General features: G+C 41.1%; 61 protein-coding genes, 2 pseudogenes and 2 other annotated features (1 of these 65 only partly in view). Of the genes and pseudogenes, 18 read left to right on the top strand and 45 right to left on the bottom strand.

Annotated features, from left to right (window positions below):
• Positions 1-470 carry the 5' portion of a translational GTPase TypA gene (gene typA, locus AC0VX1_RS07650; RefSeq protein WP_106027281.1) on the bottom strand. Its footprint begins 1,378 nt before the window's first position, so only the first 470 of its 1,848 coding nucleotides appear in the window; its start codon is at positions 468-470; the stop codon falls past the left edge of the window.
• A 124-nt stretch (positions 471-594) separates the two neighbouring features.
• Here typA and AC0VX1_RS07645 point away from each other — a divergent pair, with 124 nt between their 5' ends.
• Entirely contained in the window at positions 595-777 is a 183-nt protein-coding gene (locus AC0VX1_RS07645; protein ID WP_034314013.1) for a YlaF family protein, read from the top strand.
• An 87-nt stretch (positions 778-864) separates the two neighbouring features.
• On the opposite strand, the gene AC0VX1_RS07640 is transcribed toward AC0VX1_RS07645, so the two are convergent.
• Both AC0VX1_RS07640 and AC0VX1_RS07635 read right to left on the bottom strand, forming a co-directional pair.
• Complete coding sequence (locus AC0VX1_RS07640; RefSeq protein ID WP_475470632.1) at positions 865-1,668, bottom strand: inositol monophosphatase family protein; 804 nt, start codon at positions 1,666-1,668, stop codon at positions 865-867.
• Positions 1,669-2,060: 392 nt separating this feature from the next.
• Entirely contained in the window at positions 2,061-2,258 is a 198-nt protein-coding gene (locus AC0VX1_RS07635) for a hypothetical protein (RefSeq protein WP_034314018.1), read from the bottom strand.
• Between the two features lie 194 nt (positions 2,259-2,452).
• On the opposite strand from AC0VX1_RS07635, the gene AC0VX1_RS07630 reads away from it, so the two are divergent.
• Positions 2,453-3,073, top strand: a complete 621-nt coding sequence (locus tag AC0VX1_RS07630) for a YktB family protein (RefSeq protein WP_475470631.1) — start codon at positions 2,453-2,455, stop codon at positions 3,071-3,073.
• Positions 3,074-3,327: 254 nt separating this feature from the next.
• On the opposite strand, the gene trpA is transcribed toward AC0VX1_RS07630, so the two are convergent.
• From trpA to AC0VX1_RS07585, 9 genes are all read right to left on the bottom strand, one after another.
• Positions 3,328-4,107 carry a tryptophan synthase subunit alpha gene (gene trpA, locus AC0VX1_RS07625; protein WP_475470629.1) on the bottom strand — a complete coding sequence of 260 codons (780 nt, stop codon included), beginning with the start codon at positions 4,105-4,107 and terminating at the stop codon, positions 3,328-3,330.
• Positions 4,100-5,305: a tryptophan synthase subunit beta gene (gene trpB / locus AC0VX1_RS07620; protein WP_063576935.1), complete on the bottom strand. Its 1,206-nt coding sequence runs from the start codon at positions 5,303-5,305 to the stop codon at positions 4,100-4,102. Before trpB ends, trpA begins: the two co-directional genes overlap by 8 nt.
• A gap of 4 nt (positions 5,306-5,309) precedes the next feature.
• Positions 5,310-5,924 carry a phosphoribosylanthranilate isomerase gene (locus AC0VX1_RS07615; protein ID WP_413023389.1) on the bottom strand — a complete coding sequence of 205 codons (615 nt, stop codon included), beginning with the start codon at positions 5,922-5,924 and terminating at the stop codon, positions 5,310-5,312.
• Positions 5,925-5,934: 10 nt separating this feature from the next.
• Positions 5,935-6,711: an indole-3-glycerol phosphate synthase TrpC gene (gene trpC / locus AC0VX1_RS07610; RefSeq protein WP_034314029.1), complete on the bottom strand. Its 777-nt coding sequence runs from the start codon at positions 6,709-6,711 to the stop codon at positions 5,935-5,937.
• Positions 6,711-7,733 (bottom strand): anthranilate phosphoribosyltransferase, encoded by a 1,023-nt coding sequence (trpD, locus tag AC0VX1_RS07605; RefSeq protein WP_048687068.1) that lies wholly within the window; start codon positions 7,731-7,733, stop codon positions 6,711-6,713. Before trpD ends, trpC begins: the two co-directional genes overlap by 1 nt.
• A 27-nt stretch (positions 7,734-7,760) precedes the next feature.
• Positions 7,761-8,366 carry an anthranilate synthase component II gene (locus tag AC0VX1_RS07600; RefSeq protein ID WP_063576936.1) on the bottom strand — a complete coding sequence of 202 codons (606 nt, stop codon included), beginning with the start codon at positions 8,364-8,366 and terminating at the stop codon, positions 7,761-7,763.
• The gene (gene trpE / locus AC0VX1_RS07595) at positions 8,363-9,757 is read right to left on the bottom strand and encodes an anthranilate synthase component I (RefSeq protein WP_475470626.1); all 1,395 of its coding nucleotides are present in this window, start codon (positions 9,755-9,757) and stop codon (positions 8,363-8,365) included. The genes AC0VX1_RS07600 and trpE overlap by 4 nt, the downstream gene beginning before the upstream one ends.
• Before the next feature lie 161 nt (positions 9,758-9,918).
• Positions 9,919-10,154: a binding site (T-box leader), on the bottom strand.
• Positions 10,155-10,189: 35 nt separating this feature from the next.
• Positions 10,190-10,420: a binding site (T-box leader), on the bottom strand.
• 69 nt (positions 10,421-10,489) lie between these two features.
• On the bottom strand, positions 10,490-10,765 hold the full coding sequence (locus AC0VX1_RS07590; RefSeq protein WP_048687073.1) for a UPF0223 family protein: 276 nt from the start codon (positions 10,763-10,765) through the stop codon (positions 10,490-10,492).
• Between the two features lie 57 nt (positions 10,766-10,822).
• The gene (locus tag AC0VX1_RS07585) at positions 10,823-11,782 is read right to left on the bottom strand and encodes an NAD(P)H-dependent flavin oxidoreductase (protein WP_413008682.1); all 960 of its coding nucleotides are present in this window, start codon (positions 11,780-11,782) and stop codon (positions 10,823-10,825) included.
• A 377-nt stretch (positions 11,783-12,159) separates the two neighbouring features.
• On the opposite strand from AC0VX1_RS07585, the gene AC0VX1_RS07580 reads away from it, so the two are divergent.
• Positions 12,160-13,617, top strand: a complete 1,458-nt coding sequence (locus AC0VX1_RS07580) for an aminotransferase class I/II-fold pyridoxal phosphate-dependent enzyme (protein ID WP_413008680.1) — start codon at positions 12,160-12,162, stop codon at positions 13,615-13,617.
• A 144-nt stretch (positions 13,618-13,761) separates the two neighbouring features.
• Here the strand turns inward: AC0VX1_RS07580 and AC0VX1_RS07575 are convergent, their stop codons facing one another.
• Complete coding sequence (locus AC0VX1_RS07575) at positions 13,762-13,887, bottom strand: GapA-binding peptide SR1P (protein WP_081108747.1); 126 nt, start codon at positions 13,885-13,887, stop codon at positions 13,762-13,764.
• 587 nt (positions 13,888-14,474) lie between these two features.
• Here AC0VX1_RS07575 and AC0VX1_RS07570 point away from each other — a divergent pair.
• Positions 14,475-14,909: a DUF1885 family protein gene (locus AC0VX1_RS07570; RefSeq protein WP_057279026.1), complete on the top strand. Its 435-nt coding sequence runs from the start codon at positions 14,475-14,477 to the stop codon at positions 14,907-14,909.
• Between the two features lie 26 nt (positions 14,910-14,935).
• On the opposite strand, the gene AC0VX1_RS07565 is transcribed toward AC0VX1_RS07570, so the two are convergent.
• The 7 genes from AC0VX1_RS07565 to AC0VX1_RS07535 all read right to left on the bottom strand — a co-directional run bounded on the left by AC0VX1_RS07565 (position 14,936) and on the right by AC0VX1_RS07535 (position 22,636).
• On the bottom strand, positions 14,936-15,763 hold the full coding sequence (locus AC0VX1_RS07565; RefSeq protein WP_475470623.1) for a polysaccharide deacetylase family protein: 828 nt from the start codon (positions 15,761-15,763) through the stop codon (positions 14,936-14,938).
• A gap of 44 nt (positions 15,764-15,807) precedes the next feature.
• Positions 15,808-16,065, bottom strand: coding sequence for a hypothetical protein (locus AC0VX1_RS07560; RefSeq protein ID WP_306804763.1), 258 nt, complete (start codon positions 16,063-16,065; stop codon positions 15,808-15,810).
• Between the two features lie 271 nt (positions 16,066-16,336).
• Complete coding sequence (gene lpdA / locus AC0VX1_RS07555; protein ID WP_053534295.1) at positions 16,337-17,749, bottom strand: dihydrolipoyl dehydrogenase; 1,413 nt, start codon at positions 17,747-17,749, stop codon at positions 16,337-16,339.
• A gap of 3 nt (positions 17,750-17,752) precedes the next feature.
• Positions 17,753-19,111 (bottom strand): dihydrolipoamide acetyltransferase family protein, encoded by a 1,359-nt coding sequence (locus AC0VX1_RS07550; protein ID WP_034314061.1) that lies wholly within the window; start codon positions 19,109-19,111, stop codon positions 17,753-17,755.
• A gap of 120 nt (positions 19,112-19,231) precedes the next feature.
• On the bottom strand, positions 19,232-20,209 hold the full coding sequence (locus AC0VX1_RS07545; protein ID WP_034314063.1) for an alpha-ketoacid dehydrogenase subunit beta: 978 nt from the start codon (positions 20,207-20,209) through the stop codon (positions 19,232-19,234).
• A gap of 3 nt (positions 20,210-20,212) precedes the next feature.
• A complete protein-coding gene (gene pdhA / locus AC0VX1_RS07540) occupies positions 20,213-21,328 on the bottom strand; it encodes a pyruvate dehydrogenase (acetyl-transferring) E1 component subunit alpha (RefSeq protein WP_475470619.1) in 1,116 nt (371 codons plus the stop codon).
• Positions 21,329-21,973: 645 nt separating this feature from the next.
• The gene (locus AC0VX1_RS07535; RefSeq protein ID WP_096338301.1) at positions 21,974-22,636 is read right to left on the bottom strand and encodes a YkyA family protein; all 663 of its coding nucleotides are present in this window, start codon (positions 22,634-22,636) and stop codon (positions 21,974-21,976) included.
• A 210-nt stretch (positions 22,637-22,846) separates the two neighbouring features.
• Between AC0VX1_RS07535 and AC0VX1_RS07530 the strand changes: the two genes are divergently transcribed.
• Both AC0VX1_RS07530 and def read left to right on the top strand, forming a co-directional pair.
• Complete coding sequence (locus AC0VX1_RS07530) at positions 22,847-23,002, top strand: YjcZ family sporulation protein (RefSeq protein ID WP_063576945.1); 156 nt, start codon at positions 22,847-22,849, stop codon at positions 23,000-23,002.
• Positions 23,003-23,240: 238 nt separating this feature from the next.
• Entirely contained in the window at positions 23,241-23,795 is a 555-nt protein-coding gene (gene def / locus AC0VX1_RS07525) for a peptide deformylase (RefSeq protein ID WP_413008673.1), read from the top strand.
• A 47-nt stretch (positions 23,796-23,842) separates the two neighbouring features.
• Here def and AC0VX1_RS07520 read toward each other — a convergent pair whose 3' ends face one another.
• Positions 23,843-24,610, bottom strand: a complete 768-nt coding sequence (locus tag AC0VX1_RS07520; protein WP_095680025.1) for a Cof-type HAD-IIB family hydrolase — start codon at positions 24,608-24,610, stop codon at positions 23,843-23,845.
• An 882-nt stretch (positions 24,611-25,492) separates the two neighbouring features.
• Here AC0VX1_RS07520 and AC0VX1_RS07515 point away from each other — a divergent pair.
• Entirely contained in the window at positions 25,493-25,702 is a 210-nt protein-coding gene (locus AC0VX1_RS07515; protein WP_034314070.1) for a DNA-dependent RNA polymerase subunit epsilon, read from the top strand.
• A 3-nt stretch (positions 25,703-25,705) separates the two neighbouring features.
• Positions 25,706-27,376, top strand: a complete 1,671-nt coding sequence (rnjA, locus tag AC0VX1_RS07510) for a ribonuclease J1 (protein WP_034314071.1) — start codon at positions 25,706-25,708, stop codon at positions 27,374-27,376.
• Between the two features lie 472 nt (positions 27,377-27,848).
• On the opposite strand, the gene AC0VX1_RS07505 is transcribed toward rnjA, so the two are convergent.
• The 4 genes from AC0VX1_RS07505 to AC0VX1_RS07490 all read right to left on the bottom strand — a co-directional run bounded on the left by AC0VX1_RS07505 (position 27,849) and on the right by AC0VX1_RS07490 (position 31,489).
• Positions 27,849-28,508 carry a potassium channel family protein gene (locus tag AC0VX1_RS07505; RefSeq protein WP_057279020.1) on the bottom strand — a complete coding sequence of 220 codons (660 nt, stop codon included), beginning with the start codon at positions 28,506-28,508 and terminating at the stop codon, positions 27,849-27,851.
• A 61-nt stretch (positions 28,509-28,569) separates the two neighbouring features.
• Positions 28,570-29,694 (bottom strand): N-acetyldiaminopimelate deacetylase, encoded by a 1,125-nt coding sequence (locus AC0VX1_RS07500; RefSeq protein WP_413023396.1) that lies wholly within the window; start codon positions 29,692-29,694, stop codon positions 28,570-28,572.
• A 75-nt stretch (positions 29,695-29,769) separates the two neighbouring features.
• Positions 29,770-30,480, bottom strand: a complete 711-nt coding sequence (dapD, locus tag AC0VX1_RS07495; RefSeq protein WP_034314078.1) for a 2,3,4,5-tetrahydropyridine-2,6-dicarboxylate N-acetyltransferase — start codon at positions 30,478-30,480, stop codon at positions 29,770-29,772.
• A gap of 124 nt (positions 30,481-30,604) precedes the next feature.
• Entirely contained in the window at positions 30,605-31,489 is an 885-nt protein-coding gene (locus tag AC0VX1_RS07490; protein WP_034314080.1) for a LysR family transcriptional regulator, read from the bottom strand.
• Positions 31,490-31,747: 258 nt separating this feature from the next.
• On the opposite strand from AC0VX1_RS07490, the gene AC0VX1_RS07485 reads away from it, so the two are divergent.
• Positions 31,748-32,074, top strand: coding sequence for a TSUP family transporter (locus AC0VX1_RS07485; RefSeq protein WP_475470616.1), 327 nt, complete (start codon positions 31,748-31,750; stop codon positions 32,072-32,074).
• A gap of 300 nt (positions 32,075-32,374) precedes the next feature.
• Here the strand turns inward: AC0VX1_RS07485 and AC0VX1_RS07480 are convergent, their stop codons facing one another.
• The 4 genes from AC0VX1_RS07480 to AC0VX1_RS07465 all read right to left on the bottom strand — a co-directional run bounded on the left by AC0VX1_RS07480 (position 32,375) and on the right by AC0VX1_RS07465 (position 35,073).
• Positions 32,375-33,889, bottom strand: coding sequence for an MDR family MFS transporter (locus AC0VX1_RS07480; RefSeq protein WP_475470614.1), 1,515 nt, complete (start codon positions 33,887-33,889; stop codon positions 32,375-32,377).
• 120 nt (positions 33,890-34,009) lie between these two features.
• Complete coding sequence (gene cbpB / locus AC0VX1_RS07475; RefSeq protein ID WP_034314084.1) at positions 34,010-34,450, bottom strand: cyclic-di-AMP-binding protein CbpB; 441 nt, start codon at positions 34,448-34,450, stop codon at positions 34,010-34,012.
• Positions 34,451-34,570: 120 nt separating this feature from the next.
• Positions 34,571-34,717, bottom strand: a complete 147-nt coding sequence (locus tag AC0VX1_RS07470; protein ID WP_094246583.1) for a hypothetical protein — start codon at positions 34,715-34,717, stop codon at positions 34,571-34,573.
• Positions 34,718-34,833: 116 nt separating this feature from the next.
• On the bottom strand, positions 34,834-35,073 hold the full coding sequence (locus tag AC0VX1_RS07465; RefSeq protein ID WP_034314086.1) for a YkuJ family protein: 240 nt from the start codon (positions 35,071-35,073) through the stop codon (positions 34,834-34,836).
• Between the two features lie 183 nt (positions 35,074-35,256).
• On the opposite strand from AC0VX1_RS07465, the gene AC0VX1_RS07460 reads away from it, so the two are divergent.
• Both AC0VX1_RS07460 and AC0VX1_RS07455 read left to right on the top strand, forming a co-directional pair.
• Positions 35,257-36,216 carry an MBL fold metallo-hydrolase gene (locus tag AC0VX1_RS07460; RefSeq protein ID WP_475470611.1) on the top strand — a complete coding sequence of 320 codons (960 nt, stop codon included), beginning with the start codon at positions 35,257-35,259 and terminating at the stop codon, positions 36,214-36,216.
• A gap of 89 nt (positions 36,217-36,305) precedes the next feature.
• On the top strand, positions 36,306-36,539 hold the full coding sequence (locus AC0VX1_RS07455) for a glutaredoxin family protein (RefSeq protein WP_034314090.1): 234 nt from the start codon (positions 36,306-36,308) through the stop codon (positions 36,537-36,539).
• A 69-nt stretch (positions 36,540-36,608) separates the two neighbouring features.
• Here AC0VX1_RS07455 and AC0VX1_RS07450 read toward each other — a convergent pair whose 3' ends face one another.
• The 3 genes from AC0VX1_RS07450 to AC0VX1_RS07440 form a co-directional block, all read right to left on the bottom strand.
• Positions 36,609-37,088 (bottom strand): DUF3993 domain-containing protein, encoded by a 480-nt coding sequence (locus AC0VX1_RS07450; RefSeq protein WP_063576948.1) that lies wholly within the window; start codon positions 37,086-37,088, stop codon positions 36,609-36,611.
• Between the two features lie 182 nt (positions 37,089-37,270).
• Positions 37,271-37,498, bottom strand: a complete 228-nt coding sequence (locus AC0VX1_RS07445) for a hypothetical protein (RefSeq protein WP_057279016.1) — start codon at positions 37,496-37,498, stop codon at positions 37,271-37,273.
• Between the two features lie 74 nt (positions 37,499-37,572).
• A complete protein-coding gene (locus tag AC0VX1_RS07440) occupies positions 37,573-38,778 on the bottom strand; it encodes an EAL domain-containing protein (protein WP_475470609.1) in 1,206 nt (401 codons plus the stop codon).
• Between the two features lie 466 nt (positions 38,779-39,244).
• Here AC0VX1_RS07440 and AC0VX1_RS07435 point away from each other — a divergent pair.
• Positions 39,245-39,417, top strand: a pseudogene (locus AC0VX1_RS07435) (transposase); the annotation flags it as partial.
• On the opposite strand, the gene AC0VX1_RS07430 reads toward AC0VX1_RS07435, so the two are convergent.
• Positions 39,418-41,274, bottom strand: coding sequence for an SLC13 family permease (locus AC0VX1_RS07430; RefSeq protein ID WP_063576951.1), 1,857 nt, complete (start codon positions 41,272-41,274; stop codon positions 39,418-39,420).
• 163 nt (positions 41,275-41,437) lie between these two features.
• Here AC0VX1_RS07430 and AC0VX1_RS07425 point away from each other — a divergent pair, with 163 nt between their 5' ends.
• Positions 41,438-42,301, top strand: coding sequence for a metallophosphoesterase (locus AC0VX1_RS07425; RefSeq protein ID WP_475470607.1), 864 nt, complete (start codon positions 41,438-41,440; stop codon positions 42,299-42,301).
• 171 nt (positions 42,302-42,472) lie between these two features.
• Here AC0VX1_RS07425 and crcB read toward each other — a convergent pair whose 3' ends face one another.
• Entirely contained in the window at positions 42,473-42,835 is a 363-nt protein-coding gene (crcB, locus tag AC0VX1_RS07420; RefSeq protein WP_475470605.1) for a fluoride efflux transporter CrcB, read from the bottom strand.
• Positions 42,832-43,212, bottom strand: a complete 381-nt coding sequence (locus tag AC0VX1_RS07415; RefSeq protein WP_413008662.1) for a fluoride efflux transporter FluC — start codon at positions 43,210-43,212, stop codon at positions 42,832-42,834. Before AC0VX1_RS07415 ends, crcB begins: the two co-directional genes overlap by 4 nt.
• A 165-nt stretch (positions 43,213-43,377) precedes the next feature.
• Here AC0VX1_RS07415 and AC0VX1_RS07410 point away from each other — a divergent pair, with 165 nt between their 5' ends.
• Both AC0VX1_RS07410 and AC0VX1_RS07405 read left to right on the top strand, forming a co-directional pair.
• A complete protein-coding gene (locus AC0VX1_RS07410) occupies positions 43,378-43,686 on the top strand; it encodes a hypothetical protein (protein ID WP_475471730.1) in 309 nt (102 codons plus the stop codon).
• Between the two features lie 291 nt (positions 43,687-43,977).
• Complete coding sequence (locus AC0VX1_RS07405; protein WP_052137475.1) at positions 43,978-44,484, top strand: YkyB family protein; 507 nt, start codon at positions 43,978-43,980, stop codon at positions 44,482-44,484.
• A 55-nt stretch (positions 44,485-44,539) separates the two neighbouring features.
• Here AC0VX1_RS07405 and AC0VX1_RS07400 read toward each other — a convergent pair whose 3' ends face one another.
• Both AC0VX1_RS07400 and corA read right to left on the bottom strand, forming a co-directional pair.
• On the bottom strand, positions 44,540-45,445 hold the full coding sequence (locus AC0VX1_RS07400; protein ID WP_475470602.1) for a chemotaxis protein: 906 nt from the start codon (positions 45,443-45,445) through the stop codon (positions 44,540-44,542).
• A gap of 552 nt (positions 45,446-45,997) precedes the next feature.
• Complete coding sequence (gene corA, locus AC0VX1_RS07395; protein ID WP_413023369.1) at positions 45,998-46,981, bottom strand: magnesium/cobalt transporter CorA; 984 nt, start codon at positions 46,979-46,981, stop codon at positions 45,998-46,000.
• 148 nt (positions 46,982-47,129) lie between these two features.
• Between corA and AC0VX1_RS07390 the strand changes: the two genes are divergently transcribed.
• On the top strand, positions 47,130-48,278 hold the full coding sequence (locus AC0VX1_RS07390) for an aminotransferase A (RefSeq protein WP_034314114.1): 1,149 nt from the start codon (positions 47,130-47,132) through the stop codon (positions 48,276-48,278).
• A 100-nt stretch (positions 48,279-48,378) separates the two neighbouring features.
• Here the strand turns inward: AC0VX1_RS07390 and AC0VX1_RS07385 are convergent, their stop codons facing one another.
• The 7 genes and pseudogenes from AC0VX1_RS07385 to AC0VX1_RS07355 all read right to left on the bottom strand — a co-directional run bounded on the left by AC0VX1_RS07385 (position 48,379) and on the right by AC0VX1_RS07355 (position 54,416).
• Positions 48,379-48,744 carry a hypothetical protein gene (locus AC0VX1_RS07385; RefSeq protein WP_475470599.1) on the bottom strand — a complete coding sequence of 122 codons (366 nt, stop codon included), beginning with the start codon at positions 48,742-48,744 and terminating at the stop codon, positions 48,379-48,381.
• 65 nt (positions 48,745-48,809) lie between these two features.
• Positions 48,810-49,697: pseudogene (locus AC0VX1_RS07380) on the bottom strand (NAD(P)-dependent oxidoreductase); the annotation flags it as partial.
• A 22-nt stretch (positions 49,698-49,719) separates the two neighbouring features.
• On the bottom strand, positions 49,720-50,505 hold the full coding sequence (locus AC0VX1_RS07375) for an SDR family oxidoreductase (protein WP_413023365.1): 786 nt from the start codon (positions 50,503-50,505) through the stop codon (positions 49,720-49,722).
• Between the two features lie 309 nt (positions 50,506-50,814).
• The gene (gene ptsP / locus AC0VX1_RS07370) at positions 50,815-52,533 is read right to left on the bottom strand and encodes a phosphoenolpyruvate--protein phosphotransferase (RefSeq protein ID WP_413023363.1); all 1,719 of its coding nucleotides are present in this window, start codon (positions 52,531-52,533) and stop codon (positions 50,815-50,817) included.
• The gene (locus AC0VX1_RS07365; protein ID WP_034314127.1) at positions 52,533-52,799 is read right to left on the bottom strand and encodes a phosphocarrier protein HPr; all 267 of its coding nucleotides are present in this window, start codon (positions 52,797-52,799) and stop codon (positions 52,533-52,535) included. Before AC0VX1_RS07365 ends, ptsP begins: the two co-directional genes overlap by 1 nt.
• A gap of 202 nt (positions 52,800-53,001) precedes the next feature.
• Complete coding sequence (locus tag AC0VX1_RS07360; RefSeq protein ID WP_475470596.1) at positions 53,002-53,787, bottom strand: ABC transporter permease; 786 nt, start codon at positions 53,785-53,787, stop codon at positions 53,002-53,004.
• On the bottom strand, positions 53,787-54,416 hold the full coding sequence (locus AC0VX1_RS07355; RefSeq protein ID WP_475471728.1) for an ABC transporter ATP-binding protein: 630 nt from the start codon (positions 54,414-54,416) through the stop codon (positions 53,787-53,789). The genes AC0VX1_RS07360 and AC0VX1_RS07355 overlap by 1 nt, the downstream gene beginning before the upstream one ends.
• A gap of 179 nt (positions 54,417-54,595) precedes the next feature.
• Between AC0VX1_RS07355 and AC0VX1_RS07350 the strand changes: the two genes are divergently transcribed.
• Both AC0VX1_RS07350 and AC0VX1_RS07345 read left to right on the top strand, forming a co-directional pair.
• Positions 54,596-55,414 (top strand): thermonuclease family protein, encoded by an 819-nt coding sequence (locus AC0VX1_RS07350; protein WP_098865221.1) that lies wholly within the window; start codon positions 54,596-54,598, stop codon positions 55,412-55,414.
• Between the two features lie 1,195 nt (positions 55,415-56,609).
• On the top strand, positions 56,610-57,104 hold the full coding sequence (locus tag AC0VX1_RS07345; protein ID WP_475470593.1) for a sigma-70 family RNA polymerase sigma factor: 495 nt from the start codon (positions 56,610-56,612) through the stop codon (positions 57,102-57,104).
• A gap of 46 nt (positions 57,105-57,150) precedes the next feature.
• Here AC0VX1_RS07345 and AC0VX1_RS07340 read toward each other — a convergent pair whose 3' ends face one another.
• The gene (locus tag AC0VX1_RS07340) at positions 57,151-57,345 is read right to left on the bottom strand and encodes a hypothetical protein (protein WP_048678216.1); all 195 of its coding nucleotides are present in this window, start codon (positions 57,343-57,345) and stop codon (positions 57,151-57,153) included.
• Between the last annotated feature and the right edge of the window lie 326 nt (positions 57,346-57,671).

The raw sequence follows: 57,671 nt of genomic DNA, 5'->3' as shown, positions 1-57,671 counted from the left end.
TCTTCAGCTCCTAGTTCGATGAATAAGTCAATTACTTCATCGACCACTTCATTTGGACGTGCAGAATCTTTATCGATTTTGTTCACGACAACGATTGGCGTGATCTTTTGTTCCAATGCTTTTTTCAACACGAAGCGAGTTTGCGGCATACAGCCTTCATATGCATCAACAACAAGAAGAACGCCATCGACCATTTTCATGATCCGTTCCACTTCACCACCAAAGTCGGCATGACCAGGTGTATCCAAAATATTGATTCTTGTATCTTGGTATTGAACTGCTGTATTTTTCGCAAGAATCGTAATTCCGCGTTCTTTTTCAATCGCATTAGAATCCATCGCACGTTCTTCCACATGTTCATTTTCACGGAAAGTACCAGATTGCTTTAGCAACTGATCCACTAACGTCGTTTTACCATGGTCAACGTGAGCAATGATGGCTATATTACGAATATTTTCTCTTAATTTCAAAAAATTCACTCCTAAAAAAGTTTGTGTAAAACGTATCACTAGTATTAACTTACATATTATATCACAAACATACTAGAAACAAATACAGAAATTATGTACAATAGATATATTAGGGGTGATATTCATGAACATTAAATGGAATTTCTTAATATTAGCGGTATTGGCAACATCAAGCATTGGCTCCATTGGCATCTTCATTGCTGAAAAAAGCTTGATTGGAATATTGGCTGCAATCGTTATTCTTTGCGGAATCATGGGGTTCGGTTTCACCCAGAAGAAGAAATTACGTGAAGCCGGGAAGTTATAATATAAAAAACTCGCTGGCAGTCAGCGAGTTTTTTTGTTAATTATTTCTATCCGAGAATTTTATCATGGCCGCTATCAGTCCTTGATACTAACGGCTGGATTTTCCTGATAAGTATTTGTCAAATACTTCTTTGTGCAGCCCTGGTTTTGATACGAAAAGTGAGTCGCCTTTTAAAAAATCCAATTTGTCACCTTTCATATTACTAACTTCCCCGCCCACTTCCTCGACCAGTAAAACTCCCCCGGCAAAGTCCCAAGGCATGAGTCTCATGGTTATGTATGCATCAATCCTCCCAGCGGCCACGAATGCCAGCTCCAACGCTGCCGAGCCATAAGAACGTGTTCCTCTTGCATCCCGGACTAGCGGTGCCAAAAGACTCGGGTCGATCCTCCGGTTTTCCGTTACCCAGCTTGCATTAATGGAAATGATCGCTTTGCTTACCGATGCCTCTTCAAGAGATGGGAGCCTTTGATCATTCAGAAATGCTCCTTGTTCCTTAATCGCATGATATAATTCATCACTAAAGACATCATAAACCATGCCAATCTTTCCGATGCCATCCACATAAACCCCAAGAGAAATCGCAAAATTCCTCTGTTGATGAATGAAATTCAAAGTTCCATCAATTGGATCGATGATCCACACCGTACCTTTTAGGTCTTTAATATCATTGCCCATTCCCTCTTCACCAAAAATGCGGTGTTCTGGAAAAACTTCGCCGATTTTTTCGCAAAAAAACTTTTCTATCCCCTTATCCATATTAGTTACCAAATCATTCGGATTCGTTTTCATTTCAATATTCAACTTGGTTTTGAAGGACGCCCTTAGCCTATTACCGGCTTCTTTCATCCATAACTTCGCATATGTATCCATTTCCTTGACCGATGCCATTATAATATCCCCGTCCTTTATGATCAGAAACTACATTAAAATGATCCTCTTTTAAAGATTAAAGCAAATATAGCTTGCCTTCAAGCTTTTAACATCTTAAATTTTCCATTTTTTTAACTGATGAGGAAAGAAGTTTCCTTGACTGCCCATCCATTAATCGTAATCATGATTTAGCCAGCAAGAATATTCTCCTTACTTGACGTTCCCCTTCCTTATTAAAAGGACTCGAGACCAAATGAAATTCCACATTATATATATTGGACATTTAATGAAAAACGGACACATTATTTTTTAATAAAATAAAGTGTCCGTTATCTATAATAAAATTCCTTGTATTGAAATTGATTCATTTCCTTAATTCATTCTCCTTCAAGGTCTCTGCAGCCAATCATTTACAAGGCTTTCAGTTTCAACAATTCCAAGCGGATTCGTTCTAGTCTTTGCTTGCATTGTGACCTCTTTTGGTCATTCTCTTCACCGATTGCTTCAAAAAGGGTTGCTAATTCATAGTCCATTTCCATTCTTAACACTGCAGCTCTATGTCTTTCAACTTCTTTAGCTTTTAATGCTTGGTTCATGACTTGTTTCATAATTAACATTCTCCCTTCGTTAATTAACGTAATTTTCTGAATTTATATTATCATATGACTTCCTACCTCAAATAGCAACTAATTTGTGTTATAACCTATAAGGAATTTTACATTGCCAACCCGAATCGTATTTTTTAAATTTTACTTTTACTTATGCTACAATATGTGCAGATATTACGGTAGGAGAGATGAAAATGAATATAGCAAGTTTTACAGCAGATGATTTTGATGTTTTTAAAATTGATGGATTGGAACCGCGCATGGATGCTTTAAAAGAACGGATCCAGCCTAAATTGCAAGCCCTAGGAGAGCACTTTTCTCAAAAGCTCTCAGTTATGACCGGCGATGAAATGCACCCTCATGTTGCAAAGCATGCTAGACGGACAGTGAATCCCCCTAATGATACATGGGTTGCTTTTGCTGCCAATAGCAGAGGTTATAAAATGATGTCGCATTTCCAAATCGGGTTATGGGAAACGCATATGTTCATCTGGTATGCCGTCATTTACGAAGCCCCTAATAAAATGGAAATCGGAAAGCATCTGGAGCAGCAGGCAGATCGATTGGTGAATAGCATTCCCTCCCATTATGTTTGGTCAATGGACCATACAAAACCTGATGTCATCCCTCATGATGGTCTTGGAGTAGATGATTTGAATTCAATGTTCACCCGTTTGCAAACGGTAAAGAAAGCCGAAATCCTATGCGGTATAAAAATTTCCCGTGATGACGCTATTAAGTTAAAAGATGATGATTTCATTGAAACCATTCAAGATGCGTTTGAACATCTTTTACCCTTATATCAATTAAATTAAACACATTGATTCCTATTCGGATCCAACAATAACTGGATAATATAAAAGGAGAGCCAAAGAGCTCTCCTCAGACTGTAGGCAAACTCGATAATCATTGGGTTTGTCTACAGTTTTTTTAGGTTTTTAAAAATTTGACCGTTGCCTCCAGGACTCGCTTTTCCGCCAGAGTCTCGTACACCCGCCCCAATCAACTATGTTTAAATTAGAACTCCTTTTGCCTATAAACTAATGGCAGCCTGGGAGTCTCTCCATCCCTATTTTTGCACTAAACCTTTGCTTGCTTGAATCAAGTCTCCAATTCGGTCTTCCTTGCCTGTCTCGAAGCATTCGATGATCTTGCTGCCGACAATGACTCCATCGCAGTATTGTATGGCATCACGGATATGTTCTGGAGTCGATATGCCGAACCCGGCAAGAACGGGAACCGGACTTATCTCTTTTACTTTCTTTAAATAGCCTCCAAGTTCTTCTCCGAAGGCGTCGCGGGCACCTGTGATGCCTTTGACTGTAACTGCGTAGATGAAGCCCTCCGCCCCTGCGGTTATCTCAGTGATGCGCTCTTGCGGAGACGTGAGTGTCACGAGTCGGATAAGAACGATCCCTGCAGTTTTGATTGATGAAAAGATGGCTTCTTCTTCAATCGGTAAATCGGGGATGATGCACCCGGAAATTCCTGCTTGAAGACAGTCAGTCGTAAACTCTTTAAGTCCATAAGCCAGGATTGAATTCGTATATCCCATTAAAATAATGGGGATTTTTACATCATTTTTGATTTCCATTACTTTTTTCAGGACATCTTTTAAAGTTGTTCCATTTTTCAAAGAACGGATTCCAGCTTGTTGGATAACGGGTCCATCAGCGACAGGGTCAGAGAAAGGTATTCCTAGTTCAACGGCAGTCGCCCCGCTGTTTTCAAGGAAAAGAAGCTGGCTCTTTAATCGATCAAGACCTCCATCACCTGCCATGATATATGGTATGAATGCTTTTTCCTGCTTTGTTTGGCATTCTTCAAGCGCATTTGTTAATTTATTCATGTTCACTACCCCCCATCAATGATTGGACCGTTTCAACATCCTTATCACCACGGCCGGACAGGCAAATCACCAGTCCTGTTCCTTTCTCCATTTCTTTAGCAAGCTTTAAACCATAGGAAATGGCATGTGAACTTTCTAAAGCGGGGATGATCCCCTCCTCCCTTGAAAGCATCGCTAGGGCTTCCAAGGCTTCATCATCGGTTACTGAAGTATATTCCACCCGATTCGTATCTTTTAAGTAACTATGTTCAGGCCCTACCCCTGGATAATCCAGCCCTGCCGAAATAGAATGTGCCTCCTGGATCTGACCGTCCTCGTTCTGCAAAACATACATGAATGCCCCGTGGAGCACCCCAGGTTTCCCTTTCGTCAAACTTGAAGCATGCAACGGTGTATTAAGCCCATGCCCTGCCGCTTCCACTCCGTATAACTTTACCGTTTCGTCCTCAATGAAGGGATAAAACATCCCCATTGCATTACTTCCTCCGCCTATGCATGCAACTATTGCATCCGGCAGGGAATGAACCGCCTCAGAATATTGACGTTTTGTTTCATTCCCTATCACGCTTTGAAAATCACGGACAATAACGGGGAATGGGTGCGGACCAAGAACTGATCCCATTATATAATGGGTATCATCCACATTAGCCACCCAATATCGTAACGCTTCATTTACTGCATCCTTCAGTGTCCCGCTTCCTTGTGATACAGATATGACCTTGGCTCCCAAAAGCTCCATCCTGAATACATTCAATTTCTGTCTCCTGATATCTTCTTCCCCCATAAAGATGATGCATTCCAACTTCAGCAAAGCACACACAGTCGCCGTTGCAACCCCGTGCTGTCCTGCACCCGTTTCGGCAATCACTTTTTTCTTGCCCATTTTCTGAGTCAGCAAAGCCTGGCCGATCGTATTATTTATTTTGTGGGCTCCAGTATGATTCAAGTCTTCGCGCTTCAGATAAATGTCTGCACCGCCAGCCAGTCTCGTTAAGTTCTCCGCAAAATATAGAGGGGTTTCCCGACCGATATATTGTTTCAGGTAATAACTTAGCTGCCTTTGGAATTCTGGATCATTTTTAGATTGTTCATATACTTCTTCAAGCTCCGTAATCGCCGCCATTAAAGTTTCTGGAACGAAGCGGCCTCCATATGCTCCAAAATGTCCAGTTTTATCAGGCTGTGTATAAGTATTCATCTATTCATTCCTCTTTTCCGGCTGTATTTTTTGCCTCATTGATAAATGCTTTCATTTTTACAGCATCTTTTAATCCGTTTGTTTCAACACCACTTGCTACGTCAACTGCGAATGGTGAAACGGCATTAATCGCTTTTCCGACATTTTCCGGAGTCAGCCCACCAGCTAGAATTACCTTCTCCAGTGGCAGATCAGCTTTTCGAATCATATCCCAATCCAAAGTCAATCCCTTGCCGGATGCGCTCTTAGGAAGATCGACCAATAGATAATCCGCTGGGTATTCATGCAGGTTTTCAAAGTCTTTCTCTGTATGAATGGCAAAGGCCTTGATCACCGGCAGGGGCATTCTGCGGGCAAAGCTGGCAGACTCGTTACCATGAAGCTGAATATAATCCAATCCCGCAATTTTAGCACTTTTTATCACTTCTTGTTCAGTTTGATTGGCAAACACTCCGACCTTTTTAACATGGCCAGCTAGATTCGCTCCGAAATCTCCTACTATCTCCGGCTCAACCTTCCTGCTGCTCTCGGCAAAAATGAAACCAATGAAGTCTGCCCCGGAACTAACAGCAGTCTGAGCAGCTGCCAAAGTCTTTATCCCACAGATTTTCACTAACATATTAATCTCCTTATATACTCATTTGCAGTTCGGCCATCTTGTGCGGAAGATTTGATGCAGTCATGAGTGTCTCCCCGACCAAAACCGCTTTTGCACCAGCATCCTTTACACGCATCACATCTTCTTTTGTTTTGATCCCACTTTCACTGATAATGATATGGCGTTTGGGATCAAGCAACTTCGCCAGTCGTTCCGTTACAGCCAAATCCACTTTGAAGGTCTTTAAATTCCGATTGTTAATCCCTATGAGCTCTGCATTCAGCTCTAGAGCACGTTCCAGTTCGGCTTCATCATGGACTTCCGTCAATACTTCAAGCCCTTTCTTTTTTGCATATTGATATAATTCATGAAGGCGTTCTTTAGAAAGTGCTGCCACAATCAATAGAATGATAGTCGCACCTGCTCGATGGGCCCGATCAATTTGGATTTCATCGATGATGAAATCTTTGCACAACCTGGGAATTTGTATAGCCTCGCTTACGTTTCTCAAATCTGCAATGGATCCTTTAAAGAAAACCTCATCCGTCAATACGGATATCGCTGCAGCTCCGCCACTTTCATATGAAAGGGCCTGCTCGATCGGATTTACATTGATTTTAATGTCCCCCTTTGAAGGGGAAGCCCGTTTTATTTCCGCGATGACCGCCATCGATTTAGCCGTTTTCAAATTTTCCACCAAAGATGGTCTGACTATGTTGATCATGACCGAATCATCTAAGGCCCTTTCTTTTAATTTTGCGACTTCCACCTTTTTCTGTTCGATGATTTTCGTTAAGATATTTTCCATTACATGACCACCTTATTTCTATTGCCATAAGCAATCAGATTTTCTAACTTTGCAAGAGCCGATCCGCTATCAATGCTTTCTTTGGCCATGGAGATTCCTTTTTTGATCGTTGCTGCCGTACCATGTGCGTATAATCCCAATCCGGCATTCAATAAAACGGTATCACGATATGCACCTTTTTCCCCTTTGAGAAGCCTAAGCATGATATCGGCATTTTGTTTGGCGTCACCACCACGGATGGCATCATTTCCGTAAACCGGAAGATCCACTTCTTCAGGATGCAGCGTAAATGGAATAATATCTCCTTGCTCCAAAAGGACGAGTGAGTTTTCACCCTGTAGGCTCGCTTCATCCATGAACCCGGCACCATTTATCACGACTGCGCGTTTTCTGCCCAATTTATGCAGGACTTCCGCAAAAAGCTCAAGCATATCGCGTCGATTGATTCCCATTAATTGCGTGTCGAGCTGGACTGGATTTGTCAGAGGACCGATAAGATTAAATATCGTCGGGATTTTCAGTTCTTTTCTCACTTTCATTATCCTTGCAATATTAGGGTGAACAGATGGGGCAAATAAGAATGTGATCCCATTTTCTTCCAACAGTTCCTTTAACATGTCAGGCTCCAAGTACAAATTAACGCCTAATGCTTCCAATACATCCGCACTTCCCGTTTTGCTTGAAATGCTGCGATTTCCATGTTTAGCAACCTTGACACCGGCCCCAGCAAGCACGAAGGCCGATGCTGTGCTTATATTGAAGCTTTGTGACCCATCTCCTCCCGTTCCGCAATTATCCATTACATTAAGGGAGCTTGTTTGTACACTTCTTGCTTCTTTTCTCATGACTCTGACAAGGCTTGCTATTTCACCTGCCGTTTCCCCTTTGGCTTTTAAGGCAATGATGAATGCTGCCATCTCGCTTTCGGAGATATCTTTAGAAAATAACGATTGGGCTGCTCTGCTCATCTCTTCTTCCGTCAATGTTTGACGCTCTGCTAACTTCGCTAAATACTCCTTCACCGCTAACTCCCCCAGTCGTTTTTTGTTTTATAGAATGGATTGTTCCTTCTCTGATTGAAAGGTACCGGCAATCTCATAAAATTGATGTAATAATTCCTTGCCGATTTTCGTCCCTATTGATTCAGGGTGGAACTGTAAACCGTAGAGAGGGAATTCCTGATGTTTAAGGGCCATGATTTCCCCATCATCCAGTGCCACTGCCGTCACAGTCAGTTCTTCTGGCAAACTCGCCCTTTCAACCACAAGGGAATGGTAGCGCATTACCGGGAATTGTAAGTCCTGTTTGGCAAAAACACCTGTTCCATCGTGTTCGATTACCGATGTTTTTCCATGCATGATTTGTTTCGCCCCAACAACATTCGCTCCAAAAACCGCCCCAATGGCCTGGTGCCCCAAACAAATGCCTAATAGCGGAACCTTCTCATAAAAATTGCGGATGATCTCCATACTGATTCCAGCATCTTCGGGCCTGCCCGGTCCCGGGGAAATGACGATTGCCATTGGATTCAGTTCCTCAATTTCCGCAAGGGTGATTTCGTCATTCCTTTTTACTACGATTTCTTTTTCCACTTCACCTAAATATTGATAAAGGTTGTAAGTGAACGAGTCATAGTTATCAATTAATAAAATCATCTAGTGTGAACCTCCATTAAAGCGCGTGCTTTATTTTGTGTTTCTTCATATTCCGTTTTTGGATCTGAATCATATACGATTCCAGCCCCTGCCTGTACATAGGCCTTGCCATCTTTAATGATCATCGTCCGAATGGCTAAAGCCATATCAAGATCCCCTCCAAAACCTATGTAGCCTATCGAGCCCGAATACATCCCCCGTTTACAATTTTCCAGTTCATTGATCAGCTCCATTGCCCTGATTTTAGGAGCACCTGAAACTGTTCCGGCAGGAAGGCAGACCGTCAGTGCATCTAAACTCGTGTACCCTTCCCTAAGCTTTCCGCTAACCTTCGAAGCAATATGCATGACATGTTGATATCTTTGAATTTCCATTTCCTCGGTGAGGTGGATTGAACCGATTTCGCAAACCCTGCCAAGATCATTTCTACCTAAATCAACAAGCATCTTATGCTCGGCAAGTTCCTTCTCATCCATCAGCAGGCTTTTTTCGAAGCCCTTATCTTCTTCATCCGTTTTCCCTCTCGGCCTTGTGCCGGCAATGGGATTAACATGAACCGTTCCTGATGAAACACTGATTAAACTTTCTGGAGAAGACCCAATGATTGTATATTCACCAAATTCTATATAAAACATATAAGGAGAGGGGTTGGCTAATCGCAAACGACGATAGGCGTCGAAAGGCTCCCCATCAAAGTCCGCTTTAAACCTTTGTGATAAAACGACTTGGAACACTTCACCAGCTATGATCGCCGATTTAGCTTCAAGGACCATTTTCTCGAATTCATCCTGACTGAAATTCGAGTTGAATTCCAAATATTCCGACGATATTTCCTTTGACGGCTTGCTTGCCTGATTCATTTTATCCTTCATTCCCAATATACTTTTTTCACTATCTTCTTCAGCAGTCAAAAGATGGATCTTCTGCAGAACATGATCGAATATATACAGTTCTTTATAAAAAAGAAAGTGAGCATCAGGCATTTGCAATGAATCAGGAGGAACCGGACCAATATTTTCATAAAGACGAATGATATCATAGCCCATATATCCGATTGCGCCACCGTTAAATGGCGGAAGATGTGTGGGAACCTCTTCTATTTCCACTAATAATTCTTTTTTTAGAAACTCGATGATATTGATGTCCTTAACGATTTGATCACCTGTTTCAATGTCTTTCACATTTACTCGGTCAGCAAGCGATGTCACCTCCAAATAAGGTTTTGAACCTAGATATGAGTAGCGGCCGTTGTCATGATGCGAATTCGAACTTTCCAATAAAAACTTCTGGTCACCATCTAATTTCTGAAATATGGCAATGGGTGTATGGATATCCCCTTCAATTGTATCCATTTTGAAACGGAGTATTTTTTTTTCATCCAAATTATTCATCTCTTGATTCCCTCCCGATTCTTATGCGCTCTTATAATCCCCCCGAGGGAAAACCCTTTTGGCCAAATGCCAGGTCTTCATTTCCTCTGGATATTTTCTTTAAAAGGTATATATATTGAAATTCCAATAAAAAAATCCCCTGCAAACACAAATATGTGTCTGCAGAGGACGGTATACCGCGGTGCCACCTCAAGTTGGAAAAATGCATCATTTTTCCCTCTCAAGCAAGAATTGAATTCTTGCGATTACCCTTTAACGGTGGCAGCCGAGTTTCCCTACTTATTTTCAAGAAACCACTCATAAGTCCATTCATCTTCTTATATCGTACCGGTTTCCACCTATTCCGGCTCTCTGTGACGCATCTAAAAAGATTACTACTCTCATTCATAGATTTAATTATCATTTTCATAAAAACGCAAAAAGGGCCCTCATCCAAAGGACGAGGAACCCGTGGTACCACCTTAATTAGCTAAATTAGCTCACTTTACGGCATTAACATGCCTATCTCCATTAACGATGAGATAATCGCCAAAGCCTACTCCGTTCATCCGTTTCGGTTTGGGGCTCGGAAGTCCATTCGCTTAATTTCGTTCACCAGTTTTCAGCAACCACTGGCTCTCTGCAGAACATCATTAAGGTACTCTTCTTCGTCACTGCCTTTATCTTTTTCTTGATTATTATGTTAAAACAATCTTTTCAGTAAGTCAATGGAGTTTTCGAAAAATTATATTTTTAATGTTTCATTTTTATCCATTCCCCGTCATCGATTCCTTTTGCCTTCTTAATGACAAGATAGGCTGAATAGGTGCTGACTGACTCGAACTCATCCGTATACTTTTTTTCATCCGCCTTGCCGGGGACTATTTCCTTGAATCTTCGGTAAGCCTTCATGAATTCTTCCTTTTGTATCTTATTTTCATAAGCCTTTTCTACTGCTTCAAAGAATTTAATCACATCTACGATTTCGTCAGTAGACCAATCAAGATCCATTGGATATTGATAATCCATATCCTAAACACGCTCCTTCTAGATAGTTTTTCATGTTGTCCGGCGGACCATGCATCATCAGTCTGCCCATTTTGACCGAATTGCTCCCGCCTGGTCGATAATCCGACTGAATAGTTCAGCAGTCGATGGTACATCATGAATCAGCCCCATCACTTGTCCAGCCCAGGCAAAGCCTTCACCCTCGACACCGTCATGAATATAACGCTGATTCGCTTTTCCACTTATGTATTCCTTCAATTGTTCATATCCGCCGTTTTCTTTTTCAATATCAAGAATCTTATCGGTCCAGCTGTTTGCAATTACCCTGGCTGGTGCACCAATGGACCGCTTGATGATAACGGTATCATTTTCCGTGCCGGAAACCAAGGCATTTTTATATAATTCATGTGCATGAACACACTCCTTGACAGCTATGAAACGTGTTCCCATCTCGATTCCTTCGGCACCAAGCGCCAACGCTGCCATCAAACCTCGACCATCGCCAAAACCACCAGACGCGATGACTGGAATTTTAACGGAGTCCACAACTTGAGGAATTAACACGGAGGTTCCAATATCATCACGCCCTAAATGTCCTCCGCCCTCCTGACCAACTACCATCACTGCATCTGCACCAAGCTGTTCAGCCTTCATTGCCTGCCTTCTTGCAGCAACGAGCACCAGTTTTTTCACTTGAGTGCCTTTAACGTAATCAAGAAAAGGGCCAGGGTTGCCGCCGGTTACGGAAACAGCTGCAATTCCCTCTTTCAAGGCTGCTTCAAGCATGTGTTCATAAGGCCTCCCATGCTGGCCGATCGCAAAGTTCACACCAAACGGTTTATCCGTCAATGATTTTGTTTTTCTTATTTCTTCTATCAGCTGCTCCGGGGTGTCCAAGGACATTGCCGTCACCTGCCCTAGCCCGCCTGCATTCGACACTGCCGCAGCCAGGTCGGCATATGCTAAATGGGCCAATCCCCCCTGTATAATTGGGTATTTAATACCTAACAAATCGGTCACACGCGTTTCCCACTTCAAACTCCTCATCTCCCTTTTCATTTGCTGGATTGTTTATTTAGCTGAATCCAAATCATTAGCTTCATTATGGCAAATATTGTTTACCCGTTCAATTTTTAACTCACACATACAATATAAAAAAAGAAGAATTCTTGAGTAAATCAAGTTAATACTAGAAAAATGGATATTTATAAACTGCTGATAATTTTATTGGGCTCTTTAAAGACAAATCACTCTAGGCATTTATTATAAGACGTGCTATAATTCATATGTTTTATGTCTATCCACAAGCTTACTAACCATACAAATGGAATCGGAGAAACATACGATCATTAATAGAAAGGGAGTAAAACCTCCCATATTTCGTACCTATTTTACTGAAAAGGGGCCACAAAGAATTGTCACAGAATGAAACACCCTTATACACTGCCTTATTGCAGCATGCAAAAAGAAATCCCGTTCAATTTCATATTCCAGGTCATAAAAAAGGAAAAGGAATGGACGCTGATTTCCGTAATTTCATTGGAGAAAATGCATTATCGATAGATTTAATCAATATCGCTCCACTCGATGATCTCCATCAGCCAAAGGGGATCATCAAACAAGCTCAGGATCTTGCCGCTGAAGCTTTTGGGGCAGATCACACATTCTTTTCCGTTCAAGGAACAAGTGGAGCAATCATGACGATGGTCATGACAGTCTGCGGACCTGGGGACAAAATCATCGTCCCAAGGAATGTACATAAATCCGTAATGTCTGCCATTGTATTTTCCGGAGCTGTTCCCATTTTCATCAATCCTGAAATAGACAAAGATTTGGGCATTTCACACGGAATCACCGTTGATGCCGTTGAAAAAACTTTAAGGGAACATAGCGATGCAAAAGGATTGCTTGTCATCAATCCCACCTATTTCGGCATTTCGGCTGATTTGCAAAAAATAGTGGAAGCTGCCCATTCCCACCAAATCCCAGTACTCGTAGATGAAGCACATGGTGTCCATATACACTTCCATGAAGACTTGCCGATGTCAGCCATGCAGGCTGGAGCGGATATGGCTGCTACTAGTGTTCATAAACTGGGCGGTTCACTAACGGGGAGTTCCATATTGAATGTTAAGACTGGATTGGTTTCCGCAAATCGTGTTCAAGCCATATTGAGCATGCTCACAACCACCTCAACCTCCTATATCCTTCTGGCTTCCCTGGATACGGCTAGAAGACAACTTGCGACAGTGGGCAGGGAAATGATCGATGAAGCGATCAATCTCGCAGGGTATATCCGTGAGGCCGTTAATGAGATTCCTTATCTTTACTGTGTCGGCAGCGAAATTCTCGAGAGCGAGGCAGCCTTTAGTTATGATCCGACAAAATTGATCATATCCATCAAGGAATTGAATATTACCGGATACGACGTTGAGAAATGGCTTCGTGAAAAGCATAATATCGAAGTGGAACTTTCCGACTTGTACAATATCCTTTGCCTGATAACACCCGGAGACACAAAAACAGAAGCGGACCTGCTGATCGCTGCCCTTAGAGACTTAGCGGATGAGTTTAAGGAAATGGCGGCTGAACATGAAAAGATCGAAGTCCTGCTTCCTGATACACCACCGCTGGCTTTATCACCCAGGGAGGCATTTTATGCAGAAACCGAAGTGGTTCCCATTGAGGAATCTGTCGGCAAAATCAGTGCTGAATTCATCATGGTTTACCCGCCTGGAATTCCGATCTTCATTCCAGGAGAATTGATTACTGAAGATAATATCAATTACATCCGGAAAAACATCGAGGCTGGACTTCCGGTTCAAGGCCCTGAGGACCCAGAAATAAAACATTTACGCATCATAAAAAATTGATTATCCCATCAAACCAGAGCAGAGTACTGCTCTGGTTTTTTTTTAACCTTTTATTATTAAGCACTGGCTTCTATAAAAAGGGTGCTCCAGGTTACAACCCTGAAACACCCTTACATTCTATTAATCTTGAAATCTTTTTTCCATTTATTTTTCAGAGGCAGCTGTATCACAGCATTGGCAGTTGTGATTATGTGTGTATAATACACTTACTTTCTCATCTTCAAAATGTTCAATCGTGCTATTGCAAGTTTGACATACGATAGTTCCCATTTTTACAACCCCTTCCCCTATATTGTATGCATCATTGATATAATGTAACCGCTTTAAATGAATTATAATATAACACATTTATTATTTCAAGCTAAAAAGTATAACATATATACTTTTTCTCACTTAATGAACGATCATGTTGAAAGAAATGGATTCCAATCGTTCGTTAGACTCATTCTTTTTTTTAGGCTCTTTTCATAAAGATTGTTGTTTTTAAAACGAAACTATTTAAGGTTGATTGGAGCGGAAGTGCGAGACTCCTGCGGGAGCAGCGGGACAGGTGAGACCCCACAGGCGTTTACGCCGAGGAGGCTCACCGCCCGCACCAAGGAAAGCGAGCATCTGGAGGGGAAATCAACCACAACTCACTACTTGGTAAATAGCAATAAAGTATGCGAAAACAGCCTTTTTTAAAACACGGGAATTTATTTATAAAGGTCCCTGGACTCAGTGCATCACACTCCTTGCTTTGGGATGGCAAGGGTGAAAAAGGAATTTCGCCTTTTCATTTACATATAGATAGGTATATAATACATCCATAAAATGTTAAAATATTCTTACATCTTATCGATTGAAGGGGGATCTACATGTCTGAAAATGCCTATATCAAACTCGTTCCCGAGTCCGTGAAAGGAACTGTAACCATCGAAGACGTGAAAGAATTGCTGAACTATTATCAAATGATTACAGCGAAAACCGGAAAGCAATTGGATTGGGACTATGATAAGAAAGCATTTCCTTATGAAATGAAAGAACCGGAAAGAATGAAGGATAAGGCCATATATCTCCAAGCCAAAGAAGATCGATATCACATGATATTGATAGGAGTTGACCAAGAAGTCGTAAAGGATGAAGATGGATCAGATCGGATCCAATCCTATATCCAATTCACCCTCCCTGAAACAGCAACTTTCGGTGATAAGGGAAAAGCTAATGAATTGTGCAAATTCCTTGCAAAGAAATTACGGGCGCAGCTACATCTCTTCAATAAACGGGTGATGTATTATTATCCGAGGAAATAAAAAAACCTGCGAATGCCGAAATTGGCTCAAGCAGGCGTTTCAATTAATTTTGGATCAAGGAACTCATAGCCTTTCTTTTGAAAACCTTTCACGATATCCTCTATCGCTTCACTCGTCCATTTCCGGTCATGCATCAGTAAGTTCGCCCCATTTCCCAAATAAGGGCTGTTCAACATGATTTCCGTTAAAGCTTTTTTATCCTGATACTCTTTTTCCCAGTCATAGCCGTAAGTCCAATTCATGACCAACATTTTTTCTTTCTCAGCGACTTTTTTTGAATGCTCGGTATTCGAACCAAATGGCGCCCTGAAGTACTTAGGGCGTACCCCTATTATTCCCTCAACCAAATTGTTCAATTTTACGATTTCCCGCTCTTGTTCCTTTTCGTTCAACTCTTTTAAATTTACATGGGAATACGTATGATTTCCTATGGAAAAACCCATTTCATGAATTTCTTTCAGCAACGCTTTATTTTCATCATTTTCAAGAAAGTGACCGTTCACGAAAAATATCGCAGGTACTTCTAGTCGCTTCAGGGTTTGGGCGATTGCCAGGGAATATTTATCAGGTGCATCATCAAATGTCAACAACACAACTTTCGGATTTGCATCCCCAATCGGTTTAAATGACCAATTCTCTTTATCCACCCGATATTCTGCCTTTACATCCCCTTCGCCAATCGTCTGTGACGTTTCTGTTTCCAAATCTTTCTCTTGCTGACTTTCATCTTGGACCGTTGTCGTCGTTTCGACACTTTTTTCACTCTCATTTTCAGTTTGATCGGAACTCGGGTCATTACAAGCCATCAATAAAAATGATACTAATGTAAATAATGCCACTACTTTGTTAAACATGATACCTCCGTGGTTTTATATGTCATCGAAGCTTACGTAAAAATTCAATATACGGGTACCAGCGTTTCCAAAAGGATTTGCAAAATCCCGTAACATAATAGACTTATCACGGTAACAAGCATGGTTCGTCTATTGGATTTTAAAATCATTTTACCAATGTAAATGGCTAGATAAGAAAAGACCAGAAACATGAATACTTTGAAAACGAATCGATCGTTAACAGACAGCCATTCAACTAATGTATACCCGCTCCAAACGATTAGTTGAAAGAGGATTACCAGATAATTTTTCAAGTGATCCACCCCATTTTAATATGAATATATCAGCCATGATCTTTTTATTGGCAAAAAATATTCTTTAACAAATCGCTCATCTTATTTTTTATCCTTTATGGCCTTTTTCAAACCCTTTCAAGGAAAAAAGTAAGAAGTCCTTTTTATAGCTTATGCCCTTTTTGTCCATTTCATTTAACTAGTGAGAAGAAATTCATGAATGGGAGTCATCCTTCATTTTTTTAATCCGGCCAATAAAAAAAGCGTACTGCATTTAGCAGTACGCTTTTATAAATCTTAATTACTTAATGATGTGAATAGGAGTTCCAAGGGCAACTTCAGCAGCTTCCATTGTGATTTCCCCTAAAGTTGGATGTGCATGGATTGTCATCGCAATATCTTCGGCAGTCATTCCTGCTTCGATAGCCAAACCTAGTTCTGCAATCATATCAGAAGCATTTGGTCCTGCAATTTGTGCTCCAATAACCAATCCGTCTTCTTTGCGAGTGATAAGCTTCACAAATCCGTCCGTATTATTTAATGAAAGAGCACGTCCATTTGCAGCGAATGGGAATTTAGAAGCAAGCGCTTCGATTCCAGCTTCCTTCGCTTCTTTTTCATTATAACCGACAGAAGCAAGTTCCGGTTCAGAGAATACAACAGCCGGAATAGCAAGATAGTCGATTTCAGATGAATGTCCAGCAATGGCTTCAGCTGCAATTTTACCTTCATAAGAAGCTTTATGAGCTAACTGAGGTCCAGAAACGATATCACCGATTGCGTAGATGTTTTTCACGCTAGTACGGCATTGTTTATCCGTTTCGATCAAACCGCGGTCAGTCATTTTGATTCCGACTTGTTCCAGGCCGATTTCAGCAGTGTTTGGACGACGTCCAACTGTTACTAAAACGTAATCGGCTTCAACTTTTTTCTCTTCGCCTTTTACTTCATAAGTAACGGTTACACCTGTATCAGTTTCTTCCACGCCTTTGGCATTTGCTTTAGTAACAATTTCAGCACCTTTGTTTTTAAGGTTACGCTTAACAAGTGCTGCCATTTGTTTTTCAAAGCCTGCAGAAAGGATTTCTTCTGTACCTTCAAGGATCGTCACTTTAGTGCCAAAGCTAGCGAATGCTCCGCCAAGCTCAGTTCCGATGTAACCTCCGCCGATTACCACGATCGAACTTGGAACTTCTTCCAAAGCAAGAGCGCCAGTTGAATTAAGTACGCGTTTCGTATATTTAAATGACGGAATCTCGATTGGCGATGAACCAGTTGCGATGATTGCGTTTTTAAATGTATATGTTTGGGCTGAGTCATCATTCATAACACGGATGCTGTTTTCATCAACGAAATAAGCTTCGCCAGTTACAACATCAACATTATTGCCTTTTAACAGGCTGCTTACACCGCCAGTTAATTTTTTTACAACAGTACCTTTCCAAGCTTGTACTTTAGAAAAATCAACAGTAACTTTTTCTGCAAAGATACCCATATCTTCTGAATGCTGAGCTTCATGGAAACGGTGTCCAGCCGAAATTAAAGCTTTCGATGGAATACAGCCTACATTCAAACAAACTCCGCCGATTGTTCCTTTTTCAACGACCGTTACTTTCTGTCCAAGCTGTGCTGCGCGAATTGCGGCAACATATCCCCCTGGGCCTGAACCGATTACTAAAGTATCTGTTTCGATTGGAAAATCTCCTACTACCATTGTTTACGCCTCCATTAACAATAATTCTGGGTCGTTCAATAACTTTTTGATATGATTCAATGCATGTTGAGCTGTTGCTCCATCAATCATGCGGTGATCAAAGCTCAGTGATAATGCCAGAACTGGAGCGGCGATAATTTCCCCGTCGCGTACAATTGCTTTTTCGGCAATGCGTCCAATCCCTAGAATGGCAACTTCTGGATGATTGATAACAGGTGTGAACCATTGACCGCCTGCGGAACCGATATTCGTAATGGAGCAAGAAGCACCTTTCATTTCGTTAGGAGCCAATTTGCCGTCACGGGCTTTCGTCGCTAATTCGTTAATTTCTTGTGAAATAGCGAAAGTTGATTTACGATCTGCATCTTTTACAACTGGAACGAGCAGTCCTTTGTCTGTGTCTGCCGCAATTCCGATATTGTAATAGTGTTTATGGATAATCTCACTAGCTTCATCATCAAATGATGTGTTAAGCATAGGGAATTCACGCAATGCACTTGTTAACGCTTTAACAACATAAGGTAGGAAAGTAAGCTTGATTCCTTTTTGTGCAGCAATTTCCTTGAATTTCTTACGGTGAGCAACCAATAGCGTCACATCGACTTCATCCATTAATGTAACATGCGGAGCTGTCTGCTTGGACTTAACCATTGCTTTTGCGATCGCTTTTCTCATACCGCTCATTTTCTCACGAGTTTCAGGATATTGCCCTTCTGGAATTGAAACTTTTTGTTTTTCGGTTGTTTCCGTATCATTTTGTTGTGAAGCTTCACTTTGAGCTGCTGGTTGCTGTGGAGCGGTTTTGCCGTTTTTGAAAGCATCAATGTCTTCCTTCATGATGCGGCCGTTATCCCCAGAACCAGTGATCTCACGAATATTTACCCCTTGTTCGCGTGCATATTTCCTGACAGAAGGCATGGCGATAATACGGCGTGAAGGATCTGCCTCAACCTGTGGTTGTGCTCCCGCGCCCGTTACTCCGCTATTTTCTTGAACCGGAGCAGCCTCTTTCTTGACTTCCTGTCCAGCTTCAGCAGTTGCTTGAACCTGGGCCTCCGTATTCTTCTCGCCTTCTGCCTTCGCTTCTTCTCCATGATCCCCTTTAAACTGAAGATTTTCATAACCTGGAGCATCGAATGTTACAAGTACATCGCCAACAACGGCAACCGTTCCTTCTTGAACAAGGATTTCTTCAACGGTACCTTCCACCGGTGATGGGATTTCAACAACGGCCTTATCGTTTTGAACCTCGCAAAGCACGTCATCTTCTTGTATCTTATCTCCTGGCTTTACAAACCATTTCACTATTTCACCTTCGTGTATACCTTCTCCGATATCAGGGAGTCTAAATTGGAATGCCACTGAGTTCAACCTCCTATATTAAATCATACTTAGTGCTTTGAATAAAGTCCTTTATCTTGCATTACCGTTAATGCAAAATCACTTTCCCGAGCAGGACATTCATTCCATTACTTAAGATTGTTAAAACTTCAAGACTTTAGTCGCCGTTTCAATAATGTCTTTATAATTAGGGAGCCATACTGTTTCAGCTTGTGAAAACGGGAATACCGTATCAGCTGCCGCCACGCGCAGTACTGGAGCATCCAAGCTCAAAATGGCACGTTCGTTAATTTCCGCTACGACATTCGCTGCTATACCAGCTTGCTTTTGTGCTTCTTGAACAACGATAGCGCGTCCTGTTTTTTCTACAGAAGCAATGATTGTATCGATATCCAATGGTGATACAGTCCGTAAGTCGACCACTTCGACGGAATGACCATCCTTAGCCAATTCCTCAGCTGCCTTGATGGATTCTTGCACCATCGCACCATAAGTAATAATGGATAAATCCGTTCCTTCTCTTTTCACATCCGCTTTTCCTAATGGAATTGTGTATTCTTCTTCAGGAACTTCCTGACGGAAAGAACGGTACAATTTCATGTGCTCAAGGAAAATGACAGGGTCATTATCACGAATCGCTGAAATCAATAAGCCTTTTGCATCGTAAGGAGTGGAAGGGATAACTACCTTTAACCCTGGTTGCTGGGCCATTAAACCTTCTAAGCTATCAGCATGCATTTCCGGAGTATGGACTCCGCCCCCAAAAGGTGAGCGAATTGTAACCGGTGCACTGTAACGTCCGCCTGAACGGTAGCGCATACGAGCAAGCTGACCGCTTACGGAATCCATTACTTCATATACAAACCCAAAGAATTGAATTTCAGGAACAGGACGGAAACCTTGTAAAGAAAGACCGACCGCTAATCCACCGATTCCAGATTCAGCAAGAGGTGTATCGAATACACGATCTTCACCGAATTCTTTTTGAAGATTTTCCGTTGCACGGAAAACTCCTCCATTAAGACCTACATCTTCCCCAAAAACGAGTACATTCTCGTCATTTTTAAGTTCTGTACGTAATGCTTCTGTAATTGCTTGAATCATCGTCAATTGAGCCATGGCTTACTTCGACTCCTTCTCTTTATAAATTTCATATTGTTCTTTTAAGTTATAAGGCATTTCTTCATACATGTTTTCAATTAGGTCTGTAACTTTTTGTTTAGGTTCTGCATCAGCCAATTTGATTGCTTCTTTAATATCGTCTTTGGCTTTCTCTATCGTTTCGTTTTCTAATTCTTCATTCCAAAGTTTTTTGCTTTCCAAGAACTTGCGGAAACGAACCAATGGATCTTTCAGTTCCCACTCGTTATCCATTTCGGAAGTACGGTAACGTGTCGGGTCATCCCCAGCCATCGTATGTGGTCCATAACGGTAAGTTAATGTTTCAATCAATGTCGGGCCTTCACCATTGATTGCACGTTCACGCGCTTCTTTAACGACTGTATAAACGGCTAACGCATCCATACCATCAACCTGGATTCCAGGAATACCTGCAGCCACACCCTTTTGGGCCAATGTTTTAGCTGCTGACTGCAAATCAACTGGTGTAGAGATTGCGAAACGGTTATTTTGCACGATGAAGATAGCTGGCGCTTTAAAGGCACCTGCAAAGTTAATTCCCTCATAGAAGTCACCTTGTGAGGTTCCACCGTCACCCGTATATGTAATGGCAACAGCTTTTTTCCCGCGTTTCTTCAACCCAAGAGCGACTCCGGCAGCTTGGATATATTGAGCGCCGATAATGATTTGAGGAGAAATTACATTGACGTCTTCAGGAATTTGATTTCCCTTAAAATGACCCCGGGAGAATAAGAATGCTTGCCAAAGCGGCAGGCCATGCCAAACGATTTGCGGAACATCACGATAACCAGGCAAAATGAAATCTTCTTTTTCCAAAGCATACTGGGAAGCGATTTGAGAAGCTTCTTGACCGGCAGTCGGTGCATAGAAACCTAATCTGCCTTGACGGTTCAGTGATATGGAACGTTGATCCAAAATGCGTGTATAAACCATACGGCGCATTAATTCTTGCAATTGTTCATCACTTAAATCAGGCATAGCCGCTTCATTCACGACTTCTCCCTCTTCATTTAAAATTTGAAAAGTTTCAAATTGTTCTTCTACTTTCTTAAGCTGATCCTGAACATTAATTTTAGCTTGTTTAGTTTTTTGAGCCATTTGGCACCTCATCCTTTCATTAAAAAGGTTTGCTATTATTATTCTATAAAGCAAAAATAGTTTGCTTTTTAGTTTCTTCAACAATACATTCTTTTATTTTTCCCTTAAGACCAATCCTCAAACGTGGATATGCTTAATATGTCTCAATCTTATTCTGTACCATAAAAAAAATCAAGGAAAATGATACAAGAATTTTTATAGATTAAGTTTACAAGATGAATTAACATCAAGTCAATCACTTGGAGTTCCTAATAATTTTGATTTAATGGAATTTCCAATACTCATACTTCTTCTCTGTATTAGTTTTCAATTTACAACTGTACTATTAAATTTCCCTTATTTATCAATTTAAGGATGGCGAAGGATAACATTTCAATTCCCCAGCATATCCCATCGATTCCAAAACGGCTTTAACTAAAGGCATTTGAGCCTGTAAAATAATATACGGAAAAAATATTCAAACGCTTTCATCTAAGTCTGCTGTTAGATTTTTAATTTTCGTTTTTTTTTAGTACAGGTATGAAAATTTCACATCAGGCTGGTTGCACAAAAAAAAGACCATTCTAAAATTTTTTAGCCCAAAAAAGAACTGGATTGAAAAAAATATGGGCTGTGAGTGAGGATCACAGCCCATCATTATTTATATTAATTTGTTGAATCCGCCATTTCTATGCCGGAACTATCATAAAAACTTTCTTTTTTTTGATTTGATTTTTCCGTTAATGCATTAAATTCCTCATTCGCTTTCAAAACTTTTGTATAAGAGGTATTTATTTTCTCGATTTGCACTTGTAATTCATCCATTTTCAAATCCTCTTTTTTGAAAAGCTCATATAATTCACGATCATAAGCGAGACTTTGTTGATAGGCATCATATAAATCATCATAGGTGCTATAGCGCTCACTCATGATCTTTTTCATTTCAGTCGCTTCTTTTTTTATCTTTTCGTCCTCAATTTTCCCGATTTGTTCATCTATTTGATTGAATTGTTCTTTTGAGGATTGCATACTGCTTTGTTCCTTTTCAATTATTTTTTCCCTTTCGTCGATATTCTTGGTTGCTTCATCTGAAAGCTCGACGATCTGTTCATAATCGTCCAATCCAAGTTTAATGATTTTCTCATATTTTTCTTTTTCTTTTTTCTCCAAATCATTAAGCGGCTCTTGATTCTCGGTGAAATCACTTTCCTTTTCTGCAGTTTTCTCCAGGATTTTGTGGATTCTTTCTTCCGGTGAACCATTAAAACAACCAGTCAAGGTCACTAAAGAAAGAAGTAAGATAACAAATGGACCAAAACGTTTCAACATAGACAACTCCTTCTGATAGTTCTTTGAAGATTCATGTTCCTCAATTCATTCTTAAGCCGCAGACATTTGTTACAATCATATTCCGAGCAGGTTTTTTTCATTACTGGGCGCTAGCCTACACCCTTTAAACCATACTGCATAGGCTGTAGGGACCGTTTCAAATTTGGATGGTCAGCATTTTAATAAATACAAAAACGGAGGTATGAAATTATGTATGGAGGTTTCAACCAAGAATGTTGTTATCCGGTTTCCGCTGCACCCAGCTATGGATATGGCGATGGTGGAGGCTGCGGCTTTGGAAGCGGCTTTGCCCTGATCATTGTCCTGTTCATTCTGTTAATCATCGTCGGCGCGTGCTTATGCTAACCAGGTAATTACTATTACCTTTACCCGAAAATGTTAACGATTTACCCTGATTCACAAAAAATGATAATATTTTTTAAATAGACCAACATGCAAATAAAATAATGGCAGGGATAGGAAATCATCGACTTGATTCCATCCCCTCCATTTTTCTTTCATTAAACCATTCATTAACTTTCAGCCTCTTTTTTGTTAAAATAACCCTATACATATTATAAGAATTTTTATGGGGTGAAAGATTATGCTTACCATGGATGATTTTGTTAATGAAGACGATCCAATCTTAAGGCAAGTCGCGGTAGAGGTTCCGCTTCCGGCATCAAATGGAGATAAGCAACTTTTAGCCAGCTTGATGGAATATGTCCAAAACAGCCAGAAACCTGATATTGCTGCTCTATACGGGTTAAGGGCAGGAATTGGCTTGGCTGCACCACAGGTTAATGTTTCAAAAAGGATGATTGCGGTTCATTTAAAAGAAAAGGATGATCAACTTTATAGCTATGCACTTTTCAACCCTAAACTCGTTAGCCATTCAGTCGAAAAAGCATACTTGACATCCGGAGAAGGCTGTCTTTCCGTAAATCGTCCCGTTTCCGGCTATGTGCCACGTTATGCCCGAATAACGGTTGCGGGTACGGACCTGGAAGGAAAATCGGTTCAACTCCGCCTGAAAGGCATCGCAGCCATTTGCTTTCAACATGAAATCGACCACCTTAATGGTATCATGTTTTATGATCATATCCATCCTGAAGACCCCTATGCCATTCCGGAAAATTCAATTGCGGTGGAAAGGTAACGTAATAAGCAAAACCCCCGTCTGTTGGTTGACGGGGGTTTTATTTTTTATATCAGTTCAAGTTCCTTCAAACCAAAAAGTATGCCATCATCATCGACATCCTTCGTTACAAAGTCGGCCTCTTGCTTCACAAGCTGACCGGCATTCCCCATAGCCACGCCATATCCCGCTACTTTTAACATCTCTATATCGTTTAAGCCATCTCCAAAGGCGTAAACATCCTCAAGAGCAAACCCGACTTTTTCCATTAATATTTTAATGCCTTCAGCCTTTGAACCCCCGAATGGAAGTACATCCGTCGAATACTCATGCCATCTAATGAAGTGAAAATCATCATATTTCCCAACAAAGTTCCCTTCTTCAGCTTCCGAACAGAATAATAAGGCTTGGTATATATCATGGTCCTCATAAAAATCCGCCACATGTTCAGGGTGGGGAAACTTAAGGCTGCTCAATGCTTCTTCAATTCTGCTATGATGCGGAACACTCGATTTCATTGTCTCCTCATTCATGAACACGATCGGTATTTCATTTTTTTCAGCATGTTCGTGAAGGCGTTTTATCTCAGGTTTGCTCAAAGGGTTTTTATAAACGACTTTCCCTTCAAAAACAACGTATTGTCCATTGAAACTTACAAATGTATCGATACCAAGCTCTTCCCTTAAAGACTCGAACATGAACGGAGCCCTTCCTGTGGCAATCGCTACAAAAACCCCGCTATCCTGCAGTTGCTTAATGGCTTCTTTTGTTGAAGCAGGTAACTTTTTTTCATGATCAAGCAATGTTCCGTCAATATCAAAAAATACGATTTTCACTTGCGATTCACTTCCAATTCATTCATTTTTTCCTTTTTAATATGTAACCATTTAATAATTGTCATCAAGATAAGTCAAGTAACTCTGCCGGACCCAACTCAAAGTTACGTTTTTTCTTCAGGAATGGGCATATACTATTCTTAATAGAAACCAACTCAGGCTTTCCGGATTACTCTTCTCCCATCCTTCTGCCTCTTAAATCCCAGTTGCTTGTTTGAAAGAGCCTTTTTTTTCAAAAATGGGCCTTGTACCTGTAAAGACGTATTTACATTATTGAATAATCCTATACAATAATAATTAAGGGAGCGTGATCGCCATGTTAAAAAAGCTTCGTAAAAAGCTTGTTAAACAGTGGAATGATCTTTTAAGAAAAAAATCTATCGCATGATTTGCCACTCATTCCTGCCTTGGCCGTCATCCATATGCGAATTTTTTTCGGACAGCCCTTCAAAAACTTGCGGAGGGCTTCTTCCTTGTTGTAAAGTTCTTGTTAGGCATTCTTTCTATCTTGGCTTTTATATGGTCTGGTGAATACATATTTCAATCAAAATATCAGTCGCCGTGTTTTCATGAAACGCTGCACACAGTGGTACTGTATTAATTTAGAAAGAAATCGTTTAAAAAAAGATCCCATGATTTAAGTTTTACACATGGCAAAAACGGATAGGATATAAGATAGAGGAAGCTACAATTGGATTGATACCAGATTCGGCCATCTATTTTTTTATATACTTTTAGACATTGGTATATTTAATTCATCAAACCCCTTCCGTTTTTATGGCGGAGCTGGGTTTATTTTTACATGATGTTGAAAAACATGAAAAAATTGTTGTTTTTATATATAATGAAAAAAGCAATGCAAACAAGTGAGGAGAGATTAAAATGGTTTTTAAGGTATACTATCAAGTAACCATATCAGAGGTTCCCATCAGGGAGAATACTAAAACAATGTTTGTCGAAGGTGAATCCGTTCGAGACGTTCGTTTAAAATTAAAAAAAGAACCTTATAACGTAGAAATCGTACTACCCGTAACCGGAGCATATTTAGAATATGAAAAACAAAATGAAGATTACAAAGTATTGGAGCTATAATTTATGAAATTCGTAAAAAACGATCAAACAGCTGTATTCGCCCTGGGCGGTTTAGGCGAAATCGGTAAGAACACATATGCTGTTCAGTTTCAAGATGAAATCATCATCATTGATGCTGGAATTAAATTTCCTGAAGATGAACTCCTCGGTATTGACTATGTGATTCCAGATTACAGCTATTTAGAGAAAAATGTAGATAAAATCAAAGGTGTCTTCATTACCCATGGTCATGAAGATCACATTGGCGGGATTCCTTATTTACTTAGAAAAGTGAATGTCCCTGTATACGGCGGGAAGCTTGCACTTGGACTGCTTCGTAATAAATTGGAAGAACACGGCCTTTTACGTCAGACAACCATGATTGAAATCAGTGAAGATGAAGTGATCAAGTTCCGGAAAACGTCCGTCTCTTTCTTCCGTACAACTCACAGTATCCCTGACTCATATGGAATCGTCGTAAAAACCCCTCCTGGACAAATTGTCCATACAGGTGATTTTAAATTCGACTTCACCCCAGTGGGTGAGCCTGCAAACCTGACCAAGATGGCTGAAATCGGTAAAGAAGGTGTATTGTGCTTACTCTCGGATAGCACAAATAGTGAAGTGCAGAACTTTACTATGTCCGAAAGCCGTGTCGGTGATACCATTCAAGACATTTTCCGCAAGGTTGACGGCCGGATTATTTTTGCAACGTTTGCATCGAACATCCATCGCCTTCAGCAAGTTGTGGAAGCAGCCGTGGCCAACGGCCGTAAAATAGCCGTTTTTGGCCGAAGCATGGATTCAGCCATATCAATCGGACAAGATCTTGGTTATATCGTAGCGCCTAAAGATACATTTATTGATGTACAGCAATTGAATCGTATGCCTGCGAATAAAGTAACCATTCTTTGTACAGGCAGCCAAGGTGAACCAATGGCAGCACTGTCGCGCATAGCGAACGGCACTCACCGTCAAATTCAAATCATCCCTGGTGATACGGTAGTATTTTCATCTTCACCCATCCCAGGTAACACAATCAGTGTTTCCAGAACGATCAATCAATTATATCGTGCAGGAGCAGACGTCATTTCAGGTCCTCTGAATGACATTCATACTTCAGGACATGGCGGACAGCAGGAACAAAAGCTTATGCTCCGTTTGATAAAACCAAAATTCTTCATGCCAATCCACGGTGAATACCGTATGCAAAAACTGCATGCCCGCCATGCAGTCGATTGTGGCGTTCCTGAAGAAAATTGCTTTATCATGGATAATGGCGAAGTTCTTTCCTTAAGTGAGAACACAGCTCAAATCGCTGGTAAAATCCCTTCAGGTTCGGTTTATATCGATGGAAGCGGCATTGGGGATATCGGTAATATCGTTCTCCGTGATCGTCGGATTCTTTCCGAGGAAGGCCTTGTCGTTGTTGTGGTCAGCATCAATATGAAGGAATTCAAAATTGCATCCGGTCCTGACATCATCTCACGCGGATTTGTTTATATGAGAGAATCAGGAGACCTTATCAGCGATGCTCAATCCTTGATCACAAAGCATTTAAATAAGGTGATGGATCGCAAAACTACTCAATGGTCTGAAATCAAAAATGAAATTACAGACACTCTATCTCCATTCCTATATGAAAAAACGAAACGCCGTCCGATGATCCTGCCGATCATCATGGAAGTGCAATAAATAATAGAAGCCCAGCCATCATTTGGCTGGGCTATTTTTGTTTAGGTTTGTAAATCCCCCCACCTTGAATTCCACTCCAGGCACTCACTTTCCCCGGCGCCTTAGAAGCCTGTGGGGCTCCCTTACACGTCTACCGCAGGATCTCGAATACCCGCTCCAATCAATTTTCTTTTAAAAGTTAGATAGAACTCCTTTTGTCAACAGTCTTTCTTGTTTTAAAAATGGAAAGCTTCCGAAAGTAAACGGATAAGAAGCCTATTTTTGTTGATTCCACACTGTCGAAGTGCCGGAAACACGAGTTTATCATGTACGCAAAAATAAAAAGGGAATTGAAAAATTGTCGATGCAAGCTATTCTCTATAACTCCTTAAGATCCAATTAAAAAACAAAAAGGTTTCGGAATGAGGCCATTCCGAAACCTTTTTGTTTTTCCTTTGATAAAAGCGCTGCTCGATTTTAGCAGGACGCTTACTTATTCCACAATTTTTTTTTCAAAGCGATTGATGTCCGAATCCGCGCCGATGACGATCAATATATCACCTTTATGTATTAAATCGCTCGCTTGTGGGGAAACATTAATTTCGTTCCCTCTTTTGATTGCGACTATATTCAGTCCATAGTGGGCACGGATATCAAGGTCAATTATCGAGTTTCCATTCATCTTTTGGCTTGCAACAATTTCGACGATGGAGTGTTCATCAGAAAGCTCCAAATAATCGAGAATATTATTGGAGACGATATTATGGGCAATCCTTCTCCCCATATCCCGTTCGGGGTGCACGACATAGTCGGCCCCGATTTTACGAAGAACCTTCTCGTGATAATCATTTTGCGCTTTAACCGTAACATTTCCGACACCCAATTCCTTAAGCATGAGAGTCGTCAATATACTGGCTTGAATATTCTCGCCAATCGCTACAATGACGTGATCAAAATTTCGAATCCCTATATTCCTTAGTACATTTTCATCTGTCGTATCCCCTACTACGGCATGTGAAGCTATTCTGGCAAATTCATTCACTCGATCTTCGTCGGCATCGATAGCCAGAACCCCTAATCCTTCTTCAGCTAATGTCTTGACTATGCTGCCGCCAAAACGGCCAAGTCCAATCACCGCAAATTCTTTTTTCACAATAAGCCCTCCAACGTCATTCGTTCTTTCTTTAGAGCATGTGCTGCACTGAAAATCATTTTTATGCTTCGCTTCCTTTAAACGTTATATAATCCGTTAAGTGATCGATCGCGAGTTCAATGGCTTTTTCGTCCGGGCTTAACTTGGCGTGATGCAATCCGTATTCCGATGAAACCCCCAGCCAGAACATGAATCCTGGGATCTCCTTTAACATATAACCAAAATCTTCGCCAGTCATTGCTTCAGTACATTCATGCAAATGAACAGCAGCTGACTTCTCTGTGAATTCCATGAATTCCCGGGTCAACCGCTCTTCATTATATACCTGGTGATACATCGCGCCATAGTCGATTTCAGCCAAGCACTCATATCCTACTTGTATACCATCCACAAGCGCTTTTATCCTAGACTTGACCTTTACCATTGATTCGGGGTTAAGAGTGCGTATTGTGCCCTCTAACCGCGCTCTCTCCGCAATAATGTTTTGAACGGTGCCTCCAGTAATCTTCCCAACTGTAATGACAGCTGAATCTAGCGGATTGACATTCCTGGAAACGATTGTTTGAAGCTGCCCTACAAGCGAGCAGGCCGCAATGACCATATCATTTGTTTCGTGCGGATAGGCTGCATGTCCTCCTTTCCCCCTCAAATCGATGAATAATTCAGATGTATTGGCAAATAGAAGCCCTTCTTTAACGGCAATCGTCCCAACTGGATACTCCGGAGCAATATGTAAAGCAAGAATCATATCAGGCTTCCATTTTTTCATCGTTTCCGATTTAAGCATTGGTTCAGCTCCGCCAGGACCCTCTTCTGCAGGCTGGAAGATGAATAGCAAGTCATCATCGATCGGATTTTCCGTGAAATATGTCAATAATCCCAAACCTATGCTCATATGAAAATCATGACCGCAGGCATGCATATATTCCTCGTGGTTGGATGCAAACGGCAATCCGGTTTCCTCTTTTATCGGCAAACCGTCTATATCAGCCCTGTAGCCAATGGTTTTTCGCGGGTTCATTCCCTTCACTTTCACGAATATCCCAGTTCGCCATGTTTCTATTTCCATTCGCTCCTGGGCCAAATTCGTTATGTAATTCAGTAGGTATTGCTGCGTCTTGAATTCTTTGAACCCTATCTCCGGTATTTGATGCAGATCACGCCGGATCTTGGCAAAAGGGTTTATTTTCACATTATTCCCTCCCTATACAGAAAGCGTGGATATAGTTATCCACGCTTCAGGCAATATTCACTAAAGAAATTAAAGTTGACGAAGTTCTTGCATGATTTCTGTTTTTGATTTTGTTTTTTCGTCAATTTGTTTAATGACCCTCGCCGGGATACCAGCAGCCACGGAATATGGAGGAACGTCTTTCGTTACGACGGCACCAGCAGCGACAACGGAACCTTCTCCGATTTTGACACCTTCCAGTACGACCGCATTGGCTCCGATCAATACATCATCTTCCAAAATGACCGGCTGTGCGGAAGGCGGCTCGATGACACCTGCTAAAACGGCACCAGCACCTACGTGACAGTTTTTGCCCACTGTTGCACGTCCGCCCAGTATTGCGTTCATGTCGATCATTGTACCCTCACCGATGACAGATCCAATATTGATTGATGCACCCATCATGATGACTGCGTTATCTCCAATGGAAACTTGGTCACGGATTATTGCGCCTGGCTCGATACGGGCTTTGATGCCTTTTAGATCCAATAAAGGAATGGCAGAGTTACGACGATCATTTTCAACTACATAATCCTCGATTTTTGTTCCTGCTGCCTTGATCGCTTCTTCGATTTCAGACCACTCACCGAATACAACCCCTGTATTTCCTGTTATGAAAGTTTTAGAAGCTGGACCAAAATCCAGGCCTTCTAAATCGCCTTTGACATATACCTTTACAGGTGTGGATTTTTTACTATTCGAGATAAAAGAAATAATTTCGTTTGCATCCATTTTATTCATTCCGGGTAAACCTCCTAAATATGTATCATTACTCGTTTTAAATTTACCAGACAACAGCCGGCAAGACAAGTTGAATGTCACTCATATATATTATTCTGCCCTATTGACATTTTCGTCGGCGGACCTATAACATTCCTTGGTCGCGAATATGCTCTTTAACCACTTCCGTGAATGCCTGGACTTGCTTTAACTGGAAGGCAGATTCATAGCCGCAAAGCCATGTATCACGTTCTATGGAGTGGTTATGCCCATCCAGTAGAGGGATTTTAAAAACATTCGTATCTTTATCATGTAAAGTGATGGCTGGCAGGATCGCATATCCAATACCATTAAACACCATTTGTTTGCATGTTTCGATTTGATCAACGACTATGGTGTTTTTTGGTGTCGTTTGAAATTGCCGATGCCACCAATCTTGAATTTCCTGATAATAATTCGAATCGCTCTTAAACTGAATGAATGGACGGTCCGTTTCGAACACTTGATTCAGTTCCTTCATTTCAGTATCCACCAAATACAGCATATCCGTGAATAAATGCTGTTTTACGCCTTTCCAATCCGGTGCTCCCCTTATGATGCCAATATGCACTTGCCCTTCATACAAAGACTTTAAAATCTCACTGCTCCAGCCAGTGATCAAGGAAATTTTTGCATACGGATATTTTCGGACGAACTTTTTCAATACTTGCGGCAGCCAATTTTGACCGACAATCGAGGCACAGGCTATTTTCAAAGTGCCATATACTTCATGGTCCATGGCTTGAATACTTTCCCTGACCTTCTCTTCTTTTTCTATAACCTCATTGGCCAAACGAATTACCGCTTCACCTGCAGGCGTCAGTGACAGCCCTTTTTGTGAACGCAGAAACAGTTTCGACCCCCAATCCTTTTCTATTGATTGTAAACGCTGGGATAAAGCCGGCTGGGAAACGAACAACCGCTCAGCTGCTTTTCTCATATTCATTTCCTGAGCAAGCACTGATAATAAATGAAATTCTGAAAATGACATACACACCAACCTCTTGATAATTAAATCTTATCATGATGATTTAATTTATTTAAATTTTATTATCAACAAAGTCCGCTTATAATACAAGAGAAAAGGAACGGAGTGAATATCCTTTGACGATCATTTTATTGCTTGCCATCAGTTTTGCAGCATCCTTTGTCGGGACATTGGCCGGGAGCGGCGGTCTCATCGGCATGCCGTCCCTTCTTTTGATAGGCCCACCCATTCACCAGGTTATTGGATCAGTCAAATTCCCCAATGTTTTCTTCTTTTTCTAGCTTTTATATTTTACTCAAGAAAAAGCAGCTAAAATTGAAGGATGCCCTCCAGTTAATCCCATTTGCCCTTTTTGGTGGCTTATGCGGCGGTCTGCTTGCTAATTCATTCTCCGAGAAGGCAATGAATTTGTTAGCCATCTGCCTTTTGACTGTCGCTTTGATCATGAATTTCATCAAAAAACCGCAACCTTCCGATGAAACGGATTGGCATCTCCCAAAAAAAGTTTATCCATCCTATTCGGAATCAGTGTCTATAACGGAATGTTCGGACCAGGACAGGCGACCATGCTCATGTATACCTTTTTAAGAAATGGCGCACCTACCTTCAATCCCTGGCCTTTACTAGATTCCAAACTTTCATTAGCTGTACAGCTGCATTCATTACCTATTCATGGCCGGTAAATTGGATTGCCATTTATTACACGTTCGGTTCCCTGATCGGATCACGGCTGGCCTTGAAAGTGGCTCAAAAAATCTCCACTGGACAGTTGAGATTCATTTTACATTCGGTAACGATCGCATTATCGATTCAATTGGTCATCAGAGTTGCATTTCCTTTAAACAAAGGCAAACTACATTAACGAGTCTGCCTTTTTCCTATGCCTTCTTATTCTTCCTTATTCTTTCTTAGTCTCGTTAGAAACAGGAAGCTGATTACAGAGAAGACTAGAACAATGAGATAAATCGTCTGTAAAGACAATGTAAGTCCTTCCTGTAAAACATTTACCACATTTTCAGGAAGCGACGTGCGTTCTTCACTGTTCAACAATTTATTTGCCGTATCTATCGTCACTCCCGATCCGACCGGCGCATGCTCGTTCAGATAAGCGTGAAGTCTCATATTCATGATTCCTCCAAGTAATGCAGCACCTACAGTATTTCCTAAATTACGCATGAACATATTGGAAGCTGTCGCAATACCCCTTCGTTCCCAGCTGACGGTTTTTTGAATGACGACAATGAATGAAGTAGAAGTCAAGCCCATGCCTACACCGACAAAGAAGGATCCCATGGCGGCAATAATGGGCCCAGCTTCCGGCTTCATCCATACTAGGATCAGACTCCCAAGGATCAATGAGCACCCTCCAAGAAGGGAGGTTGATTTAAATCCTATTTTCAACAATAACTTGCCTGACACCATAGATGCGATCGGCCAGCCAATTGACATAGCTGTCAATGTAAAACCAGCTACCGTAGGCGAGCGCTCCATCACGCCCTGAACGAATGTGGGGAGGAAACTTGATAATCCAATCATCATCACCCCTGTCGTCAAGGATACTAGGTTCGCAATCAGAATGGAACGCTCCTGCCAGATTTCAAATGGCATCATCGGTTCGGCTGCTTTCTTTTCCTGAAGAATGAATAGGATAAAGGTGATGATGGCCACTAATGCCAGGGATATGACCGGTGCTGAAGTCCATGACCATTTCACTCCTCCTTCTACGAGCAGCACCATAAGAGTGGATATGGACAATGTCAATAGCGTAGCACCTAGGTAATCGATATCACGTTTTTTCTTTTCGATATTTTCATGAAGGAATAACCAAATTCCAATAAAAGATAGTACGCCCAAAGGAATATTGACCCAAAAGACAAGTTTCCAAGTCAGGGATTCAACGAGCAAGCCGCCCAATGCTGGTCCCATTACCGCAGAAATGCCCCAAACGCTCGAAAGATACCCTTGAACGCGTGCCCTCTCTTCATTTTTATAGATATCACCAATAATGGTCGAGGCTACAGGCGCTACAGCTCCCGCCCCAAAACCTTGTACAAAGCGATAAATGATGAGTTCCGTCATTGAATTGGCAAAGCCGCAAAGAATGGAGCCGATTAAAAAGACAACGATTCCAAATAATAAGACGGGTTTTCTCCCGAGTATGTCCGATAGCTTTCCGTAGATTAAAACTGTTACGGCGTTCATTAACAAATAGCCTGAAAACACCCAGCTGTATAGTGAAAAACCACCTAAATCACTTACAATGGCCGGCATTGCCGTCGAAACGATCGTTCCTTCAATAGCATTCATAAACATCGCTAACATGATGGCAGCCAATATGAAGGGACGTTTCAATTTTTTATTCTGCACGTTTGCACTATCCATTGCATGGCCCAATTTTTGCATCCTCTCCTAATAGATCCTACCTGTTAATAGACTTCACCACTAACTGGATCAAATATGTAAAAAAACAAGAAAACTCGCCAACTGGCGAGTCTTGGGGTTAACCGTCATTTTATGCCTTGCTTATTTATCAGGTGTATTTTGTTTAAATACTTTTTTCAAGATTGCCCTTCTTGTTAAGATGCCTTCAAATACATGTTCGTCATTCTCCACACAGACAAACGGATGATCAATCAACAATTCCACACCCTTGGTCAATGTATCTTCAATATGCAGGCGAGGTATTTCTATATTCATTATTTCGGAAACTTTTTTATGCTCAAGATTATCAAATTCAATTCGTTCCAGTCCCAAGATTGAATCGAGAATGACTGGTGTGCTAATTAAACCATGCAGTTTATACATCGGATCTAACACAGGAATGGCCGTATAACCGCTCTTTGTTAATACCAATAGTGCATGTTCTAAGTTATTGGTTACCTGCACGTGGGCCACGCGTTCAGAAGAAATCATTAAATCTTTAACGCTGGATTCCAATAAATCCCCATCATGAGTACCGATCATGTTAAAACCCCTTACCATATGTTTTTATAAACAGCTCTTTCTATAGTTTAACATATGTAAGCAGAAAAGGCTCATTCCTAGACCAATAAAATCCCAATTGGCGGGATTCGTGAGAGACCCTTAGCCCTTACTAGTTTTGATGTTAACCTGTTTAAAACCGCATTCCGGGCATTGATAAATCACATTTTGGTTGGATTGTGCCGTTAATACATTTTCCATTTCCCTTTCCTCACCGCATTCCGGGCATATTACCATCGGATTTTTCATTTACATCCCTCCAACTAATAAGATGTCGTAAAAATCACTACTTCATTCAGTAAAAATTGACCGGTTTTTCACAATAAAAAAGCCGCTTCCAATGGAAGGCGGCTTTTTGTGTTTTTTTAAGATTGAAGAAGATCAAAGATTTCAATGGTAATCATATCAATATTATCAAATTGATATTTTGATGATTTCCCTTTATCACTGTATACTTCAAGCTCGAACATTTCTGTTTTGCTGAAATATGTAACCTGGCACTTTTTCACACCATCTATTTCAAAAAAACGTTGAGCAGATTCAGATTCCTTCGCTTGCTCTTGAAGACTTTTCAATCTGGTAAGGATGCCCTGTAATTGAGACATACTCCCTCTCCTTTCTGAATAAAACCTTTTCGATAGGTTTCACTATACCATACTTTTCTATCCAGTAGCCACGCGGAAATAAATTCAGAATAATTTAAAACTTCATTCTTTACATGGCACTATTAACAGAATAAAATAAGGAATGGATTTTGTACATGAAAAATTTTCTGGGGGTAGATTCTGTTGCAAAACATTAGTGAGCTTGGTTTTCGAATTTCATTGATTGATGGTTTTGATTTGGATAGAAGAAATCGTACAGGAACATATGTAATTGCCGATGAGGACATCACCTTAGTCGAAACTTCCGCCAGCCCTTCCATCCCCCACTTAATGAAGGGGCTCGAACATTTGGGAATCGCCCTCGAAGATATTACATATATCATTCTTACCCATATTCATTTGGACCATGCAGGTGGAGCTGGACTTTTTTTACAGCATTGTCCGAATGCCAAAGTGATCGTCCACCCAAAAGGCGCAAGGCATCTAGAAGATCCAACGCGTTTGATCGCTGGGGCTAAAGCAGTCTATGGTGAAGAATTCAACAAGCTTTTCGATCCGATATTACCTATACCTTTTGAAAGAATGCTGATTAAACAAGATAGGGAATCCCTAAAAACAAGTGATACTTCCACGTTGACCTTTTATGATACGCCAGGACACGCGAACCATCATTTAAGCATATACGATTCGGTTTCAAAAGGGATGTTTTCAGGTGACACCGTAGGCATCTATTATCGTGAACTCGATGAAGAAAGTTTGGAATTTTACTTACCGTCCACATCGCCAAACCAATTTAATCCCGACGCGATGCTTGCTGCAGCGGAATTGTATGAAAGCATTGGCGTCGAACGTATATATTTTGGCCATTACGGCGTATCGGAAAACCCTAAGGAAGTATATAAACAACTTCATTACTGGCTGCCTAAATTTGTGGAGACTGCCAAATCGGCATATAGGGAATATGCTAGCTTCGAGGATCAAGTGGCAGCAACCAGTAAAAATATTTTCACGGAAGTCGCTGTTCATTTAGGCGAAAAAGGAATCACTGCTGATCATCCAGTTTTTGAAATCATTGCCATGGACTTGAACGTTTGTTCCATGGGATTGATAGACTATCTTGTAAAACAGGAGAAAGATCGGTAAAACGATCCTTGAGGTTTATCCCTATTCAAATGTCTTGGCATTCTCTATAATGAAAAAGTACCTTACTAAAGCATATATGGAGGAATAAGATGAAAGACGTTACACTCTATACCCAACCTGATTGCCCTCCCTGCAAAATCATGAAAATGTTCTTTGATGATAATAATATAGTATACAAAGAAAAAGATATTAAAGCAGATGGGCATGCACGTAAAGAACTAACCAATAAATATGGGGCTTATTCCACACCAACGGTCGTCATCGATGGGAAAGCCATTATTGGTTTTGAATTGGACGAAATAAAAAAGGAATTGAATATATAATAAAAAGTCTAGAGAAGGCTGTGGCCTTCTCTAGCTTTTTCATTTCAGCTTCCTTTAAAATCACCCATTCTATTTTCTGTTTTCATACTTTACATCCTTTACCTTCCAAGCGCCATTTTCCTTTTTCAAAGTAACTGCTTCTACATGTTTTTCCATCGAAACAGGTCCGTCCCCATTGTCCTGGAATTCTTCCTGAACATAAATGACATCACCTTTTTTCCCATATACAATTTCCGTATTCTTATCGTAACTGAAGAAAGGGATATAATACGGAGCGAAATCTGAACCAAATGCGGTATAACCGCCATCGACTTTCACTACATTCGCTTGGACGAACTTCTCGATGAAATCACCAGTGAAATGTTTTTCCAACTTCCCTTCAATCGCTTCCTTAGAACGTACTTCCTCACTGATCGAAACCTGATTCTCCATGGCATCATGTATTAAAGATAGTACTTCCTCTCTATGTAAGCCCTCCGCTGAAGCAGTGACCCCCCCACTTAAAAATAAAAGGACGCTGGCAAGACATGCAACTAAATATTTACTCATTACAATCATCTCCTCGTTATAGAATTTCTCCTAATGATTCGGATTTTTTGCCTATGTCTTTCAATACCCGTCCAGATCAAAGCCAAACTACAAAATAACATTCTCCGTTAGACCTTGAAACCATCGCCCATTTTTCACAATAAAAAAGAAGATTTCATGATATTGAAATCTTCTTCTTACAACTATCGAAAAGCATAGTAAAAAATAAAACCGGCAACCAAAATCGTCCCAATAAAAAGAGAAACGAATATCGGGTTCTTTAAATAAGGATGTTCCTTAACTGAATCATCGATAGTCGAATCATAACCGGCTTTCACTTTCTGTGCCCTTGCTACAGAATAAGTATAAAAGAGCAGATATAACGCCATGACTGTAACGATAATGATTAGAATCCAGATGTACGTGCTCAAAATATGTCTCCTCCAAGCGCATCATTTCTGCTTATCGTTACACATTTAAAGCGATTATATTCATGAATCGTTTTTTATAATAGTGCTTCATTTTCATATAAATAACTATAAGAAAGATCACAGAAAATATATTCCTTATTATTCAGTGGATAGGAAAAGGTCCGAATGGTTTCCCCCGTTTCAATATCACTGTATAAATCGGATAACCTTCCTTTTTTCTCGTTACGCATCTTTACAATATTTTCGAGGAAATAAGGTCTCCAGCTCCAATTTTTATTCATATAACTCGGTTGGACCATCCATTGTCCGTCCTTATGGAGGATATTGGGGGATTTTTGATACCCCGCTTCATCACATATATAAAGACGAAAACATATTGAATCCAATTTTTTCGCCAAAACTCCGAGAAACTCTTCATGGGAGCCGGCCCGCTTGTGCTGTTTTAAGAAGTTATGCATATTCTCGTTGAATTGCAAAGTCTTTTGATAAACGGCTTCAAGCTTCTTGGTCTCTAAAGAAATGAAGGACTGGCATTCTTGATGGAATTTTTCACGAAGTAAATCTTTATTAATGAATTCGCCTTCCGGTTTCGCCAAGAAATACCCTTGATAATATCGTCCCCCATTCTTCCATGCAAAGCGAAGCTGGTATTCGGACTCAATGTTCTCAAATAGTAAGTTGGCGCCGATTTTACGTGCTAGCATGCTTAAAGAAAACAGGATGACCTGATAGGCATCCCCACCTGAGATGCGGAGCTGGTCCAGGTTAACTTTTAAAATATTCGGAGAAATCTGTGCGATTCGGTCCAGTTGCGTATCTTGTCCTAAATGATCTAAAGCTATCTTAATCCCATATGTTTTAAAGTAAGCAAGCACATGCTGCAGAGGATCTATGTTTTCCGAACTGATCGTGTCTGATAATTCCAAAACGATCCGGTGCATTTCCTCCGGTTGAAAATGACGGTGTAAAATCTCCATGAATTCTTCGCCATGATCCAGCATAAGCAAATTAGGATCTCTGTTGATAAAGATAAGAAAATCTTCACCATAGTCCTTTATTCTCTCCAAGGCAATTTCAAGTACGTAATTATCCACTTCCACCCTATACTCTTCCGGCACTGCAGAATCGTGAAAAAATGGGCCAAGGCTTTTATATTCAGATTGTTCCTCATAGCGCCCTAGAATTTCATACCCGATTACCTGATGTTGATCTGCACTGAAAATCGGTTGAAAGAATGGTGTCACCCTGTCTAAATTCTTTAATATCTTTTCTGTATCCATGATGCATCTTCCCCCTAATTACGAAAACACCAATATGCCAAAATTATACCATTAGTTTCTTGCATTGATAATAAATAATTTTAATTCCTACTGCATAACTCTTTTTTCAATACACTAAAATTCCCCATTCATCCTATCGTTTTGAAAAGAAATACATTGAAAAGGCACTGTCCGGAACAATGCCTACCATTTTTTATGGTTTGTAAATGAACGCTGATTTCCTCTCCAGGCACTCGCTTTCCGCAGGCGGTCCGGGAGCCTCCTCGGCGTCTTTGCGCCTGCGGGGTCTCCCCTGGCCTCGCTTTTCACGCAGGAGTCTCGAACACCCGCTCCAATCAACTTTCTTTAACTTTTAGATAGAACCCTTTGCCTAAAGTCTTCATGGTTTTAAATAGAATTAATAAAACTAGATATGACAGGATGCATATCTGTGTCATCATCAAGATATAAAACCTATATATGCTAACGTAAAGAAACGATTGAGCTTGTATCCGCAGATGCAAAAGAAAAGCATGGTATGCATTGAATACTTTAAGGGGACTTAAAAAATTGTCGATTGCTGCGATGCTTACTTTCGCTGCGATTAATTTAAAGAAACCGAAGGCATTGTCCATAAATGGAACAATGCCTTCAGTCTGATCAAAAAGGGAAGAACCATGGTATCGTAATCACCATGATAACGCCAATGAAAATCTGTATGGATATCCCGATCATGATAAAATCTTTATGCTTGTAATCACCTGCCGTCATGACAAGCGCGTTGGTAGTGGCAACCCTTGGAGTGGATAACGCCAAACTGCCAGCAACGGCAAGGCATAGAAACACAGGAAGTGGATCGATTCCTTGATTAACCGCAGATGTCAGGGCGATGGGCGTCATGATAACCGTCGCGGCTCCATACGGGATGAATTGGCTCAGGATCAGTGTCAGGAGGTAAAAGACCGCTAAAATGCCGTGTGCTCCGATATTACTGAATAAAACGGCAAGCCAATCACTTATCATTCTCACTCCACCCGTATTATCCAATGCAGCCGTAATTCCGAACATGGCGGCTATCAATAGCACAGGTTCCCAGTTAATCTTTTGGTAAGCATCCTCCATTGAACGGACACAGCCAGTAACCACCATCAACAATGCAGCCGTCAATACCGACAGTACAGCAGGGACGGATTCCATCGATAAAAGAATGACCATCAAAGCAGTGATTCCCAAGGCAATCCACGCTTTGCCCTTGGAATTCACCGGAGAGCCATCTTCTGATGTACTCCCAATAACGATGACATCCTGCAAATCCGAGGAAATCCTTTCAATGTTCTCCCATTCTCCATGTATCAGGATTGCATCCCCCGGTTTCAGGCGTTCCGTTCCGACATCCGCTTGAATATATTCGCCATTCCGATTGATTGCCAGTACATTACATTGGTATTTCTCACGAAAATGGACATCTATCAAAGTTTGATTTTCATAATCCGAATTCGGGACGATCAATATTTCCGTCAATCCAAATCTACTGCTAAGAAAATGTTTCTTTATTTGTTCGGTATTGAAATGTTTAAATTCCAGTTCATAGTTAAGTGCCAATCTCTCAACTGCCTCTTCTTCTCCAAACACCAAAATGATATCTTCAGGGTGAAGAACCTCATCCGCCCTGGCTGAAATCGTCTGCTGCCTTTGCAACAGCGGCAGTTGCTTATCCTTTGGCTTCCGCTGGATTTCAATTAAAGTCAATTCATACTGAATAGGAAGCTGGAGGTCCGACAGCCTTTCCCCAACAATATCGGAAGTAGCGGGTATATGCAGATAATGCAATCGGTCATATACTTTGTACATGCCGGCAAGCTCCCCTGCCGACAGTCCCTTTACACTATTGTTCGCTGCAATGGTCTTCTCGGGAAGCAACAGGCGTCCGAGTGTCAACATGAAGAATAACCCTGCTGCAAAGGCGACTAAGCCCACAGGTGTAAAGTCAAAAAATGATAAATTCCCTATTCCATTTTGCCGTAATACATCAGCGACGATCATATTGGAGGGAGTACCCGTAAGTGTTAATAGCCCTCCAATACTGCTTGCATAGGCAAGGGGCAATAAATACCTTGTCGGACTTGTTTTTTGTTGTAAGGCCATGCTCATGACGAGCGGCAGCAGTATGGAAACAATTCCAGTTCCGCTTAAAAAAGCACTTAATATTCCTGCTGTCAGCATGACGATAAGCAGCGATTTCCATTCACTGCCCCCACATAAACCCAACAACTTGTTTCCTGCCTTTTCCACGATTCCTGTATTTAACAGGCCGGCACCGACTATGAATAGCCCAGCCAGCATGATGACCACTTGATTCGCAAAACCGGCCACTAGTTCATCCAATGAAAGAATCCCCAGTAACCCAAGAATGGATAGCGCACTAAGTGCAATTAAATCTGCTCGAAATTTTCCTTGTATAAAAAGCGCAATCGCGCATAGAAGTATAATCAGTGTAATAAACATTGGTTCGGTCATCATGTTACCTCCGTATAGATGTTCAATTTCAAACCGGATACGGTTTCATCAAACCCCAGTTTACATGTTTTTCATAAGCTTATAGAAGATATTTTCTTCAATTTATGTATATTGTTTGTTAGTATGAGGAAGTAACATTTTTATATTAGATAGGTTGATTAATTTGAATAAACCCATTTCCAGAAGAACATTCTTAAAGAAAAGTCTTGGTACTTTGGCTACCTTAACCGGTTTAGGTATTGGCGGAAACTTTTATGCCCATAATTTGGAGCCGAAATGGTTGGAAACCAAGCATAAAATCATCACCAATCCGCTTATCCCAAAAGGTTTTCATGGCATGAAAATGGTCCAATTCAGCGATACGCATTTAGGCTTTCAATTTCAGCTTAAGGATTTACAAGCAATTGTCAATAAGATAAACGAACTGGACCCTGATGTTATTTTATTTACTGGAGATTTAATGGACCAGCCTAATAAATACAAGGCTCACCAAAAAATCCCTCTCGTTTTGAATCAGCTCAAAGCGCCGCTTGGAAAATTCAGCATCTACGGTAACCATGATCATGGGGGATATGGCTCAGAAATTTACAGCGATATCATGGAAAAATCCCATTTTACCATGTTGCAAAATACCTCAGCTAAGATAACCTTATTAACGGCTGAAGAAATAATCATTGCCGGTGTTGATGATGCCATGCTAGGAAAGCCGGATTTTGAAAAAGCCCTTTTCGGCATCCCGAAAGAAGTGTTCACCATCATGCTTTCACATGCCCCTGACCTTGCCGACATATCAAGGACTTACGACATCCAGTATCAAATAAGCGGTCACAGTCATGGAGGTCAAGTGCAAATCCCCTTCGCCGGTGCCCTGGTAACTCCCCCATACGCTGAAAAGTACCGGGAAGGCACATATGAAATCGATTCATTAACGTTACATGTTAATCGAGGCCTTGGCACTACCCGTCTCCCCTATCGTTTTCTTTCACGTCCGGAGTTAACTGTTTACGAATTCCAAGCCGAAAAATGATAGAAAAAGAACACAGGGGAAAACCGCCACACTTATTAACAAAACCTGTGCGGATAAAACAACTTGTTGCCATGAATCATTTGTAATCGACTCCTATGAATTATAGCATTAGATGTATATCTGAGAAAACCAGGTTTTTTTTACCAGAACCCATGGTAATTACCATAAAGGTTATACCATACTTAAATAGCCACATAGGAAAGTGCCGATACAACCTAAAACAGACACCGTTATATAGATAAGGCAATCTATATAACGGTGTTTTCTTATAAGTTCAAGTGTTTCCATACTGAATGTTGAAAAGGTCGTAAAAGCGCCAAGGAAACCTATCGTCAGAAAAACCTGCAAAGATAAAGCCCAGCTTTCTTTCTGTGGCAACACCATTCCCAGCCCAAAGGATCCTATAAGATTAATCAGTAAAATGCTAACGGGTATCGGGACGGCTGGCAATAGCCTACTAAAAATAATCTGCAAGACATATCTAGAAGCTGCCCCAAAAAAGCCTCCTATAAAAACTGAAAGGACCTCAATCAAAGAGTCTCACCTCTCCTTTTTTCAAACAGGCCCAGTCCAAGGAAACCAGCGGCCAAACCAAATAAAAGCGTGGCTCCAAGATACATTCCTGCCAATGGCAGAGAAGTCTGCAGGAGATTCACCACTTCCTGAGAAAATGTGGACATTGTGGTAAAACCGCCGCAAAACCCGCTGCCCAGGGCAAAAAAAACAAACGATTTCTTTTTTGAGGCGAAATACCCATTTATCATTCCAAGTAAAAAGCTGCCTACTATATTTATTAAGAGGGTTCCAAGCGGGAAGAAGGAATGGCCGGCAGACAAGATTACGCAATAACGCAATGTCGCTCCAGCCGCTCCTCCAAAACCGACTGCAAAAATGTTTTTAAACCTTTCCATCCAGGACACCCCAAATTTTTATCATAAGTAGCTTCATTATAACAGATTAAGATGAAACAGGCTCTTTTCTTTAAAAAATCCATACTATGTAAAGAATTTGAGAAAAGGAGGCTAATTATGCAAACACAGTATTTACCTTACTACCACTATCCACAGACCATAATTCTGCAGAACGATTACAGAAATGCATATGGGAATGAATATGGACCTGAATATTGGAATGACGAGCGCTTCTTTCCTTTCTTTCCGCTATTGGCTCCTGTAGCTTTTGTTGCAGGATTGGCAATTGGACCGTTGCTATTCAATAACCGTCCACCTATCTATCCTCCATATCCTCCTCCATACCCGCCCGCCTACCCTCCTTACCCTGCTTATCCAGCGTACCCTCCCTATCAAGGCTTTCAGGGTTACCAGCAACAACAATTCGGCGCACAGGCTGGGGTATCTGAAAATATCAATATCTACACTCAATAAGAGTTGGACAGAAGGCGACATAAACGCCTTCTTTTTCTTGGACCAAAAGGGAGTCGGATTGAATTTTACTTCCCTATATATTTTGAAGTGGTATAATATGAAAATGAATAGATGGTAAAGCGTTGGGAAATGATGGTCATACCCTAGAGATGTACATGCTTAATTTTTTCACTATTTTCTGCCTAGTTGCACATACGTCCCTATTTCAACCAATATATAAAACAGGTTTTTCCTGAAGGAAGTCTGTATGTAACGTCCTTCTAACCTTATTAAGAAAAGGAGTTTCCACTAATGAACCAAACGAAAGGACATTCTGAAAGGGATGAGTTTTCGATAAACTCCCTTGCCCAAGCCGTGTTTATTGTCAATAAACATGCAAAGACTGCATTGGAGCCAAAGAATTTATATAATTTAAAACGGCTCGCATTAAGCAAGCTTATGCAAGAAGGAAAAGCGAAGAAGATTGGACTTCATTTCTCTGATAACCCTCGCTTTGCAGCACAACAATCCGATGTCATTGTCGAATGCGGATCATATGTTTTTCATTTACCTCCCACCAAGGAAGATTTGAAAAAACTACCCCACCTCGGCAGCCGGGCAGCCTCCATACGGAACCCTAAAGCCGCGTTGTCATTATCAAAGGCCAAACAGATCCTGCAATCTTACGTTGGACAAGCAGGTGAAAAACAACCGAACACAACCAATACCGAGAAAAGGGCTCACGGGCGCAAGTCGGTCAAGCAACCTTTTCACAATCCATTCCCATCCTCCTTTTTAGGAAAAGGTTCCAAGTATTGATCATTGATAAATCAAAAGGGCCGTGAGGTAACGCCTCATCGGCCCTTTTTCACATTCATAATACCAATCTGTCTATCAACTGTATAAGCTCTGCAATTTCAGGCTTGCTGATTTGCGCGTCAGCCCCTACGACCTGACCTTTATGACGCAGGCTGTCAGTAATCAAAGAAGAGAAAATAATCACCGGCAGCCCAGCGAGTTCCCCGTTTTCCTTTATTCTTCTAGTCAAATGATGTCCATCCATCTGAGGCATCTCAATATCGGTAATCACCAGTTGCACTTCATCTTCAACCACTTTTCCTGATTCAATCAAATTCTCAAGATAATTAAATGCATCAAGTCCATTCTCATAAAACTCCAAGTACTTGAATCCTGCTTCTGACAATGTATCGAACAGCAGCTTTCTCAGTAATGGTGAATCTTCAGCAATCAGGATTCTCTTGTCAGAATTTTGCCGGATACCAAGCTTTTTTACCTGTTGGATGTTTATTCCTGATTCTGGATTGATTTCGACCACTATTTTTTCAAAATCGAGTAACAGTAACATTTCACTATTTAATTTTATTACTCCGATAATCTGACTTTCAAGGCCCTGATACATATCCGAAGGCTTTTCGATTTTGGACCAGGAAATACGGTGGATCTGTGTTACGGTATGGACATGGAAAACCACTTTTTGCTGATTGAATTCAGCCACTATGAATTTATCTTGCTCAGGAGTTTCAGATGGCGGAAACCTTAAAGCATCCGCGACATTCACAACTGGCAGTACTTCTCCGCGAAGCTCGATGATCCCCTCCACATTTGGATGGGAATGAGGGACAAGCGTGATGGGGACAGGATTGATGATTTCCTTCACCTTAATTACGTTAATGCCGAATTTATTCTTTCCGAGACCGAATTCCACTATCTCAAGCTCATTCGTTCCACTTTCCAGTAATATTCCTTTATTTGCTTCCACGGTTTCATCTCGCCCTTCTGCTTTTTCATTTCAAAATTCCATAAATCATTAAACCGCTAGGAAAAATATCATGGTTTCATCAATGAACTCATACCTAATAATTCGGTTAAATATTTCTTTTGTTTAGAGCATGGATAAAAAAAATCCAGAAGTGATCATTTATTAAGGCTGTTTTCACAGACTTTGTTGCTATTTACCAGGTAGTGAGTTGTGGTTGATTTCCCCTCCAGAGGCTCGCTTTCCGCGGGGCGGGCGGTGAGCCTCCTCGGCGTAAACGCCTGTGGGGTCCCACCTGTCCCTCTGCTCCCGCAGGAGTCTCGCACTTCCGCTCCAATCAACCTTAAATAGTTTCGTTTTAAAAACAACAATCTTTACGAAAAGAGCCTTTATTAAAGCCCAAACAAAAAAGGGACCCATCTGAGTCCCCCTTATTCCAAGCTCATTTTCACCACTGTCATTCCGCCACCATATCGTCCTTAAGCCTATCCCTTCGATATAAACCCCCGCCGCGCAAACTAAATAATGCATACTCACCAATTTCTGAAATGTTTCTTATCTCTTTCGCGACCTTTTCTTTGGATTGAGCCAACCTTTTTTTACAAAGAATAAAAACATCATCAAGGCAATACCGCCCATCGTTCCAAGAATGAGGAAATAGCCATAATGCCAATTTAATTCCGGCATATATTCAAAATTCATCCCATATACGCCCACTATGAAGGTCAGCGGCATGAAAATGGTAGTGATGACAGTCAATGTCATCATCGTTGAATTCATATTATTAGAGTTCACAGACAAATAGCTATCACGGATATCGGACGAAAAATCTCGATACGATTCAAGCATTTCAGTCAATTTAAGAAGATGATCGTACACATCATTAAAATATAGATGCTGATCTTTCAAGTAATTCAGACGCTCCGATGAAATCATTCTGTACAATAAATCACGCATCGGCAATATGGTCCGACGGAGCCTGGACATATCTGTACGTAAATCGAAAAGCTGATCCATCAATTCGTTAATCGTGTCATTTTCAGTATTTTCCTCAATGCTAGCCAATTCGCTTTCAATTTTATAAACAGGCGGGAAGAATTCATCGACGATCCTGTCAATTACCCTATGCATCAAGAAAAAGGGACTTTGCTTCAACATTTTATTACCGGCAATTTCTTCCCATACCTTTTCCAGTTCAAGCATATCTTCCTTATGAAAACTGACTATCCATTTTTCACCAACAAACATATCCAATTCCACTGCTTTAAATACCTTCTCCCTTAAAGCATGAATCACAAGAAATTGGTAGCCTTCATAAAAGTCCATTTTGGGACGTTGATTAAAATCATCCAGGCAATCTTCAATTGCCAGCGGATGAAAGTGAAAATGATTGGTTAAAAGTTCGATTTCCTTGTTTGTGGGATTGGAAAAATCCACCCAGTACCACTCGATATCCGGATTATTCATTTCCTTTAGCGGTAAATCAAAACTGATTTCTTGATTAGAAGTAATTGCGCAAGTCCTTATCAAATGTATCAACCCTCAAAATTTTCTTATCATACATTATACCTTTATTTCATTAATCTCAAAAAGTTTTCTCCCCCTCCAAACTAAATGATAAAATAGGATGAATGAGTCAAACATAGTACATAAATTCATGTAGGTAGATAAGGGAGGATATTCATAGATGGAACATTTAATAAACCCTCTAGTAAAAGACGTACAAATATCAGGAATCCGCAAATTCTACAATATGGTCGCTGATATCGAAGGCACCATTTCCTTAACGATAGGACAGCCTGACTTTCCAACTCCAACGCATATTAAAGAAGCGGCAAAACAAGCCATCAATAATGACTATACCGTTTATACTCACAATGCCGGCTATCTGGAATTAAGGGAAGCCGCTTCAAATTATGTAAAAGATAAATACAAGCTTAACTATGATCCCGCGAATGAAGTGATCGTGACCTCTGGTGCCAGCGAAGGCATAGACATTGCCTTTCGGACGATCCTCATCCCAGGGAACGAAGTAATATTACCGGGTCCGGTATATCCGGGATACGAACCCATCATTAAGATGTGTGGCGCAACACCTGTTTATGCCGATACAACAAAAAATGGATTTCGTTTGACGGCAGATATACTTGAAAAGTACATAACTGAAAACACTCGGTGCATCGTTCTGCCCTATCCATCGAATCCGACCGGGGTTACATTAACTGCCGAAGAATTATTGGACATTGCCGAACTTGTTAGGGGCAAGGACATCTTCATATTGGCTGATGAGATATACAGTGAGCTGGTATTCGATCAGGAGCATGTTTCGATTGCCACTTTCTTAAAAGAACAAACCATCGTATTGAACGGATTGTCCAAGTCCCATTCCATGACCGGGTGGAGGATTGGCCTTCTGTTTGCGCCTGCAGCCATCTCTCAGCATCTCCTGAAGGTTCACCAATACAATGTGACATGTGCTGCATCCATATCGCAGAGAGCTGCCTTGGAAGCATTGACGGCAGGCAGAAATGATGCAATACCCATGAAGACTGAGTATGCTCGGAGACGGGAATACGTGTACAGTCGCTTACAAGCGATGAAACTAGAAATAGTCAAACCAAATGGTGCCTTTTACTTCTTTATAAAGCTGCCTGAAGGCTATGCTTCTTCCCTTGACTTTTGCCTTAAGCTTGTTCAACAGGAAAAAGTGGCAGTGGTCCCTGGAGATGCCTTCTCTCCCCTTGGCGAAGGGTACTTCAGGATATCTTATGCCTATTCCATGGAGACCCTGGAAAAGGCCTTGGACCGTATTGAAGCTTTTTTAGCTAAAAAGTAATCGCAAAAAAATAGTGGCCTTCAATTGAATGGACAATTGAAGGCCACTTTCCAATTTTCAAGGATGTCAGGCTACCTAAGGTTTTTCACCTCGCCGCCAACTAATACAATCTTCGTAAAAAACGAATTTCCCGATATCCTTCTTCCTTATTTGTCGTGGTAAGGCTCACTTCAACGATGGACCCAAGTAAATCAGCCATCACTTCTTCAAATTCCTTTGCGGAGCGCGGCTTTGAAAAGCCTAAGCTCTTCAATTCGCGCATCAGTATCTGAAAACCGGCATTCGTTTCGATATGACTGAATTTCACCGGCAAGATTAGCGGACTTTCATTCATTAATTTCAGATCCCAACGAATGGGCTTTGTTTGATGAATGGTTTTTTCTCGATTAAAACCTTCAATCCTTACAATATATCGACCATCTTCTAATTCCTGGAATTTCATATTGATATCATCGAATTCGCCCATAGCTTTCACTCCTTTTTGTAAAGGCTGTCGCTATCAGCTTATTCATGATAAAGAAATGCTAGCACTTAATTATAATGTTTATATAATGCCTGTGTACCGCTATTTTCTTCGCCAGCTTCTGCCAGCCCCTCATACAGGGATTTGCTCAGGCTTAATCCAGGAGCGTCCATTCCCATTCTTTCCGCCTCATCAAGTGCAATCTTCATATCCTTGATAAAATGCTTGATATAAAAACCAGGTTCAAAATCCCCTTCAACCATCCGCGGTACGAGATTGGACAATGACCAGCTCCCGGCAGACCCCGATGATATGCTTCTTAATACCCGGTCCGGATCCAACCCCGCCTTTTTGGCATAGGAAATCGCTTCAGTCACTCCGATCATATTGGATGCAATGGCGATTTGATTGCACATTTTCGTATGCTGTCCTGAACCAGCGGGGCCTTGATGGACAACATTGCTGCCAAGGATTTCAAAAATGGGCCGGACCGCTTCAAATGCCTCACTAGACCCGCCGACCATGATCGTGAGCTTTGCATCACGAGCACCGATATCTCCTCCGGAAACCGGTGCATCCAAGGATTCCATGCCCCTTTTCTTCGCTTCCTCTGCTATCTTCACTGCCAAAGTTGGAGTCGAGGTCGTCATATCGATTAAATAGGTTCCTTGTTTCCCATTCTCGATAAGCCCATTTTCCCCAAGATAGATTTCCTCCACATCACTAGGGTATCCCACCATGGAAATGATCACATTAGCTTTTTGCGCAATTTCCTTTGGAGCAGCTGCCCACTTTGCTCCCTGTGAGAGCAGTTCACTTGACTTATCTTTCGTCCTTGTATAAACAAATACCTCAAACCCCGCCTTAAGCAGATGTGCGGCCATGCTTTTTCCCATAACTCCTAAACCAATGAAGCCGATCACTTTGTTCGATTGCATCAATGCAGATTCCTCCCAATCATTTTGTTTAAAACAGAACTTAAATGGACTTTATCATACCTCCGTCAACTAAATAGGACTGCCCCGTTATATATGTATTAGCACCTGAAACAAGGAAAGTAACGAACTTTGCAAATTCCTCGGGTTCCCCATAACGCCCAAGAGGGATTTTATTAATGGATCGTTCAGTCATCTCCTCAGGAGTGACGCCTTGTTTCTCTGCATTCATCTTATCAAGGTGCTGAACACGATCCGTTGCGATTCTTCCTGGACCGACTGTATTGATCAAAATCCTGTCTGGTGCTAATTCTGAAGCTAACGTCTTTGACAAACCAACGATTGCCGTCCGGAATGTATTCGATAATATCAGTCCTGGAATCGGTTCCTTAATGGATGAAGAAGCAATATTAACGATTTTCCCGCCTTGTTTTTTTAAATGTGGCAAGCTCTCACGAATCGTCCTTATGAAGCTTAGTAAATTAAGTTCAAAAGATTGTTGCCATTCTTCATCATTGAAATCTGAAAAAGAACCTCCTGGAGGACCTCCGGCATTATTAATAAGAATATCGATACCGCCGAATTCTTCAGCGATTTGCGCAACCAGGCTTTTAATATCTTCAGCTTTTGTTATATCCGTTACCTTATAAGAAACTTTACCCGTCCCAAGCTGTGATAATTCCTTTTGTACGGCGGCTAGCTTTTCCCCATCACGACTGGCTAGCATGACATTTGCTCCTTCTTTAACCAATTCGGCTGCCATAGCCATCCCCAAACCTTGACTTGAAGCTAAAATCAAGGCATTTTTCTTTTCCAAATGTAATTCCATATTATATCTAACCTCCATCTTCTTAAAAATATAATTCCATTATATCGTTATAACCGTAAAGTGAAAAATCTGAATAATCATTCTTGTGATTTTTTATTTGCAAAAAAAATAGCCGGCTGGATAACCAACCGGCTTCAAAGGGGGAAATGAGAATGTCAGCTGCCCTAAAAGAGCTAAACAACTGTGCTTGCTTTTTATTTACCCCTATTTTGGTGCAATAAACATTTTTTCTTTAAAGTAAACAAGAATTACAGGACAGCACCCCATCCGAAGGTTCTAATGGATGGGGTGCTGTTTTTCTGATTTTAATTATTTCTCCAAAGCGTTAACAACCGCTTCTTTCACATTATCATTCGTGTCCAGCCCCAGAACTTCCTGAGATAATTTTTTCATCTCTTCAAGCGAAAGTTGGCTAATTAAAGAACGTGCTTTTAAAATCGAAGTGGCACTCATAGAGAATTCATCAAGGCCCAATCCGATTAAAATCGGGATGGCCACTTCATCTCCAGCCATTTCCCCGCACATTCCGGCCCATTTCCCTTCTTTATGAGCTGCATCTATGACCATTTTAACCAAGCGTAAAATCGCTGGATTGTATGGTTGATATAAATAAGATACTCTCTCATTCATTCGGTCAGCGGCCATCGTATACTGAATCAAGTCATTAGTGCCTATGCTGAAGAAATCGACTTCCTTAGCAAATATATCCGCCATCACTGCAGTTGAAGGGATTTCAACCATGATTCCGACTTCAATCTTTTCGGCAACTTGAATACCATTATCAAGCAATTCCTGCCTGACTTCAGCCAAGACGGCTTTAGCTTCGCGGAATTCAGCCAGTGTTGCAATCATCGGGAACATGATCTTCAAATCCCCGTAAATGCTTGCACGAAGCAGGGCACGCAGCTGGGTCCGGAAAATCTCCTGCTCATTTAAGCAAAGGCGAATCGCACGGTAGCCAAGGAAAGGGTTCATTTCCTTAGGAAGCTCTAAATAAGGCAACTCCTTGTCTCCGCCTATATCAAGCGTTCTGACGACTACAGGCTTCCCTGACATTCCTTCCAGCACAGCTTTGTATGCCTCGAACTGTTCTTCTTCACTTGGAAAGTCATTTCTGCCCATATAAAGAAATTCAGTACGATATAACCCGATGCCTTCACCGCCATTTTGATGTACGCCCTCCAGATCTTTCGGCGTGCCAATATTGGCTGCCAATTCCACATGGTGGCCATCATTCGTAACGGTTTTTTCATGAACAAGTTTCGCCCACTCAGCTTTTTGCCTGGCATAGGCTTCCTGCTCCTCTTCGTAGCGTTTCACGAGTTCAGGAGTGGGATTGATGTGGACTTCTCCCTTTAACCCGTCAATTATGACCAAGTCACCATTTTCAATGGTAGTGGTCACTGACTTCGCTCCAACGACTGCTGGAATTTCCAATGAACGGGCCATTATGGCTGAATGGGATGTACGTCCACCGATATCGGTCGTGAATCCTTTAACATATGCCGGATTCAACTGTGCTGTATCGGATGGAGTCAAATCCTCCGCAATGATGATCACTTCTTCAGCAATCATGCTAGGATTAGGAATATGAACACCTAAAAGATGTGACAGCACCCGTTTCGTGACGTCACGGATATCCGCTGCTCGTTCCTTCATGTATTCATTATCCATTTGTTCAAACATCGTAATGAACATGCTTGCGGTTTCATTTAAGGAAAACTCTGCGTTAACGTTTTCTGATTGTATTTTATCCTGAATTGGAGTGATAAGTTCCGGATCAGCCAAAACAAGCAGGTGCGCGTCAAAGATTGCGGCTTTATCGGCCCCTAGATCCTTTTCGGCTTTATCCCTGATTATTTCCAATTCATTTATTGACTTTTGAATAGCTTCCTTAAAACGGGATATTTCAGCCCCAACATCTTCTATGCTTCTTTTTACAATCGATAAATCTGGCTCAGTCAGTCGATAGGCTTTAGCGATGGCTATTCCGTTTGAAGCTGCTATTCCACTAATCAAAGTGGACATTATTCTGCTAATCCTTCTCTGTTTAACGTTTCAGCAAGTGTGTTTAGTGCATCATTTTCATCGCTTCCTTCAGCAGAAATCGTAATTTCCGCACCTTTGCCGATACCTAGGGACATTACACCCATAATGGACTTAAGGTTCACTTTTTTCTCTTTATATGCAAGGTTTATTTCTGAATCAAATTTTCCTGCAGCTTGTACTAGCAATGTTGCCGGACGCGCGTGAATTCCTGTTTCTGCAGTTACTGTAAATGTTTTTTCTACCATATAGATCAATCTCCTTTAAGATAAATTAACAAAAATAGGTTATGTAAGGGGTTTTCTCTATCCAAATGAAAAAAGAAATGCCCTTTTCCTTATCAGGATAGCATTATCATTCCCAACAAACAAACCAAAACTATTGGTACCTACAAAATAGTACAAAAATATAGATGGAACTGCAACTATTACTTTTCAGATTCTTCAATGATTAAATGGACAGCTGTGCATTTTTGGTAAAAAAAGCCCTGAAACTCAGCATAATGAAAAGGACCACCGTTAATGAAACACTTCCGAGAATTCCAATCAGAATCGCAATCTGGTACTCAATAGCAATTAGCGGGCTTATCCCCGAAATGATTTGCCCTGTCATCATTCCTGGAAGGAAGATAATCCCCATCCCGAGCATATTGTTCAAAGTCGGGAGCACAGCCGAGTCGAATGCAGCATCCACATATTTCTTCACAGCCCTCGCTGGAGTCGCTCCAAGCATCAACATCGCTTCTACCCTTTCACGATTACCGCTTATCCCTTCATGGAGGTTCTTAAGCGCCAATGTAACTCCGGTCATGGCATTCCCCACGATCATCCCTGCAATTGGAATGAAGTACCTCGGCTCATACCATGGCGTGAAATGAATCACGACCACATTAAAATAAAACAAGGCAGCCATGGGACCTGACAACATACTTAAGATAACGATCCTTTTGATTTTCTTATTAAGAGTATGGGACACTTGTTTAAAAATATTATGGATGGAAAATAGGGCCATCGCACATAAAAATCCTAAAGAAAGTAATGGGTGGGGATTTTCAAAGATATATGTCAAAACATATCCTGCGAGAATGAGTTGGACAGTCATCCGCACCGTGGCGAGCATGATTTGCTTTTCCCGTGTAATCCCGCGCCACTTCACGATTATGAGCAGAATCACTATAAACACGTAGGCCGCACAAAGACGCCAGAACTCAATATCTATTATCCCATTCGACTCCATTAATAGTCACTCTCCTTCGCCTTTTTCAGAACGATCCTATGTTCAGCACACATGTCCGCCAGCTGTTTTGAATGGGTTATCATGATGACCGTTCCTTTTTCCCGCTTCACTCCTTCTAAAAAACGCCCCATGACCGTCAGCTCGGCTTCCTCATCAAGAGCTGAAGTCGGCTCATCCAATAAATACACGTCGGGGTTCAATAAAAGTAACCTCGCCAGTGCCAGTCTCTGTTTCTCCCCGCCAGAAAGATATTCCGCACCATCGTCTAAGGACTTCTGTAACTGGACCGTTTCAAGTGCTTTAACCAATTCTTCTTTATCCTTTTTTTCCCGTTCCGTCAATTCCAGGCCAATCTGAAGATTTTCTTCAATCGTACCCGGTAAAGTGAATGGTGCCTGAGAAAGCATTGTGACTTTACGCCGGAGCTCTATCGGGTTGAATTCATCCAGCAACTGATCCTGATAATAAATCGAACCGCTATCCGGGTCATCCATCCTGTTCAATAATCGTAGCAGTGAGGTTTTTCCTGAACCGCTTTCCCCAGTCAAACAAGTAACCATACACGCCGGTATTTCCAAATCATCAATATTCAAAATCCCTTTATATTTAATATTTTCTAGCCTGAATATCATTTTACCCGCCTGCCTCCCTTACTCCACGATATCATTATAAGAAACTATCCTGATATGGGGTAGCGATGCATGTAAAGATTTTCATTTTCTTTCGCATTTTTATAGGTTAGTATTATTCCTGCCGAATATATCCATGACGGACGTGGAAAACACCTTAATAAATGGAGGGACTTATCATGAACGGAAATTCCTTTTTACATTCTTACCTGAATGTTTTTCTCCTTACTGCACTTTGCCTGATCACGTTGTCTGGCTGCCAGGCAGCTTCAGATAACGTGATCAATCAATCCAAACAGGAAGATTCACTTTCCAACGAAGACACCCGTTCCAGTGCGGATTCTTCAAATGAAGAAAAAGGCAAGACATTCACAGCCGAGATCATCAAAGTTATTGACGGAGATACAGTAAAAATCAAAATGACTAATGGAAATCAAGAAACGGTCAGGCTCCTGTTGATAGATACTCCAGAAACCGTGCACCCATCCAAACCCGTTCAGCCTTTTGGACCTGAAGCAAGCAAGTTCGCCAAGGAACTCATGCCTTCGGGCTCTAAAGTGGAAGTAGAAACCGGCATAGGTGAAAGAGATAAATACGGCCGGCTGCTGGCCTATTTTTATGTAGATGGTAAAATGGTGAATAAACTCCTGCTGGAAAAAGGACTGGCGAGGGTAGCCTATGTTTATGCACCGAACACGAAATACCTTGATGAATTGGAAAATATTCAAAAACAAGCCCAACAAGACGAAATCGGTATTTGGTCAATTGAAAACTATGCAACTTCAAAAGGGTTCGATGATTCGAAGTCAAAAGAAGCATCCGCGGAAAAGCCCACTGGGTCTTGCAATAACCCGCAAATTAAAGGGAATATAAATTCCAAAGGCAATAAAATTTATCACATTCCTTCGGGCCAATATTACGAAATAACTAAACCAGAAGAAATGTTTTGTACTGAAAAAGACGCACAGGATGCTGGATTCAGAAAATCGCAAAGTTAACAAATACATTGGTTTTATTAAAAAAAGATCGAGTTGATTTCAAAAATCCGCTCCCCTTCCGCCGGCTGTCTGCCAAGCCTCCTCGACGTAAGCGTCTGCGGGGTCTCGGCCAGCCAGTTATTCGGCTGGAGTGTAGCAAATTTCTCCATCCATTAATTAATACAGGAAAAAAAACATGAAGGATATACTAGTCTTATATAGTGTTCGGAATAAGACGAGCCAGCTGTTTTTTCTTTTAAAACACAAAGTTGATTGGAACGGAAGGATGAGACTCCTGCGGGAAAAGCGTGGCAAGGGGAGCCCCCAGGCGCGCCGAGGAGGCTCCCTGACCGCCCGCGGAAAGCGAGTGCCTGAAGTGGAAATCTAAATTTTACACCGCCACAAAAAAACTGCGGACAAAAGGATTTCTATCTTTCAAAACAAAGTTGATTGGAGCGGGTGTTCGAGACTCCTGCGGGGAAAAGCGTGGCAAGGGGGACCCCACAGGCTTAAAGAGCGCCGAGGGGCTCCCTGAACACCCGCGGAAAGCGAGTGCCTGAAGTGGAAATCTAAATTTTACACCGCCTCAAAAAAACTGCGGACAAAAGGATTTCTATCTTTTAAAACAAAGTTGATTGGAGCGGGTGTTCGAGACTCCTGCGGGGAAAAGCGCGTCTAAGGGAGACACCGCAGGCGCGCCGAGGAGGCTCCCTGACCGCCCGCGGAAAGCGAGTGCCTGAAGTGGAAATCTAAATTTTATACCACCTCAAAAAAAATTGTGGACAAAAGGATTTCTATGTTTTAAAACAAAGTTGATTGGAGCGGGTGTTCGAGACTCCTGCAGGAAAAGCGGTCTGAGGGGGACCCCCGCAGGCGTGCCGAGGAGGCTCCCAGATGATGAAGTGGAAATCAAAGTTGAACTATAAAATATATCCTTGTTTTAAATGAGGCCATTCCAAACTACCCTTGTCGACAAACGGAACATGATGTTTCGGCACATCCAATCTTAGGATGTGTTTTTTCATTTGGTCCCACACACTCAATATTTCCTTAATTATCCTTTTCTTATCAAAAAGGTTCTCTTAGCTCCTTTAAAACCCACTTGTTATTACCGCCATTTTTCGGTTATGCCATTTGGTTTTATCCGATCGATTTATTTATGGTAGAAGCACCCGGGAATACAGGAAAGTGCACTTTCTAAAGGTGACTTGCTTAAATGAAAGATTTCTCAGCGCTAACGGAAGAATTCACCCCGATGATCCATCATATTATCCGCTCACTTTCCATCTATAAAAATAAGGAAGAATATTTTCAAGTAGGCTTGATCGCTTTATGGGAGTCATTAGAGAATTTCAATGAGGAATACGGACAATTCTCCAACTATGCCTATACGGTAATCAAAGGCAAAATTCTGAACGAATTAAAGCATCATCATAAATATGAAATCCGTACCGAACCCTTTGATTCCTTCCTATTAGAGATGATTAAAGATCCTTTTTCAATGCATGAAGAGGCCTTTGCGATCGAAAATATATTAACCTATACGGAAGGATTGACACTGAATCAGCAACGCTGGCTTTTACAGACATACCTTGAAAATAAAACCGTGACTGAAATAGCTGAGATATATCAAGTTACTGCTGCAGCCGTCAAATCATGGAGAAAGTCCGCCTTAAATAAATTAAGGAAACAATTGATTTTTCCATTATAAGTAATTTGGGCGGCTCAATCATGAGCCGCCCCAAATTATACATCCATCAACTTCTTGCTTCTTCTAAATACGTATAAATTATCACACCGTTATGTTGAGCATTCCCCCGAAAATGTTTAAAGTCATCCCTATTAACAAGAACCTCACGAAAAGCTAAAAATTCTTCTTTTGTTATCCGGAACTCTTCCATTTCCCGATTTGCCAATTTATCGAGTACTTCTTTTGCTTCCTCTGCATTCATATATTATCCTCCTTAATTATCGAATGTTCCATCATTTTCAGACAGGAGAAATTCCGCTTTCATTTTAACATAAACTTGCCAATTAATATAAATCGGAATTTTTTGTTGCCCACTTACTACATTATTCTTTACGAATCCTTTAAAATAGTGCAAACTGTATATTAAAATATCATAATGTAAAATGATTGGCATTTTTTGTACATATAATTACATACTGGTACGCATAACTGCGTTTGCAAGATATACCAAATTATGCCACATCTTTACAACGCTCCATTACAAGAATCGTACCTCCTTTTAAAAGTTTAGCTTACTGTACCGACATA

The organism is Peribacillus sp. QJM3NY_7 (genome assembly GCF_056173225.1).
This window is presented reverse-complemented; position numbering and strand designations above follow the sequence as displayed.

Bases quoted from the DNA above. Each gene is read 5' to 3' on its own strand.
- AC0VX1_RS07645 (WP_034314013.1), top strand. From the start codon at position 595: ATGAACATTAAATGGAATTTCTTAATATTAGCGGTATTGGCAACATCA.
- AC0VX1_RS07640 (WP_475470632.1), bottom strand. From the start codon at position 1,668: ATGGCATCGGTCAAGGAAATGGATACATATGCGAAGTTATGGATGAAA.
- AC0VX1_RS07635 (WP_034314018.1), bottom strand. From the start codon at position 2,258: ATGAAACAAGTCATGAACCAAGCATTAAAAGCTAAAGAAGTTGAAAGA.
- AC0VX1_RS07630 (WP_475470631.1), top strand. From the start codon at position 2,453: ATGAATATAGCAAGTTTTACAGCAGATGATTTTGATGTTTTTAAAATT.
- trpA (WP_475470629.1), bottom strand. From the start codon at position 4,107: ATGAATAAATTAACAAATGCGCTTGAAGAATGCCAAACAAAGCAGGAA.
- trpB (WP_063576935.1), bottom strand. From the start codon at position 5,305: ATGAATACTTATACACAGCCTGATAAAACTGGACATTTTGGAGCATAT.
- AC0VX1_RS07615 (WP_413023389.1), bottom strand. From the start codon at position 5,924: ATGTTAGTGAAAATCTGTGGGATAAAGACTTTGGCAGCTGCTCAGACT.
- trpC (WP_034314029.1), bottom strand. From the start codon at position 6,711: ATGGAAAATATCTTAACGAAAATCATCGAACAGAAAAAGGTGGAAGTC.
- AC0VX1_RS07600 (WP_063576936.1), bottom strand. From the start codon at position 8,366: ATGATTTTATTAATTGATAACTATGACTCGTTCACTTACAACCTTTAT.
- trpE (WP_475470626.1), bottom strand. From the start codon at position 9,757: ATGAATAATTTGGATGAAAAAAAAATACTCCGTTTCAAAATGGATACA.
- AC0VX1_RS07590 (WP_048687073.1), bottom strand. From the start codon at position 10,765: ATGGATTATCAATATCCAATGGATCTTGATTGGTCTACTGACGAAATC.
- AC0VX1_RS07575 (WP_081108747.1), bottom strand. From the start codon at position 13,887: ATGGGAACTATCGTATGTCAAACTTGCAATAGCACGATTGAACATTTT.
- AC0VX1_RS07570 (WP_057279026.1), top strand. From the start codon at position 14,475: ATGTCTGAAAATGCCTATATCAAACTCGTTCCCGAGTCCGTGAAAGGA.
- AC0VX1_RS07565 (WP_475470623.1), bottom strand. From the start codon at position 15,763: ATGTTTAACAAAGTAGTGGCATTATTTACATTAGTATCATTTTTATTG.
- lpdA (WP_053534295.1), bottom strand. From the start codon at position 17,749: ATGGTAGTAGGAGATTTTCCAATCGAAACAGATACTTTAGTAATCGGT.
- AC0VX1_RS07545 (WP_034314063.1), bottom strand. From the start codon at position 20,209: ATGGCTCAATTGACGATGATTCAAGCAATTACAGAAGCATTACGTACA.
- pdhA (WP_475470619.1), bottom strand. From the start codon at position 21,328: ATGGCTCAAAAAACTAAACAAGCTAAAATTAATGTTCAGGATCAGCTT.
- AC0VX1_RS07535 (WP_096338301.1), bottom strand. From the start codon at position 22,636: ATGTTGAAACGTTTTGGTCCATTTGTTATCTTACTTCTTTCTTTAGTG.
- AC0VX1_RS07530 (WP_063576945.1), top strand. From the start codon at position 22,847: ATGTATGGAGGTTTCAACCAAGAATGTTGTTATCCGGTTTCCGCTGCA.
- def (WP_413008673.1), top strand. From the start codon at position 23,241: ATGCTTACCATGGATGATTTTGTTAATGAAGACGATCCAATCTTAAGG.
- AC0VX1_RS07515 (WP_034314070.1), top strand. From the start codon at position 25,493: ATGGTTTTTAAGGTATACTATCAAGTAACCATATCAGAGGTTCCCATC.
- rnjA (WP_034314071.1), top strand. From the start codon at position 25,706: ATGAAATTCGTAAAAAACGATCAAACAGCTGTATTCGCCCTGGGCGGT.
- dapD (WP_034314078.1), bottom strand. From the start codon at position 30,480: ATGAATAAAATGGATGCAAACGAAATTATTTCTTTTATCTCGAATAGT.
- AC0VX1_RS07490 (WP_034314080.1), bottom strand. From the start codon at position 31,489: ATGTCATTTTCAGAATTTCATTTATTATCAGTGCTTGCTCAGGAAATG.
- AC0VX1_RS07485 (WP_475470616.1), top strand. From the start codon at position 31,748: ATGTTTTCTTCTTTTTCTAGCTTTTATATTTTACTCAAGAAAAAGCAG.
- AC0VX1_RS07480 (WP_475470614.1), bottom strand. From the start codon at position 33,889: ATGCAAAAATTGGGCCATGCAATGGATAGTGCAAACGTGCAGAATAAA.
- cbpB (WP_034314084.1), bottom strand. From the start codon at position 34,450: ATGATCGGTACTCATGATGGGGATTTATTGGAATCCAGCGTTAAAGAT.
- AC0VX1_RS07470 (WP_094246583.1), bottom strand. From the start codon at position 34,717: ATGAAAAATCCGATGGTAATATGCCCGGAATGCGGTGAGGAAAGGGAA.
- AC0VX1_RS07465 (WP_034314086.1), bottom strand. From the start codon at position 35,073: ATGTCTCAATTACAGGGCATCCTTACCAGATTGAAAAGTCTTCAAGAG.
- AC0VX1_RS07455 (WP_034314090.1), top strand. From the start codon at position 36,306: ATGAAAGACGTTACACTCTATACCCAACCTGATTGCCCTCCCTGCAAA.
- AC0VX1_RS07450 (WP_063576948.1), bottom strand. From the start codon at position 37,088: ATGAGTAAATATTTAGTTGCATGTCTTGCCAGCGTCCTTTTATTTTTA.
- AC0VX1_RS07440 (WP_475470609.1), bottom strand. From the start codon at position 38,778: ATGGATACAGAAAAGATATTAAAGAATTTAGACAGGGTGACACCATTC.
- AC0VX1_RS07430 (WP_063576951.1), bottom strand. From the start codon at position 41,274: ATGACCGAACCAATGTTTATTACACTGATTATACTTCTATGCGCGATT.
- AC0VX1_RS07415 (WP_413008662.1), bottom strand. From the start codon at position 43,212: ATGGAAAGGTTTAAAAACATTTTTGCAGTCGGTTTTGGAGGAGCGGCT.
- AC0VX1_RS07405 (WP_052137475.1), top strand. From the start codon at position 43,978: ATGAACCAAACGAAAGGACATTCTGAAAGGGATGAGTTTTCGATAAAC.
- AC0VX1_RS07390 (WP_034314114.1), top strand. From the start codon at position 47,130: ATGGAACATTTAATAAACCCTCTAGTAAAAGACGTACAAATATCAGGA.
- AC0VX1_RS07385 (WP_475470599.1), bottom strand. From the start codon at position 48,744: ATGGGCGAATTCGATGATATCAATATGAAATTCCAGGAATTAGAAGAT.
- AC0VX1_RS07375 (WP_413023365.1), bottom strand. From the start codon at position 50,505: ATGGAATTACATTTGGAAAAGAAAAATGCCTTGATTTTAGCTTCAAGT.
- ptsP (WP_413023363.1), bottom strand. From the start codon at position 52,533: ATGTCCACTTTGATTAGTGGAATAGCAGCTTCAAACGGAATAGCCATC.
- AC0VX1_RS07365 (WP_034314127.1), bottom strand. From the start codon at position 52,799: ATGGTAGAAAAAACATTTACAGTAACTGCAGAAACAGGAATTCACGCG.
- AC0VX1_RS07360 (WP_475470596.1), bottom strand. From the start codon at position 53,787: ATGGAGTCGAATGGGATAATAGATATTGAGTTCTGGCGTCTTTGTGCG.
- AC0VX1_RS07350 (WP_098865221.1), top strand. From the start codon at position 54,596: ATGAACGGAAATTCCTTTTTACATTCTTACCTGAATGTTTTTCTCCTT.
- AC0VX1_RS07345 (WP_475470593.1), top strand. From the start codon at position 56,610: ATGAAAGATTTCTCAGCGCTAACGGAAGAATTCACCCCGATGATCCAT.
- AC0VX1_RS07340 (WP_048678216.1), bottom strand. From the start codon at position 57,345: ATGAATGCAGAGGAAGCAAAAGAAGTACTCGATAAATTGGCAAATCGG.